Source organism: Romboutsia sp. 1001713B170207_170306_H8 (genome assembly GCF_015550495.1).
Lineage (GTDB): Bacteria > Bacillota > Clostridia > Peptostreptococcales > Peptostreptococcaceae > Romboutsia_E.
This window is the reverse complement of record NZ_JADNAX010000007.1, coordinates 1-57,671: the sequence shown is the minus strand read 5'-3', so window position 1 is coordinate 57,671 and position 57,671 is coordinate 1. Positions and strand designations below refer to the sequence as shown.

The window sequence follows — 57,671 nt, the reverse complement described above, 5'->3', positions numbered from 1 at the left end:
ATTTATCTTATCTTCTATAAATGTATCTGTAGTCCAGTCTCCACTTACACCACAAACATTATATAAGAAGTTAGTAAGAACTTTATCTCCTTCTAAACAATGTTCAACTTCTGGATGGAACTGTACTCCATACAATTTTTTCTCTGTATTTTCCATAGCAGCAACTGGACAATCTTTAGTATGAGCTACTATTTTAAATCCATCTGGAACTCTATCTATTAAATCTGTATGACTCATCCATACAATATTTGTTGACATACCTTCAAATATAGCAGATTCTTCATATTTTATTTCAGTTCTACCATATTCTTTTTCATTAGCATTACCTTTTCTTACATTTCCACCCAATACATGAGACATTATTTGTACTCCGTAGCAAATACCTAGTATTGGTACTCCTATATCAAATATCTCTTTTGATATCGTAGGAGAGTTATCTAAATATGCACTATTAGGTCCACCTGTAAATATTATCCCTTTCGGATTCTTCGATTTTATTGTTTCTATATCTGTAGTATAAGGTATTATTTCACAGTATACATTATTCTCTCTTACTCTTCTTGCTATTAATTGATTATATTGTCCCCCAAAATCAACTACAAGTACTAATTCATGCTTCTTCATATTGTCTACATATCTCCTTGTGAACTATAGTTTGGCGCTTCTTTGCTTATTGTTATGTCATGTGGATGACTTTCTTTTAATGATGCTGCTGTTATTTTTACAAATTGAGCTTTTTCTTGTAATGCAGTTATCGTTTGCGCTCCACAGTATCCTAGTCCAGATCTTATACCACCTAACATTTGGAATATTATATCTTCAGCTCTACCCTTATATGGAACCATTCCTTCAACACCTTCTGGAACTAATTTCTTAGCATCGCTTTGGAAATATCTATCTTTAGACCCCTTCTCCATAGCTGCTATAGATCCCATTCCTCTATATGTTTTATATGATCTACCTTTGTAAAGAACTGTTTCACCCGGACTTTCTTCTGTTCCAGCAAACATTGATCCCATCATACAAACTGATGCTCCACCTGCTAATGCTTTTACAATATCTCCTGAGTACTTTATACCACCATCAGCAATTATAGGTACGTTATACTTTGCTGCAACCTGAGCACAATCCATAACTGCTGTTAATTGAGGAACCCCAATTCCTGCAACAACTCTTGTTGTACATATAGAACCAGGACCAATACCTACCTTTACACAGTCCGCTCCTGCTTTTATTAAATCTTCTGTAGCTTGAGCTGTAGCAACATTTCCTGCTATTACTTGAAGTTCTGGATATACTTCTTTTATTCTTGTAACAGCATTTATAACTCCTTTAGAATGTCCATGAGCACTATCTAAAACAACTACATCAACATTAGCTTTCACTAAAGCTGACACTCTTTCTATAAGGTCTGATCCTATTCCTACTGCTGCTCCACATAAAAGTCTTCCATGTGAATCTTTTGCTGAGTTTGGATATTGAATTTTCTTTTCTATATCCTTTATAGTTATTAAACCTTTTAAGTAACCTTCATCATCTACTATAGGTAGTTTTTCAATTTTATGTTTCTTTAGTATAGCTTGAGCTTCTACTAAATCAATTCCTTCTCTTGCAGTAACTAAATTTTCTTTAGTCATAGCATCTTCGATGCGTCTAGTCATATCATCTTCAAATTTTATATCTCTATTAGTTATTATCCCAATTAACTTATTATATTCATCTACTATTGGAACTCCTGATATCTTATATCTACCCATTATATCATCTGCATCTTTTATTGTATGATCTTTTGATAAATAGAAAGGATCTACTATAACACCACTTTCACTTCTTTTAACTTTGTCAACTTCTAACGCTTGTTCTTCTATCGTCATATTTTTATGGATTATTCCTATACCACCTTGTCTAGCCATTGATATAGCCATTTTTGACTCTGTAACTGTATCCATACCTGCACTCATTAAAGGTATGTTAAGTTTTATTTTATTAGTTAGATATGTTTCTGTCTTAACATTTTGTGGCAATACCTCTGATTTTTGTGGTATCAGTAAAACATCATCAAACGTTAAACCTTCTTTTATTATAGTTGCCATAGTTTTTCTCCTTTCATTATTTACCTTATCGAATTTTTTATTATATATTTGTATTTTTGTTCGTATTAAAAAAGTATAAATAAAAAAAACCTGTATAATAACTTCAAATTTTTACTTAGAAGTGAAATTACTATACAGGCTTTCAAAGTATCCATTTATAGCTAACATATAGGGATTCATTTATCAGCCTACATATTTACTTTACTTTGATACTTTGCTAATAATAATTTCACTCATAGTCAAGATATTTACGGTATCTCGGTAGAAACTCCCAAACCTTATTTTCGGGTATATACGAGTGACGTTTAATTTCAATTTTATTTCTTTAGGTGTATATAAATTTATCAAAATTTATTCCTTATGTCAACAATTTAGAATTAATTTTCTGTTTTATTATACAGTTTATTTCAAAATATACTTCATTTATGCTTATATCATATCGTTTTGCTATAGATTTACATTCTTCATACTCAGGAGTAGCTTTAATTAGTTTATTATTATAGTATCCTAACTTTACAGTAACTTCACCATATTTTGTATGTATTTTTTGAAAAGATCTATTTAGTTCCTCTCTACTATACTTATTATACCTTACCCCAAAACTGCTAGTTTGTATAAGTATAATTTCTATAAATCTATTTAAGTCTTGCTCTTTGCACAATACACATAATTTAGTTGCTGGTCTATTTTTTTTCATATATATACTTTCTGTATATATATCTAATACACCCTCATCTAATAATTTCTCATATACATAAGAGTATACTTCCGGAGACATATCATCAATATTACAAATTATTTCATATATAAATTTTTGTTTTTTTTTATACCTAATACACTTCTCAACATATTAGGTATCTCAAATGTCTTATGACCTATCCCATATCCTATTTGTTTTGGTTCAAATTCTAATACATCAACAAATTCATCACATAATGTTTTTATTATTGCAGCTCCTGTCGGAGTTGTACACTCTCCTTTTACAGAATTTAACTTTATAGGAACTCCTTTTAATATTTCTAAAGTGGCAGGTGCTGGTATAGGCATAACACCATGATCGCATTTCACAAGTCCCGAACCTACTGGAACATGTGTTGAATATATTTTATCCACGCATAGTAAATCTATAAGTATACATGCTCCTACAATATCTACAATAGAATCTATTGCTCCGACTTCATGAAAATGAATTTTATCTATAGTAGTACCATGAACATTAGCTTCAGCCTCACCGATTGTCATAAATACTTTTTTAGCCATACTTTTTACATTTTCATTTAAATAACTTTGATCAATTATATTATATATATCTACTAAATGTCTATGAACGTTTTGCTCTTTTATTATTACATCTACATTTGTCCCTTTTATTCCATTTTCAATCTTAGATATTATTTTTATTTCAAATTCGTTATTTAAATTCAACTTACTCAGTTCTTCTAAAAATATTTCCTTCGAAACTCCTAAGTTTAAAAGAGTTGCTAAAGTCATATCCCCTGATATTCCATTTACAATATCAAAATAAATTATCCTTTGATCCATATCTTACCCCCATTAACCTACTTTAGCTTATTAATCATTGAAGCTAGATAACCTGCTCCAAATCCATTATCTATATTAACAACTGATATCCCAGATGCACAACTGTTTAACATTGTTAAAAGCGATGATAATCCTCCAAAATTAGCTCCATATCCTACAGATGTTGGTACAGCTATTATCGGTACATCTACAAGTCCTCCTACAACACTCGGCAATGCTCCCTCCATACCTGCAACAGCTATTATTACCCTCGCACTTTCAATTATATGCTTTTTACTTAATAACCTATGTATTCCTGCAACTCCTACATCATATATTCTCTCTACAGTATTACCTAAAAATTTAGCTGTATAATAAGCTTCATCTGCTACTGGTATATCTGATGTTCCTCCTGTAATCACAACAATCTTGCCCTTCCCGTTATTTTCTATATCATGATTTTGTATTTTTAAAATTTTCGAAATATCTTCATATTCTGCATTAGGGTAAATTTGTTTTACTTTGTTATAAGTTTCTTTTCTACACCTTGTACCAAGTATATTACTGTTTTTTTGTGTCATTCTTTCTATTATCCCAATAATTTGATCATCATTTTTTCCTTCACAATAAATAACTTCAGGATACCCTGTCCTTATTTCTCTATGATGGTCTATATTAGCGTACCCTATATCCTCATATGGTAAATCTTTAAGGGACTTTAAGGCTTCATCAATATTAACCGAACCATTTTTAACCCCACTTAATAATTCTCTTATATCCATATTATACTCCCCTTAATTTATATTTTAATTTACACTATGTATTAATTATAACTTATCAACTTATGTGTTTTCCATTATTATCCTTATAAAATGCAATAAAAAACGTCATGAAGACATTAAATTTAATATCTTCATGACGTTTTTATTTAAACTTTAATTACATCATCCCTGGCATTCCGCCACCCATTGGAGGTTGTTCTTCTCCTGGTATATCAGCAACAGCAGCCTCTGTTGTTAAAAATACTCCTGCTATAGATGCTGCATTTTGTAAAGCACTTCTAGTAACCTTAGTTGGGTCAACTATACCTGCTTCTATCATATTTACATATTGTTCATTTAGTGCATCAAAACCAACTTCAGGTTCAGAAGTCATTACATTCTGTATTATAACTGCACCTTCAAGTCCTGCATTAATTGCAATTTGTCTTAATGGCTCTTCTAGTGCCCTTCTTACTATTTGAGCACCTATTTTAGCTTCACCATCTAAGTTTTCTATTAGTTTTTCCACAACTGGTATTACGCTTACCAATGCAGTACCTCCACCAGCTACCATACCTTCTTCAACACCAGCTCTAGTTGCATTTAGTGCATCTTCTATTCTTAGCTTTTTCTCTTTCATTTCAACTTCTGTTGTAGCCCCAACTTTAACTACAGCTACTCCACCAGAAAGTTTAGCTAATCTTTCCATTAATTTCTCTTTATCAAATTCAGAAGTAGTTTCTGATATTTGATGTTTTATTTGACTAACTCTATTTTCTATATCTACTTTTTCTCCAACTCCACCTACTATTGTAGTAGTTTCCTTATTAACTTTAACAGAAGATGCTCTACCTAATAATGATAAATCCGCTTCTTTTAATTCATATCCTAATTCTTCAGATATTACTGTTCCTCCAGTAAGTATAGCTATATCTTCTAACATTTGTTTTCTTCTATCTCCAAACCCTGGAGCTTTAACTGCAACAACTTCAAATGTTCCTCTTAATTTGTTAACTACTAATGTAGATAATGCTTCACCTTCAACATCTTCAGCTATTATTAATAACTTTCTACCTTGTTGAACTATTTGCTCAAGAACTGGTAATATTTCTTGTATATTAGATATTTTCTTGTCTGTTATTAATATGTATGGGTCATTTAATACTGCTTCCATCTTATCTACATCTGTTACCATATACGCAGACACAAATCCTCTATCAAATTGCATACCTTCAACTGTATCTAATTCAGTATGCATAGTTTTAGATTCTTCAACAGTTATAACACCATCTCTTCCTACTATTTCCATAGCTTCAGCTATTAATTTCCCAACCTCTTCATCTCCTGCCGATATAGAAGCTATTTGAGATATAGACTCTTTTGTTTCTATAGTTCTTGATTGAGATTTTAATTCTTCAACTGCAACTTCAACAGCTTTTTGTATACCTTTTCTTATAAGTATTGGATTAGCTCCTGCAGTTACATTTTTTAAACCTTCTCTTATAATAGCTTGAGCTAAAACTGTAGCAGTAGTAGTACCATCTCCTGCTACATCATTAGTTTTTATAGCAACTTCTTTAACAAGTTGAGCTCCCATATTTTCAAATCTATCTTCTAACTCTATTTCCTTAGCTATAGTAACACCATCATTTGTTATTAATGGTGCACCAAATTTTTTATCTAGTATTACATTTCTTCCCTTTGGTCCTAATGTAACTTTAACAGTATCTGCTAACTTATTCACACCAGTTTCTAAAGCTTTTCTTGTATCTTGAGCAAATTTAATTTCTTTAGCCATCTTAACCCCTCCTAATTAATTATTCTACAACAGCAAGTATTTCGCTTTGTCTTAATATTGTATATTCTTGTCCATCTAATTTAACTTCAGTTCCAGAATATTTTTGGAATATAACCTTATCTCCAACTTTTAATTCCATAGTTATCTCTTTTCCATCAACAATTCCTCCTGGACCAACTTCAACAACTTCTGCTATTTGAGGCTGTTCTTTAGCAGCTCCAGGTAAAACTATTCCACTTGCAGTTTTTTCTTCTGCTTCAACTTTTTTAATTACAACTCTGTCAGCTAATGGTCTTATTTTCATTGTTTATACCTCCTAATGAATTTTTATATGTAGATTGAAATATTAATTAACTTATATTTTATCACTCTTTAATTAAGAGTGCTAACAATTATTATGATATACCAATCACATATATTTTTCAACTCTTTTTAAGTATTTTAAAACGCCCATTTTAGACATAATTCCCCCTTTAAAATGCATTAATGTTAGAATATTATAATATTGGAGAAAACAATCTAGCTATAGATTCTTTAGACTTTTTAACTATACTTCTATTTTTAAATTCATCTATATTTATTTCTTCACTGTTTTTCATATCCTCAAAGAAGTCATCCTTCATTAATTTAATAACAGTTTGATCATATATAAATGCATTTATCTCAAAATTTAACATGAAACTTCTTAGATCCATATTAGCAGAACCTGTAGATGCTATAATATCATCTATAATAATGACTTTCGAATGAATGAATCCTTTATTATATAAATATACTTTTCCTCCAGATTTCAGGATGTCATCAAAGTATGAATAAGAAGCTGTATTAACTATTTTATGATCTACTATTTTAGGGAATATAATTCTAACATCTACTCCACTTAATGCAGCGCTCTTTAAAGCTCTTAATATACTTTCATCTGGTATAAAATATGGTGTTTCAATGTATATGCTTTTTTTAGCTTCGCATATACCTAAAAAATATGCATAGTGTATAGCCTCCCAATCACTATCTGGACCACTTGCTACAACTTGTATCATAGAATTTCCACATTCACTTAACTTAGGAAAATATTCTTTATCTAATAAAACTTCTTTTGTATTGTAATACCAATCAATTAAAAATGTCATTTGCAACATATATACAGATGTTCCTTCTATTCTAATATGAGTATCTCTCCAATATCCAAACTTTTTGTTTTTACCCATATATTCATCGCCTATGTTTACTCCTCCTGTATATCCTATTTTCCCATCTATAACAGCTATCTTCCTATGGTTCCTATAATTTAATTTACCTCCTATAATAGGAAACTTAGTAGGTAAAAATGGTACAATCTCTATACCATAAGACTTCATCTCATTAAAAAATTTTCTATGAAACCAAAATCTCCAACACCCTACATCATCATATAAAATTCTAACTTTAACATTTTCTTTAGCTTTTTTTATTAATAGTTGTTTTATTTTTTGACCTATTTCACTATCTTTTATAATAAAGTATTCTAAATGTATATGATTATTAGCTTTACTTATATCATCCAAAAGATTTTTAAACTTTTCATTTCCATCTATAAATATATCTACTTTATTGTTTGTAGTGAAAGGAAACATACCTGTATTTAGTAATAAACTTATTATTTTTAGACGTGCGTTGTCCTCTTCATTATCTTTTAAGAATTTGCTTATGCTAATGGTATCTTGTTCTAACTCTATTAATTTATTTATTTCTTCTATATTTTTAAATAGTTTCTCTTCCTTCATATTACTAGCTAACTCTTGGGTTTTAAATATCTTTATTTTCCTTAAATTTCTTCCAAAAACAGCGTAAATAATTAAACCTATCCCTGGTAGTAAAATAAATATCAATAGCCAAGTTACAGTTTTAGAAGGGTCTCTATTTTCAAGTAATATTGTCATTGATATTATGGTCCCTGATATATAGGATAAAATTAAAAATCCTAATATTAAACCTTGTACAATATCCATATTCCCTCCCTATTAGACTATCTACCTATACCCAACTCTCTAGCATAGTAGAATAGATATTGTTGTGCGAACCCAGCTAAATCTCCAAACTTATCAATAGCATATGCTCTTATTTTTGGTAAACTCATATCTTCTGTAACATAAAATTCTTGCATTACTCTTTTTACCCAAACATCAACAGGGAATGTATCATATTTTCTCATCCCAAATAATGCTATACAATCACCGACTTTAGGTCCTACACCATTAAATTTCAATAACTCTTTTAAACATTCATCCGTACTTAATTTAGTATATTCACCCACATTATCATTGTCCTCAACAACTCTTTGAGTTGTGCTTTTTATATACTTATCTCTAAATCCAGTTTGACAGGCTCTTATTTCTTCTTGCGATGCCTTATTTAATTGTTCAGGAGTTGGAAACGAGTAATATTTTTTTCCATTATACTCCCCTATATACTCTCCAAATCTCTCTGATAAATTTTCTATTGCTCTTTGAATCATTGGTATTCTATTATTTGACGAAATTATAAATGATATAAGCATTTCCCATCCATCTTGCTGAAGTATCCTTATTCCCCATCCAAAATCACTTGCTTTATCTAAATATTCATCCATACTTCTCAATGTGTTTTTTATCTCTGTATAATTTCTTTCTAAATCAAAGTAATTAAACCAAATGTTATTAAAGTCCTCTAAATTAGTATTATTTAAATAAACAATATTTCCTTCTCTTTTTACATTTAATATTTTTCCTTTTGCTACACCTGTATAAGAATCATCATCTTGTCTATGCCATCTAAAACATTGACCACATTCAAATATATGCTTAGGATCAAAATCTGTGATTCCTTCTAATACAACTGAGTTTTCTTTTTCATATACATTCATTATTTTTTCTCCTTATTTGTTATTTTTACGTTTGTTTATAGACTTAATTTACCCATTATGCAATTAATTTAAATAATCTTTTTATCATATACAAACTTAGTTCTAAAAATCTAGAGTAGAATTAATTAAAATTTTTTGATAAAATACACTAGACATTAATCAATAGAAGGTGAACTTATATGAACGATAGAGGTATTTTTATTGCTATAGAGGGTCCTATTGGAGTAGGTAAAACTACTCTTGCAACAATCCTTAATGAACACTTCAATTATACTCTTTTAAGAGAAATAGTTGAAGAAAATCCTTTTTTATCAAAGTTTTATACAGATATAAAAGGTTATGCTTTACAAACAGAAGCATTCTTTTTATTTAATAGAGTAAAACAATTAGAAGACACAGAAAAAGAGCTTTTAAGCAACCATATTGGTGTTGTAAGTGATTATCATATAATAAAAAATCTTATATTTGCAGGTTTAACACTTGATAAAATGCAATTTCATAGATATAAACAAGTGTACAATACTTTTGTTAATGATTTACCTCAACCAGATATAATCGTATACTTGAATTCTGATACAGATGTGTTGATGAAAAGAATTGCTATGAGAGATAGAAGTTTTGAAAGACAAATGGATAGAAATTATATCGATGAGTTAAGATCTGAGTATAAATATTATTTTAACCCCCTATCTATAAAACATAATTTTATGGGAAAAGAACCTATAATCATAGAAATAGATAATTCTAATTTAGATTTCTTAAATAATGAGAAAGACAGAAATTTCATAATAGACAAAGTAACAAAAGCAATGACAACTTTAGGAGGACAGCAACATGTTTAAATTAATAAACCAAAGTAATACTCCCGCTAGTAGAGATAAGTTTATAACTGTAGCAGGAAATGTAGGTGCTGGAAAATCAACTTTAACAAAATTAGTGGGAGAAAAACTAGGTTTTGAAACTCACTTTGAAAAAGTTGATGGTAATCCATACTTAGAAGATTTTTACCAGAATCAAGAGGAGTGGGGGTTTCATCTTCAACTTTATTTCTTAGCTCAGAGGTTTAAACAACAAAAAGAGATTCATGCTAACGGACTAAATAATATACAAGATAGAAGTATATACGAAGATGTTGAAATATTTGCTAGAAACTTATATGATAATAAAAAAATGACTAAAAGAGACTATATAACTTACAGGGACTTATTCAATGATATGGTTCCATATCTAAAAAAGCCTGATTTAATGATCTACTTAGACGGTTCTTTAGATACTATAATAGATAGAATAAATCTTAGAGGACGTGATATGGAAAAAGCTGTTGACTTAGAATATTGGTCAAATCTTCATAATAGATATGAAAAATGGATAGCTGAATACGATCAATCTCCTGTTTTATATGTAAATATAAATGAAGTTGATTTAATAAATAATCCAGAACATCTTGACATGCTATGCAGTAAAATAAAAGAAACATTAGGAATATAATTTTTAAATTACTTTTTATAAATAATTATATAAATAAAAAAGATGCTTTTTAAGCATCTTTTTTATTTATATAATTATTTATCTGATTAATAAAGCGATTAATATTATTGCTGAAATAATTTGTAAAGTACCTACAGATACTGCATATATCGTAGCTGCTTTACCTTGTTGAATTAAATCTCTTATATTAACTCTTAGCCCAATAGCCGCTAATGCTATTATTTCAAGTTTATTACTTATATTCTTAGCTAATAGAGATACTTGAGGACTTATTATGTGTAAAGAGAATAAAGCACATGTTATAAAGAATCCTATTACATACCATGGTACTTTTATTTTTCCTCTCTCTATATCATCGACTTCTTCTTCTAAAATCTCCTTATTAGACTTATGTTTTAAATGTCCTAATGCAAATACAACTACTACTAAAAATATTATACGTACTATTTTGAATATCATAGACATATCTTTTACATGTTCACTTACCATTGCTCCACTTGCTACAACCTGACCTACAGATTGTAGTATTCCACCTATCATTCCAGATGTTTGCGTAATGTTATGTTTATATAAAAGTTGAGTTAAAAGAGGAAGTAAGAACATTAATACTATTCCAGTAACATTTACTATAGTTACAGCTATTCCTTTTTCTCTATCATCAGCATCAATTACAGGTGCTGTTGCAGCTATAGCAGATGAACCACAAACCGCATTACCACTTGCCATTAAATATGAAAAGTTTTTTGAAAAACCTAGTTTATTTCCTATATATATAACTCCTATTAAGGTTATTGACATTTGTAAAATTATAAATAAAATTCCTGAAAATCCTATGTCTGAAATTGTACTAATACTTAATGTTGCTCCTAATAATACTATTGAATACGATAATAAATCAGTTTCAGAAAATTTATATCCTTTTTGAAATATATCTTGATTTAAAAATACATTCCCAACAAACATCCCTAGAAATATTGCTATAGATGCAGCTCCTAAATTAGGAACAAATTTTGCAAGAAACATACTTATCAAAGCTACTAATAATGAAACTATAAATCCTGGTAATATATCACTTATTGCTTTTGTAAATCCTTTATGTTCTCTTGACATATTATTAATCCTTTCTATTTATATTTGAATTTTACCTTCTTCGATAGTATATAATTATATTAACCATAAGTAAAATAAATATACTTAATATATACCATTGATTTTTCCTATGATTAGTGTATACTTATATGTGGTTATAATAGTCAATACTTTTATATAAACATAAAAATATTTAATACAGTAGGAGTTGTTAAATTTGTTTGAAGAATTAAAAACATTTATCGCTGTGGTAGATTTTAAAAATTTCACTAAGGCTGGAAATCATCTAAATCTATCTCAACCAACAGTAAGTACTCATATAAAAAATTTAGAAACTTTTTTTGGAACAACTTTAATAAATAGATCTGTTAAGCAAAAAAACATTTTCATAACTGAGAAAGGGTATATTTTATATAAGAGAGCTAAGGAAGTACTAAATTTAATGGATGTTACATATAAAGAAATTAGTAATAGTTCCACTACAATTACAGGTACTTTAAAAATTGGGGCTAGTTCTACAATAGGAGATTATATTTTACCTAAATTTTTATCTATTTTTTCAGAGAAATATCCTGATATAAATGTAGAAATTTTCACAGAGAATACTTCTGCTGTATGTTCTGATATAAGAAACTTTATTTTAGATATCGGCTTAATAGAAGGTAATTTAAATGATTCTAACTTCAATAAAGGATATTTTTTAAAAGATAAATTAACCCTAGCATTACCTTTTGAATCCGATTTAACAGAAGATAACTTTTTATTCTCTAGCCTTCAAAATAAAAAATGGATTGTTAGAGAAAATGGGTCTGGTACTAGAGACTATCTAGATTTATTTTTAAGTAAATATAAAATACTACCTAAAAGTATCATGGTTGTAGGAAGTAACTATGCGGTTAAAGAATCCATAAAAAATAAATTAGGAATAAGCATAATTTCTAAGTTTATAGCTAACCCCGCAGTTGAAAATAGTGAAATATCGACTATAACATTAGATAACACATTCACACGTAATTTTTCATATATTTTACCTAAAGATGTAAATGTTTCTGAAGCAGCCCATATTTTTTTAAGAGAATTAAAGTTATATTCAACAACATTAGAATAAATTATTAATAAAATAAAAACCTAATGATAGTAATATCATTAGGTTTTTATTTTATTAATAATTACATTCCTATTTCTTTAAATTCTCTACTTCCTGGTTTAACTAATTCTATCTTTCCTTCTTTACATAAAGGACACTTATCAGAATCATGTACCTCTATTTCAAGCTTTATAGCACTATATATAGGCATTCCTATATCTTTAGAAGTTCTGTTTGCTATACAAGCAACTCCAATAACTTCTCCACCTAATTTTTCTAATGCTTCTTTAGTTTCTATAGTTGATTTACCTGTTGTAACTACATCTTCAGCTATTATTATTTTAGCTCCTGGCTTAACTTCAAATCCTCTTCTTAATTCCATTACACCATCTTTTCTTTCAGTAAACACTGTTTCTTTGTTTAATTGTCTTCCTAATTCATAAGAAACTATTACTCCACCCATAGCTGGTCCAACTACTAAATCTATATCTAAATCTTTTATTTGCTCAACAACTGTACTTAAAACTTCTTCTGCGTACTTTGGAAATCTTAATACCTTTGCACACTGCACATATCTATTACTATGCTTTCCAGAAGATAATAAGAAATGACCTTCTAATAATGCATCACTTTTCTTTAATATTTCTACTACATCCACTTTATTTTCAACTATATTCATAATTCTTTCCTCCAATTTTTTATTGTCTATTTATTTTAATTTTTATAATATTCCTCTTATTTCGTCTAAATTTTTTATTCCTTCTCTTTCCATATAACTTTCTATTCCAGCTATTATATCAAGTCCTATCTTAGGATTAATAAAGTTTGCAGTTCCAACTTGTATGCATGTTGCTCCTGCCATAATAAACTCTATAGCATCTTGCCATGTTGTTATTCCACCCATTCCCATTACTGGTATATTTACAGCATTACAAACTTCATGAACCATTCTAAGCGCTATTGGCTTTATAGCAGGTCCAGATAATCCTGCATATACATTTTCAAAAACAGGCTTCCTTTTATTTATATCAATTGCCATTGCTTTAAAAGTATTTACTAAAGATATTCCATCAGCACCTTCTTCTTCACATACTTTAGCCATACCAACTATATCTTCCGCATTTGGCGATAATTTCACTACTAATGGTAAATCTGTAACCTTCCTTACTTCTCTTACTACTTCTCTTGCTACTTCATTTTTTATACCAAAAGCCATTCCTCCTGCTTTTACATTTGGGCAAGATATATTAAGCTCTATCATATCTATTGGTTGATCATTTAATAATTTAACGCCTTCTATGTAATCTTCTAATGTTCCGCCACCCACATTGGCAATTCTTACAAAATCTAAATTCTTAAAAAATTGTAATTCATTATCTATAAAACCTTGTACTCCTGGGTTTTCAAGTCCAACACTATTCATCATTCCTGATTGCGTTTCACAAACTCTCATACCTTCATTTCCAGATCTTTTATTTAATGTAAGTCCCTTGCTACTTACTCCACCTAGCTTTTGTATATCATAAATTTCGTTATATTCTTTTCCAAATCCAAAAGTTCCTGATGCCATAACTACTGGATTTTTAAAGTCTATATTTCCAAACTTAACATTTAAATTAGCCATTAGAAAATCACGTCCTCTCCCCAAAATACTGGTCCATCTTTACAAGTCTTTTTATTTCCAAATTGAGTTTTACAAGTACAAACTAAACAAGCTCCTACTCCACATGCCATATGATTTTCTAAAGATACCATTATCTTTGTGTTTGTTCCTTGTGTCATATCAACTAGTTTTTCCATCATCGGTGTTGGTCCACAAGTTAATATATAGTCATATTTTTCTACATCTAATATATCTGTTACAAAAGTATTACCTGTAGCTATATGTACTTCTTTGCATAATTCTTTATACTTATCTATTAGTACTCCTTCTTTTCTAAATCCAAGGTAAGCATCACAGTTTTCTATATTTTTAGCAACTAAATATAATGGGGCTACTCCAATTCCGCCTCCTACTAGAGCTACCTTTCCTTCAACCTTTGTATAACCATTCCCATATGGACCCTCTAACTTTATAGTATCTCCTTCTCTTAACCTACTTAAAATTTCAGTACCCTCTCCAAATACCTTATATAAGAAACTTATACTATTATCATCTATATCATGTATACTTATTGGTCTTGATAAAAGTGGATATGTGTCCCAAGCTCTTAGCATATAGAATTGACCCATTTCTCCTTTAAAGTTGCCTTCCACTCTCATTAGATACATATCTTCCCCTACATATCTATTTTCTAGAACTTTATACATTACATATCCCCCTCTACTTTGTAAGCTATTTTACCATCTCTTATTGTCATAATTACTTTGCCTATAATCTTTTGATTATTGAAAGGATTGTTTTTACCTTTAGATACGAACTTAGATGTATCTATTACATCTTCTTCATTTTCATCTATTAAAACTAAATCTGCTTTTAATCCTTCTTCTATTAATCCTTGATTTAATCCAAGAAGTTTTGCAGGATTAGCACTCATCATCTCACTTAATTTATTTAAAGATATTTCATTTTCTTTAAATACCTTATTAACCATTGCAAATGCTACTTCTATATTAGATATCCCTGGAGAACCTGCTTTTTTGTCATCTTCAGTGTGAGGCGCATGGTCTGTTCCTATCATATCTATATATCCATCTTTAATTCCCTCTATTAAAGATTTCATATCTTCTTCCTTAGCAAATGCTGGATTTACTTTATAATCTAATCCATAACCATATATATGGTGTGGACCAACTTCACAAGTAAACTTATATCCTTCATTCTTATATTTTTTAATTTCATTTAAAGTATCTTCTAAACTTATATGGCATATATGTAAGTTTCCGCCAACTTCCTTTAGCATCTTTAAGTCTCTTTGTACTATTTCATACTCTGGTTGACAATGAGTTAATACTTTAAAGTCCAATTGAGATGATAATCTTAAAGTTTCTTTCATAATTTCTTCATTAAATAATGTATATCCATCATCTGAGAATAAATCTGTATACTTTCTCATTGATGCTATATCTATCATTTCTTGACCATCTAAATCTTTAGTTATTGCGCATACTTGCTTTATTTCGCATAAATCTAATTCTTTTGCTTTATTAAGTATATATTCCATGACCTCTTTATTATCACAAACCGGCTTTGTATTTGCCATTGGACAAAGTACTGTAAATCCACCTTTTAAAGCAGCCATTTGACCTGTTTCTAAGTCTTCTTTATGTGTCAGCCCCGGGTCTCTTAAGTGTGTATGTAAGTCTATAAAAGAAGGCATTAATACGTACCCATTTCCATCTACTATATTTACACTCTCATTTTTTATTTCTATTTTTTGATCTATTTTTGAAATTACTCCATTCGATACAAGTAAATCCGCCTTAAAGTCTTTTTTAACATCTACAATTCTAACATTTCTAAATAATATGTTACTCATTTGTGCTCACCTCTAAATTCAATTTTAAAAGTTTTGTTATCAAAGCCATTCTTACAAACATCCCAAACTTAGCTTGCTTAAAATAAACTGCTCTTTCATCAGTATCTACATCAGTATCTATCTCATTTACTCTTGGTAATGGATGCATAACTAACATATCTTCTTTAGCATTACTAAGTTTTGGTGCATTTAGTATGTAATAATCTTTTAATCTTTCATACTCAGCTTTATCTTCAAATCTTTCTTGTTGAACTCTGGTCATATACAGTACGTCTAATCTATCAATAACTTCATCTAAGCTATTAGTTTCATAGTATTCATGTCCTTTTATAGCATCTTTTATATAATCAGGCATCTTAAGTTCATTAGGTGCTATAAATACAAATTTTGTATTTTTGTATCTAGCCATTGCTTTAACTAAAGAATGTACTGTTCTTCCATTTTTTAAGTCTCCGCATATACCAATTGTGTGATTTTCTAAATTTCCTTTAAGTGACTTTATTGTAAGTAAATCGGTAAGTGTTTGAGTTGGATGTTGATTTCCTCCATCTCCCGCGTTTATAAAAGGTACTTCAGTATATTTTATAGCTTCATTTGCTGCTCCAAATTGAGGATGCCTCATAACTATTAAATCAACATAGTTTGATACAGTTTTCATTGTATCTCCTAGAGATTCTCCTTTTGATACTGATGATGAATTTGGTTCAGAAAAACCTATTACTTGACCACCTAATCTTTTCATCGCTGCTTCAAAGCTTAATCTTGTTCTTGTTGATGGCTCATAAAACAATGTAGCCATTAATTTACCTTCACATATACGGGAATAATTTGACGGATTATCAATTATTTTTTGAGATAATTCTAATATTTCATCTATTTCCTCAACAGAAAAGTCTTCTGGTTGGATTAAATTCCTTGATTTTAACATTTTATTAGTTCCTCCTTTTTTAGCCTCTCTGGACTAAAATTAAAAGTATTTTATTCTTTAAGTAAGGTTATCATTTTTATAAATCTATGTCAATATGTTAACAGAATTTATTAAAAAAAAGGATGCTAACATTAAATTTTAGCATCCCTTTAATTTATTATTCTATTATAAAACTCTCTTCGCAGTTATAAATCTATTCGTATAATAAGAAGAATTTATACTAGTTATCTTTACAGTTTCTCCTGGTTTAGGTGAATGTATCATATTTCCACCACCTATATATATACCAACGTGACTTACACTTCCACTTCCGAAAAATACTAAGTCTCCTGGTTGTAAATTAGCTTTACTTACAGTTGTCCCATATGTAGACTGAGCAGATGACGACCTAGGTATAGATATTCCTGCAGCATTCTTATATACATAAGAAGTTAATCCTGAACAGTCAAAGCTATTTGGACCTTCTGCACCCCATACGTATGGAGATCCTATCTTAGAGTACGCTAAGTTAACAACTGCTTGAGCTAATGATGTATTTGCAGCTGGAACATTTGTGTTACTTTGTTCTATTTTATTTGATGAACTACTATTTTGATTGCTTGATGTATTGTTTGTAGCATTATTCGTAGTGTTATTTGTAACATTGTTTGTAGTTTGAATATTTGAGTTAGAGTTTTGAGTTGTTGAAACTGTATTTATAGCTTGATCTTCAACAACAACTTCTTCTATTACAGGCGCTTCATCTGATACATAATTTGCATTTACATATCCTTCTTCTTCACCATTTTTTACTTTTATCCATTCATCTTGAACCTCAACTACTTGTAGTTCAGTTCCTTTAGTTAATTCTTCTATTATTTCAGAATCTGTATTTGATTCTTTTCTAAAATTAACTTTTTCTTCTGTAACAAAAGCTGAAGCAGATTCTACATCAACATATCTTGATGGAATCCATCCTTTTTCATCTCCTACAGAAACTTCAACCCAATCTCCTTGAGTAGCTAAAACTTTAAACTCATCTCCTGTATAAGCTACAAGCTTTACAGAACCTTCATTTCTTATTTTTACAGCAACTCCATCTTTAACAGTTGCTTTTTTATATGTAATTTCTTTATATTCATCTAAATCTATAGCACCTTGGCTAGTTTTATCTTCTATATTTTCAGCAGGCTTAACTTCATCTGCATTTACTACTGCAGTCATTGATGATATTGCCATTACTGATGCAAACATAGGTACTAATATTTTTCTCTTCATATATACTTCCTCCTAAAATTCACTATAAATGCAAGGATAAAATACTAATACACAAGATTGTAGTAAATTTGTAACTAATTTGTAATTTATTTTTTTAAATTTTATAGTATTCTTATGTTAGCGAAACAAAATAAAAATTTACATCTTGTATAAGATTTTTATCAAAAGTTAAATTAACTTATTTTATCCAAAATTTGTTTTAATTAAATTATATAGTAATTTCAAGGAGAAGTAAAGTTTTTTCTAGCTTTTCCTATTTTTATGTGCATAATTCGGATTAAAAATGGGCATAATTTTTAATTTAAATATAAATATTAAAAACGACTATAATTCTTATTATAGTCATTTTCTTGTCAATTAAATACTATATTCAAACTCTCCATTTTCTTTCATTGAAAAGAAATCTGAGTATCCTATATCAAATATTATATCTTCTAAATTATCGATTTCTATTTTATTTTTTATTAATTGAGTTATAACTCCTGTATATGAAATATCCCCTTGGGCTATAAATCCATATATTATATTATCTTTATATACAAACTTTCTATATCCATCATCGTCATTTCTAGTTGTAGTATTATAACTATCATCTTGTGGATTTACAATACCTAATGATATTGTCGGTATACCCATAAAGTTCATACTGTTTTTGAATGTAAAGTTATCATCTAGCAATTTTTCTTTACCTGCCATATTATTTGCAGCTACTATACCTTGTTTTACTGCTAAAGGCCAAATTGCATTTTTTCCAATCACATCCCCTGCTGCATAAATATCTTTTACTGAAGTTTCACATTTATTATTTATTACTATACCTCTATCATATTCTATATCTGTTCCACTTATAAAATCACTATTTGGAACAACTCCTGTAGCTACTATTAATAAATCACAATCAACAACACTTCCATCATTTAATCTAACACCTGAAACATTGTTGTTATTATCTAATGTAATCTCACTTATAGTGCTGTTTGAATGTAAATTTATACCCTTTTTTATGAATTCTTCTTCATATACTTTAGATGAATACTTATCTAACTGTCTATCTAATATAAACTCACTAGGATATATTAATGATATGTCTAAATCTTTATATTCTATTATACCTGTTAATGCATCTATTCCTATAAGACCTGCCCCTATTATAGCTACTTTTTTTGAATTAATTAACTTATCCTTTATATTGTATACATCATCTATATTTCTTAATGAATATATATTTCTACCTTCTTTTATATTTTTTATTAGAGGTATGAATGATGATGCTCCTGTTGCTATTAGTAGCTTATCATATGGTACACTATCATCATTAATAATAACCTTTTTATTATATATATCTATATTCTTAACTATTTTACCTTTTATCCATTTTATATTATTATCTCTCATAAAACTTTCTTCTATAAAACTGATATCTTCTATACTTCTATGACCTGAAATTACATGATGTAGCATACAACGCGAATAAACCTTATCATCTTTTGAAATTATAGTTATATTTGAATATGAGTCTAATTCCCTTAATGTTTTAGCTGCATTTATTCCTGCGGCACTAGCGCCTAATATAATATACTCTTTTTTACTCAGCATAAATTTCCTCCTTTTGTAACTCTATTGCTCCCGTAGGACAACTAGCTACACATCTAGGGAGTTCCTCATCTTTGCATAAATCACATTTTAATATATTTTTCTTGGTTCTATCATCAACTTTTAAAAGTCCATAAGGACATGACATAATACACATATAGCATGAACCACATTTTTTATCATCGTATGAAACTATACCAGTTTCTTTATCTTTTTTCATAGCACCACTCATGCAAGTAATTACACACTCTGGTTCTTCACAGTGTCTACAAAATATAGGAACAGGTTTACTATATTTATCAAGCTCTATATGCCCCATACTTTCATTATCTTTATCTTCTAAATCTAAAAAATATATATTTTCAACATTACTATGCTTTAGCATACATCCTAAAATACAACTTTTGCATCCTGCACATAAATCTTTATTTATTAAAATTCTATGCATAGACTTCCACTTCCTTTAATCCAAGTTTTTGTCTTCTATCTACTATTATTTCCACTAGTTGATCAGCTGTTGATTTAGGATCTGGATTTACTATTACATTACCACCTGTTATATCTTTTAGTGATTCTGTTAATACTTCTGTAACTAATTTACTTCCTGTTATAAATGGAGGTAATGCTAAGTGTAATGGTAAGCCTAGTGCTAATCCAAATGCTCCATCAGCTAATGCTTGCTCTTCTAACCATTGTGGAGCTGATAATACTAATGGTAATTGCGGTAAATCTACACCCATATATTCAGCTAATTCTGTTGCTACTATTTCTAATCTACCAATTGCTAGACATGGACCAAAGTTTAATACTGGTGGTATTCCTAATTTTTTGCATACTAATTTTAAATTTTCTCCCGCTAATTCTTCAGCTCCTAAAGACATAAAACCTACATTCTCAAGTCCACCTGTTGAACATCCTGCAGACAAAACTATAATGTCTCTCTTTATTAATTCTTTAGTTAGCTCTACTGTATTTATATCATGTCCACCTGCTGTCATATTCGAACATCCTACTATAGCTGCTATTCCCTTTATAGTTCCATCTGCAATTAAATCTACAAGTGGCTTCCAAGAGTTTCCTAAGAAATCTTTTAAATTCTTTTCACTTACACCTGTTAAAGACTCTTCATAACCGTGATCTTTAGGTATATCTATTTGAACACTTCCTCTTCTTGTTTTATAAGAATCTAATGCTTCGTTAATTAACTTCATATCTATTTCATCATATTTATTTCTATCCAAATAAATATATTCTGCATTCTTCTTTTTAGCGACATCATCTAAGCACATCATTTTTACTTGTAAGGAATCCGCAATTGGCTCTAATCCTGGTATTGTACAGTTAAATTCTGAAACAACCATATCTATTGCCCCAGTTGATAAAACCGCTTCACTTGTAAAATTATTTCCTGCATGACCTGCAAATATATCTTGATAGTGCTCACCTCTTAACTGCAAATCTTGACCTACACAAGTACATCCTACTAATCTAAATCCTTTTGCACCTGCATTTTTTGCTAATTTCACTATTTCTGGTTGTGTTAATTTATCTTGGAAACTTGTAAATATTGAATGTTGGTGTCCTGTTATCATTATATTTATATAATCTTCATCTATTACTCTAAACCCTACTGGAGCCATTCTTATTACTGGATCACCTAACATTATGTCATTTAGAAGATTTGTCAATGTTAATCCATATAGTCCTGTTGAAATTCCTAGACTTAAACAATTCATTAACATATCAACTGGATCGCTATTTAAGTTTGTTGAAGATTTCACTACTCCATCAAAAACTTCTGATTTTGCTCCACCAGGCATTATACCAAGTGCTTTCCACTTTTCTACTCTAGGTTTATATGCTATTTTTTCTACTAATTCCATTTTTTCAAATCTTGGTTTATATAAATCATTTAGAACTGCGTTTGATATTTTTATGCATTTTTCATATTTATTATTTTCCTCTATCCCTAGTTTTTGTGCTAGATAATTTAAGGCTTTTTCACTCTTTATTATGCCTTTTGTCTCCCCTATATGTTTTAAATTTAAAGCAGTGTTTTCTACTACATGAATATAACAAGCAGATCCTGATGATACAGCTCTTAGAAAATTTCTAGCTACTATTGTATCTGCATCAGCTCCACAAATTCCTTTTGGTGATTTAGGAGTTATCCTACAAGGTCCATTTGCGCATAACCTACAACAGACACCTTGAAGACCAAACCCACACTTTTGTTTTTGCTGCTCAGTTCTATGAAATGCCGTGTCAAATTCTTTAGTAGATACAAAAGTTTGCAGCCTTTCATCTGCACTCTTACACATTTTACAACTATTACAATTCATTTTTAAATCCCCCTTAAAAACTTTATAATTGTTTGCTATATGACTATATTATTTAGAAGTGATTTTTGAGTTGTGATAAATATATTTTTAACATAATCTATTTTTATTTATACCTATACAAATTTTATTTAATCAATTTTTCATATAAAAAATTAACAAAATTAATACAATTATTTACTAATTATCATCTCATTTTTATATATTTATTAAATTAAAATTTCAAAATCAATTTGGTTTACTGAAAACATTTCCATGTCGTAATTCACAGCATTATGTAGAATGCTTTTATTTGTTAATCAGTACCAATTTTGATATAATATTACTGATAATACTAACTTTTAAAGGGGAGGAATTTTAATATGGCTTACATAATAAATGATGCTTGCATAAGCTGTGGTGCTTGTGCTGATGAATGTCCAGTTGAATGTATATCTGAAGGGGATGAAAGATACGTTATAAACGCTGATGAATGCGTTGAATGTGGCTCTTGTGCTGAAGTTTGTCCAGTAGACGCTCCACAACAAGCTGAATAATTAAAAACGAAACTATAATACGGGCTATCTTTTCAGTGTTTATACACTTTAAGATACGCCCGTTTTATTTTTTAATAAAAAAGTCACAAGACTTATGTCTTCTGACCTTTCCCCTATTTAAAAGAATTTAGCCCTTATAATCTCTATATAATGTTTGAACATTACCTTTTTAATCTTCTGCGTTCATTAAATATGATAATGTAAATAAACTTTCTGTTAGATTAACATTCTCTACTATAACAGATGGAGGAACATCTAAATCTACTGGCGCAAAGTTCCATATTCCTTTTATTCCTGCACTAACTAATCTATCTGCTAATTCTTGACCACCTTTTTTAGGAATACACATTATTGCTATATCTACATCATTTTCTTTAATAAACTCTTCTAATTGTTCCGAATCTAATACTTCAAAGTCTCTTATTTTTAGACCTATTAATCTTGGATTTGCATCAAATAAAGCCTTTATTTCAAATCCTGCTTTTCTAAATCCTGAATAATTTGCTATTGCTTGACCTAAATTACCAGCACCTATTAAAACTGCATTATATTTAGTATCTAGTCCTAGTATTTTACCAATTTCTTTATGAAGAGCATCTACATTGTATCCGTACCCTTGTTGACCAAATCCTCCAAAATTATTTAAATCTTGTCTTATTTGCGATGCAGTGAATCCGATTATATCACTTAATTCTTTTGAAGATATTCTTTGTATGTCTTTATCTAATAAGTCGCCTAAATATCTGTAATATTTAGGTAACCTTCTTATTACCGCCATAGATATATTTTTATTACCCACAGCTTCACCTCCTATATTGTTTAAAATTTATTTAACTTTCCTGATGAAATGTTTCTTTTTTTAAAACATCTTATATATCCTTGATTATATTATATCAAAACATTATAATTTTAGGTAGTTTAAGGAGGTATAAAATTTATGATCGTTCTTTCGTGCAATAACTTAAATAAAAGTTTTGGAATAGATTCTGTATTAGAAGATATATCATTCACAGTAAATGAGGGAGATAAAATTGGTATAATCGGTATTAACGGTACTGGTAAAACAACTTTATTTAAAATAATTTCAGGTGCTTATGGGTATGACAATGGAGATATATATACATCTAAAGATTGTGAAATAGGCTATCTAGAACAAAATATGAACTTCCATTCAGAAAATACTATATTAGATGAAGTTCTTGAAGTTTTTAGAGATCTAATAGATATGGAAAACTATTTAAGAAATTTAGAATTAAAAATAGCCGAAGAGAGTACTAAAGCAAACTCTTCAGATTTAGAAAAACTTATGAATGAGTACTCTCATAAATTAGAGCTATTTTCTGATAAAAATGGATACGGGTATAAGTCAGAAGCTAAAGGTGTACTAAAAGGATTAGGATTTAGTGATGAAGATTTAAACAAAACTATCAGTATTCTTTCTGGTGGAGAGAAAACTAGAGTACTTTTAGGTAAATTATTACTTAAAAAACCTACGTTATTAATGCTAGATGAACCTACTAACCACCTAGATTCTGAGGCAATAGAGTGGCTAGAATTCTTTTTAAAGCAATATAAAGGAACTGTTATGCTTATATCTCATGACAGATATTTTTTAGACCAAGTAGTTAATAGAACTTTTGAAATTCATAATAAAAAATTAAAAACTTATAATGGAAACTATTCTAAATTCTTAGAGTTATCCAGAGTTGAAAAAGAATTAGAATTAAAAAAATATGAAGATCAACAAAAGGATTTAAAAAAGCAAGAAGAATCTATTGAAAGATTAAAGGCATATGGACGTGAAAAGCATTTAAAGAGAGCTCGTAGCAAAGAAAAAGCTTTAGATAAAATCGATGTACTTGATAAACCTGAGGCTTATAGAAAAAAAGCTAGAATAGAATTTAATCCTTCTGTAGTCAGTGGAAATGATGTGCTTCAAGTCAGAGATGTGTCGATGGGGTATGAAAATAGAATTCTATTTAAAGATTTAAATTTAGATATATATAGGGGAGAAAAAGTTGCTCTTATTGGTGCTAATGGAATAGGAAAATCCACTTTATTTAAAATTATAATGAATGAAATAATACCTTTAACTGGTATGGTTACTTTAGGTACTAATGTTAATGTTGCATATTTCCATCAAGAACAAAAAACATTGAATTTAAACAATAGCATCATAGACGAAATTTGGGATAGTAACAAACACTTAACTCAAACTCAAATTAGAAGTATGTTAGGTGCATTTTTATTTGAAGATGAAGAAGTATTTAAGAAAATATCTACTTTAAGTGGTGGAGAAAGAGCTAGAATTGCTATATTAAAATTAATATTATCAAATGCAAACTTTTTATTACTTGATGAGCCTACTAACCATTTAGATATAGATTCCAAGGAAGTTCTTGAAGAAGCTTTATCTAATTATACAGGAACTATATTTACTATATCTCATGATAGATATTTCTTAAATACAGTTGTAGATAAAATATTAGTATTAGATGAAAATGGTATAACAGAATACCTTGGAAACTATGACTACTATATGTTTAAAAAAAGACAAGTTCAAGAAATAGGTCTTATCCAAGAAGAAGATAAAGAAGAAAAAACTAAAACTCAATTAAAAGAAGAAAAAAGAAAAGAAAGAGAACAAAGAGAAGCTGAAAAGAAAAATAGAATTAAAAGACAGAATATAGAAAAAGAAATTGAAACTACAGAAAGCAAAATAGAAGAATTAGATATACTTCTTTGCCAAGAAGAGGTTTATTCTAATCCAAACAAAGCAAAAGAAGTAAACCTAGAAAAATCACAACTTGAAAGTAATCTAGAAAAACTCTATGAAGAGTGGGAACAGTTGGTTTAATATGTTATTATATAGAGATGTAAAAATTAATTTTTAATAAAGAGGTGATTATTTGCAAGGGTTATTTAAATTAGATAAAGAAAATAAAACTTTTTATAAACTATTAATTTCACTTTGTATTCCTATGATAATACAAAATCTAATATCGTCTTCTGTTAATGTAATAGATACAGTTATGATTAGTAGCTTAGGAGAATCATCTGTTGCTTCTATTGGAGTTGCAAATCAATTTTTCTTCCTATTTAACATGACATTATATGGAATAACAGGTGGTGCAGGTATATTTATATCTCAATTTTTCGGAAAAAAAGATATAAATAATATTAGAAGTGTAACTGGTTTGAGCACAATCTTAGCATTTATAGTTAGCTGTTTATTTTTCTTACCAGCTTTAGTGTCACCAAAATTAATAATTAATATATTCTCAAATGATACAGAGGTTATAAAATTATGTATTCAGTACTTTAGCATTATTGCATTTTCTTATCCAATAATTGCAGTAAGTACAGTGTTTAGTATGGGTGCCAGAGGTGTTAGAAACCCTAAATTAGGTATGATATGCAGTACTATAGCCTTAGGAACAAATATAATCTTAAACTATGGGCTTATATTAGGTAACTTTGGGCTTCCTGCACTAGGAGTTAAAGGTGCAGCAATAGCTACTGTTATTGCTAGAATCATTGAATTAGTACTTATAGTTTCTTATGTTTATTTTATTAAAAAAGACTATGTTTTAAGATTTAATTTAAGTGATGTAAAGAGAATAAAGTCTGAGTTCTTAAAAACTTTTATATCTAAAAGTTTACCAATATTCTTAAATGATAGCTTATGGGCATTTGGTACTGTACTATATTCAGTTGCATATTCAAAGGCCGGTACTTCCGCTATTGCAGCTAGTCAAATAGCTACTAGTACAGGAAATTTCTTTATCATGACTTCCGTATGCATCGCAAATGGAGCTGCTATTATGCTTGGTAATGAATTAGGTGCCGATCATATAGATAAAGCTATTCGTTATTCTAAAAAGTTTTCTATATTAGTAACTTTAACAGGATTATTATTTGGAATTTTATTAATTGTTAATATACCATTATTATTAAAAGTATTTAATGTATCTAAGTCCCTATCTCCTGATATAATAAAAATATTTGTTATAATGGGTATATTGATGGCTTTAAAATCCTTTAATACTTTTATAGTTATAGGTGTCCTTAGAAGTGGAGGAGATACAAAATACTCATTATTCCTAGAACTTGGTTGTATGTGGTTAGTTTCATTACCTCTAACATTCTTAGCTGCATTTAATGGTGCACCTATATTTATGTTAGTTTTACTAACTTATACTGAAGAAATTGCTAAATTTTTATTTGGTGTTCCTAGGGCTCTCTCTAAAAAATGGGCTACTAACTTAGTAAAAGAGATCGTTTAGATCTAGTTTTTATTCAATCAATAACTTAGGTATAAAATAAAATGTGGCTACCATAAAGATAAAAAATCTTATACATGGTAACCACTTTTTTTATTTTCTAGCATTTACTATAATTCAAATTTGAATAACTATAATACTATCTTTGTCCTATTTTTAACCCTGGCACAGCATTTAGTCTCATATCATCTCGTCTTCCATTTAAGTAACTATAATATCCTGCACATCCTATCATTGCTGCATTATCTGTGCATAAAACTAACGATGGATATTTTATATTTATTCCATGTTCTTTTGCCATTTCAGTTATTTTTTCTCTAAGGGCTGAATTTGATGCCACTCCCCCTGCTAATGCTATTGTTTTATAATTTTTATCTATAGCTGCCTTTATTGCTTTAGTAGATAATACTTCTACAACAGCTTCTTGGAATGATGCAGCTACATCCTCAACAACAATATCTTCATTTTTCATTTTCTTAGCATTTAAGTAATTTAATACAGCTGATTTAAGACCACTAAAACTAAAATCATATTCTTCGTCCATATTAGCTCTAGGGAATTCTATAGCATGCTTATTACCTAATTTAGCTAATCTATCTATTATTGGTCCGCCTGGATATCCAAGTCCCATAGCTCTTGCTATTTTATCAAAAGCTTCTCCAGATGCATCATCTCTTGTTCTACCTAAAATTTCATATACTCCATAATCTTTTACTTCAACTAAGTGAGTATGTCCACCTGATACTATTAAAGTTATAAAAGGTGGCTTTAAGTCTTTATGTTCTATATAGTTTGCACTTACATGTCCTTCTATATGATTTACACCAACTAATGGTATATCTAGTGTATAAGCTAATGCTTTTGCATGAGATAATCCTACTAGTAGTGCTCCTGCCATACCTGGGCCATATGTTACTGCTATATGATCTATATCGCCAAACTCTACTTTAGCTTCATCCAAAGCTTCTTGTACAACTTCATCAATATTTTCTATGTGCTTTCTTGATGCCACTTCAGGTACTACTCCACCAAATTTTTTATGTGTTTCAATCTGAGTTGATATTATATTAGATAAAACATCTCTACCATTTTTTAATATGGCCGCTGATGTTTCATCACAACTACTTTCTATAGCTAATGTTATTACATCTTTCATTATTACACCTCTTTTATATCATTCCACATTATTATGGCATCTTCTTTATTATTACTATAATATTCTTTTCTAATTCCAGCCATCTTAAATCCATATTTTCTATACAAGTTTTGAGCCACTATATTTGATGATCTCACTTCTAACGTCATAGATACTATATTGTTATCTTTACATACTTGTACTAGTTCTTTTATTAGTTGATCTCCAATTTCTTTCCCTCTATAATCTTCATGTACTGCTACATTAGTTATATGACCTTCATCTACTACAAACCATATACCAACATAACCAACTACTTCTTTATCTACTTTTGCAACAAGGTACTTAGCTAGGTTATTAGATAATTCTTTTTTAAATGAATCTCTTGACCAGTAATCTTCAAAACAATTTTTTTCTACTTCAAAAACTCCGTCAATGTCATCAACTTTCATTTCTTCTATTATAAGATTATTTATCATTTTTTAACCTCTTCATTTTTTCTTCATATTGAACTTCTGCTTGGGATTTTCTTATATACATTGGATTTATATCATAGCAATTATAAATATCTATATTTTTATTATATTTTTCTTTAGCAATAGAACATAAGCTACTTGCTTTAGTAACATTATGTGATGATGCTGGTGTTTTAATATTCTTTATTTCTTTTATTTTATCTTCATATTTATAAACAGCTTCTCCAACTAAAATCCATTCTTCGCTATCATTAGATATTTCTTCTAATAAGCTTTCGATTTCAACTACATCTACTGGTTGTATTTCAACTATACTTCCATTTTCAAATTTATATCTTCCAGTATAAACTTGATTTCTTTGTGCATCTAATATAGAGCATATTTTCTTATCGCACAGATTCATATTTCCACTTAAAATTTCTAAAGAGTTTACTCCTATTATAGGTAAATTATTTACATGTGCTATTGCCTTTGCAGTTGCCATACCTATTCTTAATCCTGTAAATGACCCCGGTCCTATACTTATTGCTATTGCATCTATATCTTTTATATCCACTTCACTCATTGATAGCATGTTTTCTATCATTGGCATAAGTTTTTGAGAATGTGTCGTTTTTGTATTTACAGTATACTCACATACTAATTTGTTATCTTCAATTACAGCTACGCTCGATGCATTTGAAGATGTATCTATACCTAATATTTTCATTACTTAGTCAACTCCTCAACGATTTTTTTATATTTTTCCCCAACAGGATTTAATATCATTTCTCTTCCCATATCTTTATAACTTAATTGTATATCTAAGTACTCACTTGGAAGTATATCTTCTATAAGATTTGCCCATTCTATTATACATACTCCATCAGAATTTATATACTCATCATATCCAATGTCATACATTTCTTCACTACTTCCGATTCTATAAACATCAAAATGATATAATGGTAATCTACCTTCATATTCATTTACTATTGTAAATGTTGGGCTTGTTATATAATCATCTACACCAAGTGCTTTTGCTAAACTTTGAGTCATAGTAGTCTTTCCTGCTCCTAAGTCTCCTATTAAGCAAATAACACTTCCTGGTGTAAGTAACTTTCCTAACTTATATCCAATCTCTTTTGTTTGTTCTTCTCCGTCCAAATATATTTTAACCATGACTTCATCTCCATTATAGTTTAAGTATTTATTCATTCGATAAATATTATTATATTATAATAATTAACTTTAATCAAAATTTTACACAGCAAATAAGTAATATCTTTACATTTACTATGAATTAATGTGTTTTACACGGCATTATACAGAATAATAGTTTATATTTAGATAAATAATAAAATAAATAATTAAATATAAGGAGGAGTTCTTAATATGCCTAATGATGATACTATCAAACTCTTAAATGAATGTAATGCTGGTATAAAAATGGGTGTTGAATCTATAAATGAAGTAATAGATCACGTAAAAAATGATAATCTTCGTAATATTTTAAATAAATATTTAGAAGATAATAAAAGTCTTGGTGATAAAACTCATGAATATTTAAACCAATTTCATGATAGTGGTAAGGAACCTAGTACTATAGCAAAAACTATGAGTTGGTTTAAAACAAATATTAAGTTATTACAAGGCAGCGATGTAGATGAACAAATAGCTGATTTAATGACTGATGGATGTAATATGGGAATAAAATCTATTTATAGATATTTAAATAAATATCCTAGCGCTAATAATGATGTTAAAGGTCTAGCAAAAGATATTATCACATCACAAGAAAAATTCCTTAATGATCTTAGAATATTTTTATAAATAAAAAAGCTTATGAAGTTAATTTCATAAGCTTTTTACCCTATTTTTTTAATAATTTATTCATCTTCTTATATAACGGTAATATACATAGTGTCATTATGCTTGCTTTTATTATATTAAATGGTGCATATACCCATATTACAAAAGTAAACAAATCATGTATCTTTGGATTTATTGCACTTCCCATAGCTATTATAGCATCTAAACTTCCAAATACTTGACCATATATCGGAGTTACCACAAAGTAGTTTGCTAAACATCCCATAATAGTCATTCCTAATATAGCTAGTAAAGCCCCCATAATTACACCTTTTAAATCATTTCTTCTTTTATAAACATAGGATATTATAACTACATAAGTTCCACCTATAATCGCATTTGCTATTTCTCCTACCCCACCAGTAAAAGTTGCTCCTATTTGAAGTAAATTTTTTATAAGAGCAATTATAAAACCAGCTAAAGGTCCCATTGCCATACCACCAAATATTGCAGGTATGTCTGATACATCTAGTTTTAAAAAACTTGGAAATATGGGCAATGGCACTGATATAAACATAAGTACATAAGCTACTGCTGATAATATTCCTACCTTAGCTAAAGTTTTTGCAGATACATATTTATTTTTTTTAATTGTTCCTTGCATAAAATTACCTCCCAATATATTTAAATAAAAATTTAAATAAATTAGAAATAAAAAAATCCGGAAATTAAAAAGCTCGAAGAATTATATCTCCGAGCTTATTTTTATGGATATAGTTTGTAAACTAATATATTATTAGTATACGCTTTTAACCATCTTCTCTCATCCAGACTTTACTGTCGGCTTTGGAATCTCACCAAATCATGCTACTAAAGTAGCTCGCGGGCTATAACCGCCGGTAGGGAATCTCACCCTGCCCCGAAGATTTTATATTTCTATTTAATTTATACTTATATACTAGTTAAAGTTAATCTTGTTGTCAACTTAACATAATATAAAATTTTATTTTTATATTAATTTATAAAATCTAAGCTCTTTTATAAACTATTTTTCCATCTATTATAGTAAATAATACATTGCTTTGAATTTCTAAAGGACATCCATCCCAAATAACTATATCTGCATCTTTTCCAACTTCTAGTGAACCAACTCTATCTTCTATTCCTAAAGTTTTTGCAGGATTTATAGTTATAGCTTCTAGAGCTTTATCTTTTTTCATACCATATTTAACGGCAATACCTGCACACATAGGAAGATATTGTACTGGTATAACAGGATGATCTGTCATTAAAGAGACTTGAGCACCTGCATTTGATAATATTCCAGCTGTATCAAATGTTAAATTTCTAAGTTCTATCTTAGATCTCTCTGATAAAGATGGTCCTACTATTACTGGATATCCTTCTTCAACTAAATCTTCTGCTATAAGATGTCCTTCCGTGCAGTGATCTAATGTAAGCTTTAAGTCAAATTCCTTTGCTATTCTTATTGCTGTAAACATATCATCTGCTCTATGTGCATGAACTTTAAATGGAATTTCTTTTCTTAATACCGGTATTAAGCTCTCCATTTTTATATCATATTCTGGCCTATCATGATCTTCATGCTCTTCAAATAATTCTATTTCTTCTAAATATTCTTCTGCTTTCTTTAAGTTTTCTCTTAATAATGATGCTATTGCCATCCTAGTTTGAGGTGTTTTCTCATCTCTTCCATAACAACTTTTAGGGTTTTCTCCAAAAGCTATTTTTGATGCAACAGGGTTTTTTATAACCATATTATCTATTCTTCTACCATGAGTTTTTATAGCTATACATTCTCCACCCATTACATTTGCACTTCCTGGAGTTGTACAAACAGATGTTATCCCTCCTTGAACAGCCTCTTCAAAAGTTCTATCCATTGGATTTATACCATCTATAGGATTTAATTGTGGAGTTATAGGGTCTGTTTCTTCATTTCCATCTGCTCCTTCAAATCCCATACCATCTTCCCATAATCCTAAGTGAGTATGAGCATCTATAAATCCTGGAAATACAAACTTCCCATCTGCATCTACAACTTCTATATCTTGTGAGGTTTCAATTTGTTTTCCTATTTTTACTATCTTTTTTCCTTCTATAAGTATATCTCCTACAAATATACCATTTGTTATTGTATTTATGATTCCATTTTTTATTAATATCATTTCAATCTCCTCCTAGAGGTTCTTACATCTTCATCGATAAAGAAACTCTTTTCTTATCTAAGTCAATGCCTATAACTTTTACATCAACAATATCTCCTACTGAAACTACATCCATAGGATCTTTTACAAACTTATTACTCATTTGAGATTTATGAACTAAACCATCATTTTTAATTCCAATATCAATAAAAGCTCCAAAGTCTACTACATTCCTTACAGTTCCTTTTAATATCATACCTTCTGTTATATCTTCTATTTTTAATACATCCGTTCTAAGTATAGGTTTAACTCCTTCTTCTCTAGGATCTCTTCCTGGCTTCTTAATTTCAGAAATTATATCTTTTAAAGTAATTTCTCCTACTTCTAAGTTTTTACTTAATTCCATTATACCTATTTTTTGTACTCTTTCATCAATATCTTGTATATTTCTATTTTTTACATCTTCTAAAGAGTATCCTATAAGTTCTAGCATCTTCTTACATATATCATAACTCTCAGGATGGACACCTGTATTGTCTAAAGGATTTTTAGCATTTGATATTCTCATAAATCCTGCACATTGAGTAAACGCTTGTGGACCTAGCCTTTTTACTTTTTTAAGTTGTGCTCTTGATGTAAAATCTCCATTTTCTTCTCTATATGCTATTATATTTTTAGCTATAGTTTTACTTATACCCGCAATATGCTCAAGTAAAGAATAAGATGCTGTATTTAAATCTAAACCTACACTATTTACAGAGTCTTCTACTACTCCATCTAAAACTCCTTCTAATCTCTTTTGATTTAAATCATGTTGATATTGACCAACTCCTATACTCTTAGGGTCTATTTTTACAAGCTCTGCTAATGGATCTTGAAGTCTTCTTCCTATAGATATAGCCCCTCTTATAGAGACATCTAAGTCTGGATGTTCTTCATTAGCAAGTTCTGATGCAGAGTAAACAGATGCTCCGGCTTCACTAACTATCACATACTGAACATCTTTATCAATTTCTTTTATCATATCAGATATAATACTTTCAGATTCTCTTGATGCTGTTCCATTTCCTATTGCTATTATATCTACATGATATTTATCTATAAATTCTTTTAATTTTCTTTTAGTTCCATCTACATCATTTTTAGGTTCAGTTGGATAAACTGTTGCATAATCTAAAAACTTACCATTTTTATCAACTACAGCTACTTTACATCCAGTTCTAAATCCAGGGTCAAATCCTATTACTACCTTTCCTTTAACCGGTGGTTGTAATAATAGACTTTTCACATTTTGTCCAAATACATTTATAGCTCTTTCTTCAGCTGCTTCTGTTAAAGTATTCCTAACTTCTCTTTCTATAGAAGGGAATATCAATCTTTTATAAGAATCTTCTATAGCTTGTACAATTTGTTCTTTACTTGATACATTTTCATTATTTACATATTTACCTATAATATGATTTAATACTTTATCATTATTTATTTCTAATTTTACTTTTAAGAAATTTTCCTTTTCTCCTCTATTTATTGCTAATGTTCTATGTGGAGCAATATTTTTAACACCTTCACTATAATCATAGTACATATCATATACTGATTTTTCATCTATTGTATTTTTAGTACATATAATACCATCTCTTAATGCAAGCTCTCTTATATATTTTCTAATATCTGCATCATCTGAAACAATTTCAGCTATTATATCTTTTGCTCCTTTTAATGCATCTTCTAATGAATTAACTTCTTTTTCTTCATTTATGTATTTTTCTGCTTCTAATTCTATGTTATCTATTTTTTTATTTAAGATACTCATTGCTAATCCTTCTAATCCTTTTTCTTTAGCAATAGTAGCTCTTGTTCTTTTCTTTTGTTTGAATGGAGCATATATATCTTCTACTTCTTGAAGAGTTTTAGCTTTTAGTATTTTTTGAGTTATTTCATCTGTTAATCTCCCTTGTTCTTCAATTATTCTGGTAACATCTTCTTTCCTACCTTCTAAATTTCTTAAATATGTTAATCTATCGTATAGCTCTCTTAAAGTAACATCACTCATAGCCCCTGTCATTTCTTTTCTATACCTAGCTATGAATGGTATTGTATTACCTTCATCAATTAATTTTATTGTATTATTTATATGTTCATCTTTTAAATTAAACTCTGCTTTTAATACTTGATTTATATCCACAATACTTCCTTCTTTCTATAAAATTTATAATATTTAAAATTTTAAATAAGGCTTAAGAATCAAATTCTCAAGCCTTACCTTAAATTATTTTTTATTTTTATTCATTTTAAGATATTCATTTATAAATAAATCTATACTACCGTCCATTACACTATCTACATTTCCTATTTCTGCATTAGTTCGATGGTCTTTTACCATTTTATATGGTTGGAATACGTATGATCTTATTTGGCTTCCCCAAGTTATTTGAGAGTATTTACCTTGTATATCTTCTATTTTTTCTTTTTGCTCCAATTCTTTTAGCTCTATAAGTTTTGCCATGAGCATTCTCATAGCTCTATCTTTGTTCATATGCTGAGATCTTTCATTCTGACATTGAACCACAACTCCAGTTGGAATATGTGTTATTCTTACTGCTGAATCAGTAGTATTTACATGCTGACCTCCAGCACCTGAAGCTCTATAAGTATCTATTTTCAAATCATTATGATTTATTTCAATTTCTATATTTTCATCAAGTTCAGGAGTTACATCCACTGATGCAAATGATGTATGCCTTTTTCCTGATGGATCAAATGGAGATATTCTTACAATGCGGTGAACACCTTTCTCACTCTTTAAGTATCCATAAGCATTTAATCCTTCAATTAATAAAGTCGCACTCTTTATACCTGCCTCTGGATCTGAAAGTATATCTAAAAGCTTTACCTTATATCCTTTTCTTTCTCCCCATCTTACATACATTCTAAGAAGCATCTGAGCCCAATCTTGGGCATCTAATCCACCTGTACCTGCATTTATAGATAGTATTGCATTATTTTTATCATACTCACCACTTAAAAGCGTTTTTATTCTCATATTATCAATATCTTTTTCAAGATTATCAATACTACTTTCTATTTCCTTACAAACTGAGTCATCACTTTCCTCTAGCCCTATTTCTATTAATAACTCGATTTCTTCTAAACTTTCTTTTAAGCTATTATATTCTTCAACTATATCTTTAAGAGCTTTATTTTCCTGAATAACCTTTTGAGCCTTTTCATTGTCATTCCAGAATTCTTGCTTATTCATCTCTTCTTCATTTTTTTCTATTTGTTTTAACAATGAAGAAATGTCAAAGAGAGTCCCTCATTTCTTCTAGATTTGAAGACATTTTTTCTATACTTTGTCTATATTCTTGTATGTTTAGCATTTAAACCTCCAAAATTATCTTCCACAGCACTTTTTATACTTTTTACCACTACCACATGGACATAAATCATTTCTGCCTGCTTGATCTTCTTTTTTCACAGTCTTATTGCCTGGTTCATCAGTTGCACTTGAAGATAAATGATCTACGTCTATAACTTGTTTTCTCTCAACAGGTTGTTCTATTGTTATATTGAATAAATATCTAACAGTATCTTCTTGTATATGTTTAGTCATCTCATCAAACATATCAAAACCTTCCATCTTGTATGCAACAACTGGGTCTTGCTGTCCTATAGCACGAAGTCCTATACCTTGACGTAATTGATCCATAGCATCTATATGATCTATCCAATGACTATCAACTGATTGAAGAAGTATAACTCTCTCTATTTCTCTCATTCTTTCAGAACTAATTTGTTCTTCCTTAGCAAAGTAAATTTTATAAGCTATTTCATAAGTTTTCTCCACAAGTTCCTCTCTAGAAAGTTTTTCTATATCCTCTATTTCTATGCTTCCTTTAGGCATAAAGATAGAGTAAATATGAGCTTTAAATACATCTACATCTATTGATTTCTCTGTTGATGCTATATTTGCTGCATCCTCAATTATCTCTTTTATCATTGATTGTATTTGTTCATCTAGGTTTTCACCCTCTAACACACGGCTTCTTTCTGCATAAATTATTTCTCTTTGTTTATTCATAACATCATCATATTGAAGAACGTGTTTTCTTATTCCAAAGTTCTTTCCTTCAACTTTCTTTTGAGCAGTTTCTATAGATTTTGTTAGCATTTTATGCTCTATTGGCATATCATCCTCTAAACCTATTTTTTCTACTACACCTTGAATTCTTTCACTTCCAAATAATCTCATTAAATCGTCATCTAATGCTATATAGAATCTTGAACTACCAGGGTCACCTTGACGTCCAGCACGACCTCTTAACTGATTGTCTATTCTACGAGATTCATGTCTTTCTGTACCTATTATAGCTAAACCACCAGCATTTAATACTTCTTGTTGTTCTACCTCTGATTCTTTTTTAAACTTATGGTATAGTCTTTCGTATTCGTCTCTAGCTTTAAATAATTCTTCATTTTCTTCTGTTTGTTGAACTTCTAATGGTGAATCAACTTTATTAATAACCTCATCAACATAACCTAATCTCTTCATTTCTTTTTTAGTTAAAAATACAGGGTTTCCACCTAAAACTATATCTGTTCCACGACCTGCCATATTAGTAGCAATTGTAACTGCTCCTAATCTACCTGCTTGGGCTATTATCTCGGCTTCTTTATCGTGATGCTTAGCATTTAATACTTCATGTCTTATACCCTTTCTCTTTAAAAGCTGTGATAATAGTTCTGATTTTTCTATAGATACAGTACCAACTAACACTGGTTGCTTATTTTTATGTCTTTCTATTATATCTTCAGCTACAGCATTAAATTTACCCATCTCATTTTTATAAACACAGTCAGCTAGATCTTTTCTTAGTATTTCTTTATTTGTAGGTATTTGCACAACATCCATCTTATATATTGCTTTAAATTCTTCTTCTTCTGTTTTTGCAGTACCAGTCATTCCCGAAAGCTTATTATACATTCTAAAGTAATTTTGGAATGTTATAGTTGCTAGAGTTTTAGATTCTCTTTGTATTCTTAAACCTTCCTTAGCTTCTATTGCTTGATGTAATCCTTCAGAGTATCTTCTACCAAACATAAGTCTTCCTGTAAACTCATCTACAATTACTATTTCTCCGTCTTTACATACATAATCAACGTCACGTTTCATTATTGTATGAGCTTTTAATGCTTGATTTATATGATGATATAATTCTGTATGAGATATATCTGTTATATTTTCAACATTAAAGTAAATTTCAGCTTTTTGTATACCTGACTCTGTTAAAGACACAGCTTTTTGCTTTTCTTCTAATTCATAATCATCCGATCTTAATGTTAGTACAAATGTATTAGCATCTGAGTATAGATGAGTTGACTTATCCCCAGGTCCCGAAATTATAAGTGGTGTTCTAGCCTCATCTATAAGTATTGAGTCAACCTCATCCACTATTGCATAGTTTAATGGTCTTTGAACTCTCTGTTCTTTATGTATTACCATGTTGTCTTTTAAGTAATCAAATCCGTACTCATTATTTGTACCATAAGTTATATCACATTCATATTGAGACTTTCTAAGTGCTGGACTTTGTCCATGAACTATAACCCCTACAGTAAGTCCTAAAAATTCATATACTTTTCCCATTTGCTCTTTGTCACGTTTTGCTAAATAATCATTCACTGTAACTACATGTACTCCTTTACCAGTAAGAGCGTTTAAGTATACTGGTGCTGTTGCAACTAGTGTTTTACCTTCACCAGTTTTCATCTCAGCAATTCTTCCTTGATGAAGAACTATACCTCCTATAAGTTGTACTCTATAATGCCTCATTCCTAATACTCGACTTGCAGCTTCTCTTACTACAGCGAATGCTTCTGGTAATATATCATCTAAATTTTCGCCTTTTTCTAATCTATCTCTAAATACATTAGTCATTTCTTTAAGCTCTGTATCTGACATAGATTTAAATTTGCTTTCAAATCCATCTATCTTATCTACTATTTTATTAAAATTCTTTAGCTCTTTTTTATCCGCTATATTAAATAAATTATCTAAAAAACCCATCGTTGGCATCTCTCCTCGTCCATATATTATTACTATTATACATTTTACCATAAAAATACTATATTTAATATTAATATTGACCGTATCTATAAATTATATAAATAACTATAAAAATAACAAAAAAATATTTAAAGCTACCAATATTTAATATTGGTAGCTTTTGTTTAAAGTTTCATTATTCGTGTTCTATCATTCCATATCCACCATTTTTACGTTTATAAACTGTAGCTATTTCTTCAGTATCTATATTTCTAAACATATAGAAATCATGTTCTAGTAACTCCATTTGTAAAACTGCTTCTTCAGGACTCATTGGCTTCATATCAAACTTTTTAATTCTTTTTATAACTATATTTAAAGTATCTATATCTTCATCTTCATACACATCTTGAGAATCTAGATCTACACCTTCAAATCTTATACTTTTATTTAATTGATGTCTATCTTGTACTCTATTTTTATATTTTTTCAATTGTTTATTTAACTTATCATATACAATATCTATAGCTGCATATAAATTTTCTTCACTATCTTCTGCTCTAATAATTGGTCCATTTATAGGTATCATTGTTACTTCTATCTTATGGCGAGCTTTCTTAGCGCTCACTGTAACTTTTACATCAGTTTCTGGATGAAGGTAATAATCTAATTTTCCTATTTTTTCTTCTATTGCACTTTTAATTCCATCAGTTAAATCCATTTGTTTACCAGATATTATTATATTCATAAGAACATCTCCCTTCAGTTATCATAGTATAAAAGCTAATATTTATACTTAATAATATATTCTTTATCAATTCGTCTAATCCTTTATTTTTATTTTTAACTTTTATATGTTTTATATACTGTCGAATAAAGTATTATATAATTTTCTTTTATTTCTATAATATCTTTATGTGGATTATTTTAAACTACAATTTCTGTGGATAATGTGAATAAATATGTTAATAACTTTTATAAATGTGTATTTTAAGCTATTTATCAAAAAATATATATCCACATTTTTTTGCATATATTGTTATTAATTTGTGCATTGATGTCATTTTTCTACATTTTACTTCATTTTATAATGTTTTATTTAGTTCAAAAAATTTTTTTTAACTTTATTTATATTTTTTATTTTTGAGCAAAAAAAAAGCACCCATAAAGGTACTTTTGGATAATTTAGCTGACCTGGTCTTTGACCCCACACTCGCCTACTGGAGGTTTCGCTTGGGTTTGCCGCACTACTAACTCTCTCGATTTTATACCGGTAGGACTTACTTCTAAGCTGCACCATGATCATTAATCCCATTTTTAGAATTAACTTACGTGGATCCTTTTGCCTGCAACTGGCTTGGACTTTCAACCACAGACCTAAAATATCACCTACTTATTTTATTATGTTTACATCTTTATGTCAAGTTAAATTTATTCAATTACATAATTATCATTATTTCTTGTAAGTAATGTAATTACAAATACTTTACTAACACTATTTAACTTTAATAATTTAGATATTTCATTTACAGTTGATCCAGTAGTTAGTATATCATCTACAAGTAATACATTTTTATATTTAATATCACATACTCCTTTATTAACCGAGAATGCATTTCTTAATTCTATTTTTCTTTCATTTCTACTTAAACTATATAATCTTCTTGTATTTCCATTTCTTTCTATACAGTCTAATGTAGGAATTCCGATTTGCTTACTTAATAATTTAGCAATCTTTTCAGACTGATTAAATCCTCTTTGTTTTAATCTATTTTTATGAAGTGGTACAAATAGAATATAATCAAACTTAATATCCTCTATATCTAACTTTTCTTTCATTATGTTAGATACATACTTAACCATATAAGTTTTGTTTTTATATTTAAAATCAAGTATCATATGTTTACTAACATCATTATATTCAATACACGATATTGATTTATCAAAATAAAAATTTTTATTAAAACAATAATTACAACTTTCTATATCTTGCCTTTCTAATGAATGATAAATTATAGGCTTTCCACATTTAATACAACCACTTTGAATAAAGTGTAATTCTTTAAAACACTCTTTACATAATGAATATGTGTTAGTCTTTTTTATAGGTTTATTACATAATATACAACTTATATTTTCCGGATATATAAATTCTAAGATTAAATCTACCACTTCATTAAAGTTCATACTACTTTAACAACAACCCTTCTTTTCTAAATTTAATTAACTTATTCGCTAAATTTGAATATCTATCATTAGTTCTATTATTTCTTATCATATATTCTAAATACTTAACATCTCCAACTAATACTACTAATTTTTTAGCTCTAGTAACAGCTGTATATAATAGATTTCTACTTAATAACATAGGAGGTGCCCATGATATCGGTATAACAACTACTGGAAATTCACTTCCTTGGCTTTTATGAATAGTAGTACAAAAACTATGATCTAATTCATCCAGCTCATCATATGTATATTCAACTATCTTTATTTGGTCAAATATAACATAAATTTTCTTGTTTTCTTTATCTATATGATAGATATATCCAATATCTCCATTATATATACCTTCCCCACTATCTTGCTTATCTTCACTTTCCCACTTTTTAGTGTAATTGTTTTTTACTTGCATTACCTTATCGCCGACTCTAAATATCCTTTTAGCAAAATTCTCTTCAACTTTAAACTTTTCAGGCTTATTAAGACTTTTTTGAAGAGCTATATTTAGATTAGTAACACCTACGTCCCCCTTCCTCATAGATGCTAAAACTTGTATATCTTTCAATTTATCAAATTTATAAAATCTAGGTAACCTCTCACTTACAATTTCTACTATCTCATCTAGGATTTCTTCATTTGTATTTCTTTTTATAAAGAAGAAATCTTTACCCTTTGCATTTAAATATAATGGTTCACCTTTGTTTATTTTATGTGCATTAACTACTATCATACTCTCTTGAGCTTGTCTAAATATTTCATTTAACTTAACTACATTTATTACCTTAGAATCAATTATATCTTTTAAAACATTTCCGGCTCCAACTGAAGGTAACTGATCGCTATCTCCAACTAATATAACCCGTGTTCCAGGCTTTATCGCCCGTAGTACACTATACATCAATAGTATATCTACCATTGATACTTCATCTAAAATTACAACATCTGCATTAATTGGATCTTCTTCATTTTTTAAGAACATTAAATCATCACTATCAGTAGCAAATCCCATTTCTAATAATCTATGTATAGTTCTTGCTTCTCTTTGAGACGTCTCACTCATTCTCTTTGCTGCACGACCTGTAGGTGCTGCTAATACTACCCTTTTTTTATTATTTTCAAAGATTTTTATTATAGTATTTATAGTCGTAGTTTTACCAGTCCCTGGTCCTCCAGTTATAACTAAAACACCTGTATTTATAGCTTCTTTAACCGCTAATACTTGATTATTAGCTAATTTTATATTTTCCTCTTCTTCTAAAAGTCTAATTTCTTCATCTATATCAATGTTTAAATCATCAACTTCACTTTGAGATAATTTAATTATTTGCTTGCATACACCATTTTCTGACATATAATATGGCATTAGATAAACTAACTGATTATTATTTAATAATTCTATATGTACTTTTTGATCATAAGCTAGCCCCATAATACAATTATCTATCATAGACTCGTCTACATCTAATATTTTTTTAGATTCTTGAATTAAAATATCCTTCGGTAAATATGTATGACCACTACTCAATGACTGATTTAAAGCATATAATATGCCTTGACATATTCTATCTTCTGAATATTTATCTATACCAATTTTGCTAGCAATTTCATCTGCTATTTTAAATCCAATTCCTCTTATATCTTCTGCCAGTCTATATGGATTTTTATTAATAATGTCTATCGATTTATTTTTATATCTTTTGTATATTTTTAAGCAGTAATTAGGAGTTATACCATATGGAGATAGTTCTATTATTATATTTCGAAGTTCTCTGTTTTCTTCATAACTTTTTACTATTTGTTTTAATTTTTTTCCACCTATGCCTTCTACTTCTTCTAAACGTTCTGGATTATTTTGTATTATATCTAGTGTATTCACACCAAATTTATCAATAATCCTCTTTGCCATTTTCTCACCTATACCATGTATCATTCCAGATGCTAAATATGCATATATACCTTCTAGAGATGTTGGTGTAACCGGCATAAATTTACTTACTTCAAATTGAGTTCCATAAGTTTTATGATTTACCCACTTTCCTTCTACTTCTATGCTCTCTCCTACTGATAAAGTTGGCATACATCCAACGATTACAATTTCATCCATACTATTTGCCAAATGAGCTATAGTATATCCATTGTCTTCATTTTTAAATACTATGTCACTTATCATTCCTTCTATTCTTTCCATATCACTTCTCCTACAAACAAATAGTGTCTTTATCATACACCTAATTTGTAACTATTATACATTTTATAAACAATAAAATAAAGGGCACATTAAAAGATATATCATATCTTAAATATGCCCTTTGTGCTATTTATCTATTTCATCATTTCACATTCTAATGCTTGTTTTCTTAATGTTTCTGCTTTATCAGTTCTTTCCCATGGTAAGTTTAAGTCATTTCTTCCAAAGTGTCCATAAGCTGCTACTTGTTTATAGATAGGTTTTCTTAGATCTAAATCTCTTATAATTGCTCCTGGTCTTAAGTCAAAGTTTTTATTTACCAATTCAACTAATGCTTCTTCTGAAACTTTTCCAGTACCAAATGTATCTATAAATATTGATAAAGGCTTAGCAACACCTATAGCATATGCTAACTCTATCTCACACTTTTCAGCAAGTCCTGCTGCTACTATATTTTTAGCAACATATCTTGCAGCATAAGCTGCTGATCTATCAACTTTAGTTGGATCTTTTCCTGAGAATGCTCCACCACCATGTCTAGAATATCCTCCATAAGTATCTATTATTATTTTTCTACCAGTAAGACCTGTATCCCCTTGAGGACCTCCTATAACGAATCTTCCTGTTGGGTTTATATATATCATAGTTTCTTCATCAAGTAATTCAGCTGGTATAACATGTTTAATTACATGCTCTATTAAATCTCTTCTTATTGTATCATTATCTATATCTTCTGAATGTTGAGTAGATATAAGAACTGTATGAACTCTAATAGCTTTAGTTCCATCATATTCAACTGTAACTTGAGTTTTACCATCAGGTCTTAAGTAATCTAGTAATCCAGATTTTCTAACTTCAGTTAATCTTCTAGCTAATTTATGTGCTAATGATATTGGTAGTGGCATTAATTCTTCAGTTTCATTACATGCAAAACCGAACATTATTCCCTGATCTCCTGCACCAACATTTTCAATTTCCTCTTCTGTAACTTCTCCAACCTTATTTTCTAAAGCTTCATCAACACCCATAGCTATATCTCCTGATTGCTCATCTATAGATGTAATTACAGCACAAGTATTGCAGTCAAATCCAAATTTAGCTCTTGTATATCCTATTTCTTCTACTGTACTTCTTACTAATTTTGGAATATCAACATATGCTGATGTAGTTATTTCACCCGCAACTAAAACTAAACCTGTTGTAACAGTTGTTTCACAAGCTACTCTTGATAATGGGTCCTTTTCTAATAATGCATCTAGTATTGCATCTGATATTTGATCACAGATCTTATCTGGATGCCCTTCTGTAACTGATTCTGATGTAAATAAATGTCTTGCCATTTTATATCCTCCCTTTAATTTAATAAATTATATTTTTTTATTTTGTATAAATTGTAGGGGTTTATATTAATTGAACTATTAATCTTTTCAATTAAAAAAACCTCTCCTTATACAAGAAGAGGTTAATCATTACACATTTAATGTACTAATTAACTAACCTCATCTTTCAAGACTTATAAAAAATCTTGTAGGAATTAGCACCTTTTCCCTTTTGGGGCGGTTGCCGGGCTTCATAGGGCCTATCCCTCAGCCTCTCTTGATAAGGTAATAAATATTTTCATATTTATTATGAGTCGTTTTTATCCTTATTAATAATATTTTCTTTTTTTATTTTAATTATTAACTTTAGATATATATTACTATTTTTTTAATTTAATGTCAAGGATATATAGTTTTATATGTCAGTAATTGTTATTTAAAAATAACAAGTTTTTGTGATTTTATCTATATAATATATAGTAGGGGTAATTATTTAAAATTTACTTTTATATTATAATATGATGCGTTATTAAAACTTAAGGTTAGGCATTTTTTAGATTATATATTCATATATTTTTGAAGGAGGTGTTCCTATGTATTTAGCTAAAGTAAATTATAAAAAAGAAAATGTAGCTCAAGTGTTAAGCTTAATACTAAAAGATATTATAAACGAAAATACTATTGTTATTTGTATAGGAACAGATAGGGCTATAGGTGATGCTCTTGGCCCTTTAGTTGGAACTATGCTAAAAAATAGCGATTTTAAATACCCTGTTTACGGTACTTTAGATAATCCTATTCATGCTTTAAATATATACGAGTCAATTGAAGAAATAAAAAATCTTCATCCTAAAGGAGAGTTTCTAGCTATAGATGCTTGCCTAGGAGCTAAAAATAGTATAGGTAATATACAAATTAGAAAAGGTCCTATTTTACCTGGAAAAGGTGTTGGTAAAAAACTACCTCAAGTTGGAAGTTACTCAATAGTAGGTATAGTAGATAAGATTGATGAAAGCAATAGATTTTCATTTAATAATGTTCGTCTTAGCTTTGTCTTAGAACTATCAGAAACTATAGCTCTTTCTTTACTTCTTGCTACTTAAAAAGTAACCGGTATCAATATACTTAAAATTATATAATAAAAAATGAACTCTAGTTTATTTCTAGAGTTCATTTTTTATATCTTAATAATCTTAAAATAATATTTAATTATCTCTTTTTAAACGTCCCACCCGTTTCTAATAAATCTAATGAACTTAATGAGCTTCCAGTTCCTTTTGCAACACAAGATAATGCATCTTCAGCTACAATTACCTTTATTCCTGTGCTTTCTTCAATTCTCTTATCTAAACCGTCTAATAAAGAGCCTCCACCTGTCATTATAATCCCTCTATCACTTATATCTGCAGCCAACTCTGGTGGCGTTTGTTCTAGTACAAAACGTGTAGCTACTAATATTTGTTCTATACATTCACTAATTGCATCTAGTATTTCAGCAGAAGATATTTTCATAGATTCTGGAAGACCTGTAATTAAGTTTCTTCCACTAACTTTCATATATCTTTCTTCTTCTAATTTCATTGCAGTACCTATTTCAATCTTTAGCTTTTCTGCACTTCTTTCTCCTATAAGAAGGTTCTTTTGTTTTTTTATATACCTTACTATAGCTTCATCAAATTTATCTCCACCAACTTTTATAGATGTACTTACAACAGCTCCTCCTAGAGATATAATTGCTATATCAGCAGTACCTCCTCCAATATCTATTACCATATTTCCATTTGGTTGAGATATATCTACTCCAGCTCCGATTGCTGCTGCTATTGGCTCTTCAATTATATAAACCTCTCTTGCTCCAGCTAAACGTGTAGCTTCTTCTACGGCTCTTTTCTCAACTTCTGTAACGCCCGTTGGAACACATACCATTATTCTTGGCATAAAAAATCTTCCGAATCCTTTTTTATCTACCACTTTTTCAACAAAGTACTTTAACATTTTTTCAGTAACATCATAGTCTGATATTACACCATCTCTTAATGGTCTTATAGCAACTATATTACCTGGTGTTCTACCTATCATTCTTCTAGCTTCTTCACCTACTGCTAATACTGAATTAGTTCTTTTATCTATAGCTACAACAGATGGTTCTTCTAAAACTATACCTTTTCCACTTACATAAACTATTACATTTGCCGTCCCTAAATCTATACCTATATCAACTCTAGCCATATTTTCAACTCCTCTTTGTCTTTCTACTTTTGTATATCTTATACTCCTAGATACAAGATATACAAATTTCATAATTTAGTCAAGAAAAAGATGTAGGTTTTATCCTACATCTTTTTTGTGTTCTTTCTCATATTTTAGCTTTGTTGCTAAACCTCCCCTTATATGTCTTTCAGATTTATTTTTTTCTAAAACCTTTTTAACCTCTTTTGCTAGAGATGGGTTTATTTCTTCTAATCGTTCAGTTACATCTTTGTGTATGGTACTTTTACTTACTCCAAAAGTTTTGGCAGTTTGTCTTACAGTAGTATTTTTCTCTAGTATATATTTTGCTACGATTATGGCTCTTTCCTCTATATGCGATTTCAAAATTTCCCCTCCCTCATATACCAGCCTTAATGATATATATGTAAAAATAAAAAAAAATATAACAGACTTTATCAAAATGATTAAGCCTGTTATATTTTTTAATTTACTAAAGACATTGGATCTATAGAGTTTTCGCCTTCATAAGCTTCTACATGTATATGCTCTTCTTCTTTACACTCTACTCTAGTTGTATTTCCAGCTAGCCCTATACATTCGCCTTCCTTTATGTCTTGATTTTTTTCTACTTTTATATCTTCACCTAAGTTTGAATATACCACCGTTACATTATCAGACTTCACTTTTACTGACATTCCATATTCATCATCTTCATACACATCTACCACTGTACCGTCCATTAGTGACTTTATTTCTTGATTGCTTACTACACTTACATCGATACCTTTGTGTATTTCCCATACATTTAAAGTTTTTGAATAACTAGGTTCAGTTTCTGAATACTCTCTTATTACCTCTTTGCCAAGAAAACTTAGTTTGTTATCTATCTTTTCTTGATTCTCTTTTGCATTACTTAAGTTTTGGTCAGAATCAGTTGTTGTTGCTATTGCATCTTCTTCTTTATCATTATCTATTAAGTGTATTTCTTCATTATCTTCTACAATTTTATCATTGCTGGCTAATTTGTTTACATTATTATTTGTTAGCCAAACTCCTCCTATCGCTACTAAACAAACGCATACAAATAGTGATAAATAGAAAATATCATTTTCTAATAACTTTTTCTTCATACAGCACCTCCAAATATATTAATACATTTGGAGTGTTTCCTGTATTTTCTAATTTTATACAATTTATCTACACATTTTTAATATAAATCTTTTATTTCCACTCCAGTGTAGTAATGTTTCAGTATTTCATAATATAAAAAGCCTTCTTCTGCCATTCCTTGAGCTCCCCATTGACTCATACCAACACCGTGTCCGTATCCCTTTACATTAAATCGTACATTGTCCTCACTAAGTTTTATTTCAAAATTAGCTGAATTAAGATTGAATACACTTCTAATATTAACTCCTGTTAATTCTTTATCTCCTATTTTAATCTTGTCTACAGCTCCTCCTGTACTTCTATTTAATATTTTAATTTCATTCTCTAAATCATTTGAATTTATGCTTATACTCGGATAACTACTTTTTATATATCTTATAAAATCAGATTTGCTTATAACTACTTCTGATGTGTATTTTGGTGATTCTCCATCATATGGACTACTTACTGATCTTAAATATGGATACATGGTTGAAAAAACTTCTTCACTATCTTCTGTTTTTCCTGATGATGTAGAAAAATATAATGGTAGTATAGGTTCACCATTATATACTAAAATTTGCCCTCTAGTTTCATCAACAGCCTGTTTTATTTTAGTATATGATTCATTCATCCACTCACTACCATTTGTTGCTTCTAACTCTTCATAACTTTTATATTCTTGGCAATGCTTATAGTTGGTACATACTACTGCATTATTATGTCCACTTGCACTTGGATTTTCTTTTTTATACATTACAAATGTCCTTGCTGCTATAGCCTGAGCTTTTAATGCTTCTATATCAAACTTTGCTGACATTTCTCCTGATAATACACCATATAAGTAAACTTCTATATTCATAGACTCTATTTTACCTTTATTTGTGTTATATACATTTATTGCAGGCACATCTCCATTAACAGTTTCATAGTTAGTTTGCTCATTTTGCTCTTCAACATTACCAATCTTAACTTTAAATCCTTCTTCCATACTACTTGTACTTGGTTCCTTAAAAAAAATAGTACTAATAGCAACTGGTACAAGTATACATACAAAAACTAATCCCGCTAAAATTACTAAAGGGTTCTTCATATACTTTCCTCCTTAGCTTGGCTAATTATCTTTAAAGTATATGAAAAACCCCTTACATTTATTACTTAACTATTATTTAACTAATCTTCTACGATTTCTATATTTCCACCTAGTGCTGTTATCTTCTTGTCGATATCTACATATCCTCTTTGTATATGGTATATTTCACCTATTTCAGTGTCTCCTTCAGCTATAAGACCACATAATATAAGCGCTGCTCCTGCTCTTAAATCTGTAGCATTAACTTTCGCTCCGTACAGTTTATCTACACCTTTTACTACAGCCGTTCTTCCTTCTATTTTTATGTTTGCACCCATTCTATTGAACTCTGCAACATGCATGTATCTATTTTCAAAAACAGTTTCTATAACTACACCTGTCCCTTTAGATACAGTAAGCATAGCCATAAATTGAGCTTGAACATCTGTTGGGAATCCTGGATGTGGTAAAGTTTTTATATCTATTGATTTTAAAGTCTCTGGACCTATAACTCTAACTGCATTTTCTAACTCTATTATTTTACATCCAGCTTCTTTTAATTTAGCTGTAACTGGCTTTAAATGCTCCATTAAAACATTCTCTATAGTTATATCACCTTTTGTCATAGCTGCTGCAACCATATAAGTAGCCGCTTCTATTCTATCTGGTATAACAGTATGCTCTGCACCTCTTAATTCCTTAACACCTTTTATTCTTATAGTGTTAGTTCCTGCGCCTTTTATATCTGCGCCCATTTCATTTAAAAAGTTAGCTAAATCTACTATCTCTGGTTCTTCTGCAGCATTTTCTATTATAGTAGTTCCTTCTGCTAGTGATGCTGCCATCATTATATTTTCAGTTGCTCCTACTGATGGAAAATCTAAATATAACTTACATCCTTTTAATTTTTCAGTTCTAGCTTCAACGAATCCATGATCTATTTCAACATCAGCACCTAAGCATCTAAATCCTTTTAAATGTAAATCTATTGGTCTTGTACCTATAGCACATCCTCCTGGCATAGATATTTTTGTATGATTGAATCTTGATAATAAAGGTCCCATAACTAAGAATGATGCTCTCATTTTTCTTACTAACTCATATGGAGCTTCACATGTAGTTATATTTGTCGCATCAACAGTTAATGTTTTATCTTCATATTCAACTTCCGCTCCTAAATGTCTTAATAAATCAGATATAACATGAACATCTCTTAAATTTGGAACTTCTCTTATTACAGATTTTCCCTTTGCTAGTAATGTTGCTGCTATAATTGGTAAAACAGCATTTTTTGCTCCATCTATTTTAACTGTACCATTAAGTGGGTTACTTTTCTTTACAATTATCTTAGCCATCTTATTTGATCTCCTCTTAGTAATCTAGTTTTATAATCGGTGTAGCTATATATATGAGTGTTTTCTCATCATCCTCGCTATACCTAATTCCTATATTTAAATTTATCTTTTTGCCAAAACATTCTAAGTAATCTTCTTTTAATACCTTACTATATGCCGTCACAGATAAAAAATTCTCTTCTTGTACTTTTTCAATAACTTCAGCATTCATATTATATAATATTTCATCTAAAATATCATTATATTTATCGTTTTGTAACTTTTTTCCATATTCTCCAGCTATACAAGTATATATTTCATACTTGCAATTGTAATTATTCAGAGAATCCTCTAAAATATCGTAAATATCCACTATATTTTTATATACTTTATTATCTAATATGTCAACCATTAAGTAAGATTCTGTTTTATTTTTTTTTATTGCTACTATAGATATACTAGAGTTATTATCCTTTCCTTGGGTATATATTTGATTTTCATCGTCATTCCACTTTTCTTCTATCTTCACATCACTTTCTTCCATACCTAAATCTGTAATTATATCTATACATATAGATTTTAATTCATCTTTGCTTATATTATAATCAATACTTGCATTTGCTTTTATGCTATAAAACTTAAACTCTGCACCTGTATCTTCAAAAGTATTTAAAAATCTATCATATGAATTGTTTAATTTTATATCTGCATAAGATGATATTGATCCTAACATTACTAAAATAATAAACAAAGAAATATATTTTAATTTTTCCATGAATAATCCCCCTTAAAACTCTAAATTTATATTTAAATTATTAACAAATTTAAAGAGGATATACTTCATAGTTATTTTATATTATAAATATAAAAAATAAATTCCTGTTAATTTAATATAAATAAATTAAAAGGCTGAGACATAATATCTCAGCCCTATTAATTATTCTACAAATTACTTTAATAATATTTATTTATTTTTTATTCTACTGTTACTGATTTCGCTAAGTTTCTTGGCTTATCTACATCACAGCCTCTTTGCACTGCAACATAGTAAGATAATAATTGAAGTGGTAAAACAGTTAGTATACTTGATAATACATCATCAACATTTGGTATATATATTACCTTATCCGCTGCTTTTTCTACTTCTTTATTATGCTCTTGAGCAATAGCTATAACATAAGCTCCTCTAGCTTTAACTTCTTGCATATTAGATACCATCTTTTCGAAAAGCTCTTCTTGAGTAGCTATTGCTATAACAGGAGTTCCTTCTTCTATTAGTGCTATTGTACCGTGTTTTAATTCTCCTGCTGCAAATGCTTCTGCATGAATATAAGATATTTCTTTTATCTTTAGAGCACCTTCCATAGCTAAATTATAATCTAATCCTCTACCTAAATAGAACGCGCTAGTTGCATTTCTTAATTCTTTAGCTACATCTTCTTTTATATGAGTTTCTTGTTCTAATGCTCTAGAAACTAACTCTGGCATTTCTTTTAATTTATCGATCATTTCATTATAGTACTCTCTGCTTATAGTACCTTTCTTTATAGCAAAATCTAAAGCTATCATGTAGAATGATACTAATTGAGTAGTATAAGCTTTAGTAGATGCAACTGATATTTCAGGACCTGCCCAAGTATAGAATACATCATCAGATTCTCTAGCTATAGAAGAACCAACAACATTAGTTACTGATAGTATTCTCGCTCCCTTTTCTTTAGCATATCTTAAAGATGCTAAAGTATCTGCAGTTTCACCAGATTGACTTACTAGTATTAATAAAGTCTTATCGTCTATATACGGATCTCTATATCTAAACTCAGATGCTATATCAGTTATAACTGGTATATGAGCAAACTTTTCTATTGCAAATTTACCAACAAGACCTGCATGATATGCAGTACCACATGCAACGATATATACTCTATTTATTTTATCTAAATCTTCTTTAGTCATTTTTATATCATCTAATTGGATTTCTCCATTAGCGTTTAATCTTCTTAATAAAGTTTCTTTAACTCCATTTGGTTGTTCATATATTTCCTTTAACATAAAGTGGTCATATCCACCTTTTGAAGCAGCTTCTACATCCCAAGTTATTTCATTTAATTCTTTTTCAACAACATTTCTATTTTCATCTAAAACAGTAACATTGTTGTCTTTTATATGGACATATTCTCCATTTTCTAAGAAGTAAACATTTCTAGTATACTTTAATATTGCAGGTATATCTGAAGCTATAAAATTTTCATCTTCTCCAAGACCTACAATTAATGGGCTGTCTTTTCTTACAGCTACTAATTCATTGTTATTATCTTTACATATAACTCCTAATGCATATGCTCCTCTTAATTTTTCAGTTGCTTTATATACAGCATCTAATAAGTTTCCTTCATAAAACTTATCTACTAAGTGTGCCACGACTTCTGTATCTGTTTGAGATAAAAATACAACACCTTCAGCTTGTAATTCTTCTCTTAATTCCATATAGTTCTCGATTATACCGTTATGAACTACAGCTATTGTTTTATCCATATTAAAATGAGGATGTGAGTTTACATCAGATGGCTCACCATGAGTAGCCCATCTAGTATGCCCTATACCTAATCCGCCTTTAATAGGATTTTGTTCCAGGTCTTCTGCAAGTATTGCAAGTCTTCCCTTGAACTTTCTTATTTCTAATTCATTTCCTACACTTACTGCAACTCCAGCTGAGTCATATCCTCTATACTCAAGCTTAGAAAGTCCTTCTATAAGAACTTCAGTTGCCTGTCTATTTCCTAAATATCCAACTATACCACACATATTTTGTAGCCTCCTAAAAAAATTAATATATTTTTTAAGAGTAGGTCATATAAGTTTACTTGAGCTTCTCTTTGTCCACAGGATCACTCCTATGTTTTAAAGAAGTTCTTCGATGGTAAACACACCGCAGAGCATCCGCCGATAATTCGATTAACTCTGTCCTCGTCAACTTAGAAACAATTACGTTTAATTAAAAAGAGACGATATCTAAGTTCTGGCGCTTATAAAATAAGATTACATATATTTAAATTAAAAATATATATTAAGAAGCATATATTATAAAAACTTAATCTAATGCTTCTTAATATATATCTACTTTCATATATTTAATCTATATTTATTAAGATAACTTTTCTTGTATTAAGTTAGCTAAGTTTGTAGCTAATTCTTTTATTTGACCTTCCTCTTTACCCTCTAGCATAACTCTCACTAATGGTTCTGTTCCCGATGGTCTTATTAAGACTCTTCCACATCCATCTAATAAGTTTTCTATTCTTGCTATTTCATCACTTATTTCTTTTACTTCCATATATCTATTTTTATTTTCATTGCTTATTCTTGCATTAACTAAAACTTGTGGATATTGATTCATAACTGATGCAAGCTCCGACAAAGTTTTATTTTCTTCTAATACTATTTTAGACAGAATTAAAGAACTTAAAACACCATCTCCAGTAGTATTATAATCTAAGAAAATCATATGTCCTGATTGTTCTCCTCCTAAATTATAACCACTATTCTTCATTTCTTCAAGTACATATCTATCTCCAACAGCAGTTGTAGCTAATTTAACACCATTTTCTTTAGCAGCTATAGTTAATCCTATGTTACTCATTACTGTAACAACTAAAGTATCTTGAGCTAATTTATTTTTCTTTTTTAAATAAATAGCACTTAATATCATTATATGATCGCCATCGACTATTTGTCCCTTTTCATTAACAGCAATTAATCTATCTGCATCTCCATCATATGCTAATCCTAAGTCTGCTTTGTTTTCTAAAACAGCTTCTTGAAGTCTTTCTGGATGTGTTGATCCACATTTATCATTTATATTGTTCCCATCTGGCGTACTATTTATTGATACTACATCTGCTCCTAATTCTTTAAATACTGCTGGTGCAACTTCATATGCCGCTCCATTTGCGCAATCTAATACAACTTTTAAACCTTTAAAATCTACATTTATAATAGATTTAAGATAATTAACATAATCCTTTTTAGCATCATGCTTGTGTATTCTTCTACCAACATGTTCTCCAACTGGTGAACTTTGTACTTTTTCAATGTCATCTATATATGTTTCTATTTCTAATTCTATTGAATCATCTAGTTTATACCCATCTTTATTAAAGAATTTTATACCATTATATTCAACTGGATTATGTGATGCTGATATTACAACTCCACAATCAGCATTATATTCTTTTGTTAAATAAGCAACTGCTGGTGTTGGTACAACTCCTACTGTTATAACATCACACCCTACTGACATTAGACCTGATATTAATGCTGCTTCTAACATATCACCTGATATTCTAGTATCTTTTCCTACAACAACTTTAACTCTATGATCTCCCTTTGCTAAAACATATCCACCTGCTCTACCTAGTTTATATGCTAAGTCACAAGTAAGTTCTGTATTAGCGATTCCTCTTACTCCATCAGTACCGAAATATTTTCTCATTAATAATCTCCTTTCAACTTGAAAAGCTTTTTTAAAATACTATATCTATTTATATTCTATTATTTTCATATTTGATATTATAAGTCATATGAGTATTTTAATACTAATGTAAAAAAAAGACAACAGAAACCCAATTCTATTGTCTTATTTTTATTATTTTTTACTATTTTTTACTTAATTTTTATTATTCTTTATATTTTAATTGAATTTATTTATATGTAATAATATTAGGATTTATTGTTATTGCATTAAATTCAAATTTTGACTCATATCTTATAGGGTAGCTATCACTTTGTTCAGATGCATCTATGTATAATGTAATATCTGATTTATTTAACCCATGTAAATCATTATTATATTCTATATCTACCTCTACACTTTCAGGTATATCTAAAGTTGATATATCTATATTTCTATTATTTCTTATTTCTATATCATCTTTCCCATAACTAAACTTACTAGTTAATCCCTTTAACGATTCTAGTTGTACTGTTAGATTTATATTTTCACCTATAACTATCCCATTTGGAACTTCTAACTTAATATTAATAGGCTCTCCTACTTTTAATGCTGTTACATCAATTGGCTGTGTATTTATAGATGTTATTGTATCAACTATATCTTTCTTTCCTTTTATAGTTATAGTATTTTGACTTATCTTATATTGTTCCTTATCAATATTTTCATCAGTAAATACAGCGCTTATTGGAACATTCTTTTCAACCAGTAATGTTACATCTGCATTTACAGATGAGTTTTCAAGCTCTACACCTTTAACTTCTGTTCCATTCTCGTCAATAGGAATAAGCTTTAGTGACGTTAAAAAGCTACTTTTACTCTCATCTAATGTTAATGTTGCTTGAAGCTTTTGAACTTGCTGTACTAGGCTTCTAGGGCCTGATATCTTTATGCTTTCTTTTTCTAAATCAATAGCATCTAAATTATCTTTATATTTTCCTTTAACAGATACATCTATTAATCTTTTTTCTTCTACAACTTTTTCTAAAGATATTATTAATGTATCTGGTTTAAATGCATATGAAACACCTTTTGATATATCAGCTTTTAAATATAATGCATTATTTCCTTCTTTAGGATTAATTATAGTTCCATATGCCCTTATATTATCTTTAGATACATTTTTTAATGCTGACAACTTTCCTGTAATATATATGCTTGTTGTTAAGTCCGCTTCAGGATAAATTACAAAATCACTATTTGTTAGTTCATCCATATTAGTTATTGTAACAGGTATGTTTTCAAATGTTTTAGTCTCTTGTGGATCCACAACAAGTACTACATACATCCATAATACTAATGCACTTAAGAGAGAAATTAGCTTTATTTTTGTGTTTTCTTTTAGTTTTTCAATCATCTAAATATACCACCTTTTAAAAAACTTTTTTCTTCTGCATTGCTCTTTAAATTATTTTGTAATATATTAGTCATTCTCTCTTTTGAAATATTTCTATATAATTTACCTGATTTAGCTATAGATACTTCTCCAGTTTCTTCAGATACTATTAAAGTTATGCAATCTGATACTTCACTTACTCCCACACCAGCTCTATGTCTTGTTCCTAAATCTTTACTTAAATCTTTGCTTTGAGTTAATGGTAAAAAGCATGCAGCTGCTTTTACTTTAGAATCTCTTATAACCACTGCTCCATCGTGTAGTGGCGTATTTGGAATAAATATATTTATTAGTAATTGTCTTGAGACATCCCCATCTATTTCTGTACCAGTACTTATTATATCCGAAATTTTTGTCTTTCTTTCCATTATAATAAGTGCACCTATTTTTTGTCTTGATAGAGAATAAAGAGCCTCTACAATTTCCTCTATTGTCTTATGTAAATCTTCATTTGTATTATTTCCTTTTACAAACAAACTAAACTGAGCTCTACCGATATGTTCTAACCCTGCTCTAAGCTCAGGCTGAAAAATTATAATTGCTGCTAGAATACCAATTTGAAGAGTGTTAGCTAGCAAAAAATAAAGTGTATGTAACCTAAAAGTTGAACTAAGATAAGTTGCTAATAATAAAAATACAACTCCTTTAAGAACCTGTTCTGCCCTTGTATCTTTTATAAACATAAAAATTTTATAAAAGATATATGCTACTATGGATATATCAATCAAGTCAAATAAATTCATTGCCAAGATATTATTTAAAAATCCATCAAAAAAAGACTTTATATCGAACACAGTCTTACCCTCCTGTTTAATGATTACTTATCATTTATATTATGTATTATACTATATTAATATAAGTATATACAAATTATTTGATATCTACTTAACTTTATTATTTTAAATAAAAAAAAAGTTTCACAAATGTGAAACTTTTTATTGGTGAGCGCACAGGGATTCGAACCCCGGACACACGCCTTAGAAGGGCGTTGCTCTATCCAGCTGAGCTATGCACCCACATATAGTTAATATTAAATGGAGCGGGAAACGAGATTCGAACTCGCGACTTCAACCTTGGCAAGGTTGCGCTCTACCACTGAACTATTCCCGCTTAAATGGCGACCTGGAAGGGACTCGAACCCTCGACCTCCAGCGTGACAGGCTGGCATTCTAACCAGCTGAACTACCAGGCCGCAAATGGTGGGACTAACAGGGCTCGAACCTGTGACCCCCTGCTTGTAAGGCAGGTGCTCTCCCAGCTGAGCTATAGTCCCGGGAAATGGTGACCCATAGGGGAATCGAACCCCTGTTACCGCCGTGAAAGGGCGGTGTCTTGACCGCTTGACCAATGGGCCATTTTAATGGTTGCGGAGGTAGGACTTGAACCTACGACCTTCGGGTTATGAGCCCGACGAGCTGCCAACTGCTCCACCCCGCGATATTGAATTGGTGCCGAAGACCGGAATCGAACCGGTACGAGAGGTAAGTCCCGCAGGATTTTAAGTCCTGTGCGTCTGCCAG

49 protein-coding genes, 6 tRNA genes, 1 pseudogene and 3 riboswitches (1 of these 59 running past the window's edge) are annotated in these 57,671 nt (G+C 29.4%); of the genes and pseudogenes, 8 read left to right on the top strand and 48 right to left on the bottom strand.

All coding sequences use genetic code 11. The annotated features are described in order from the left end of the window. The 8 genes and pseudogenes from guaA to I2A66_RS12710 all read right to left on the bottom strand — a co-directional run. A protein-coding gene (gene guaA, locus I2A66_RS12750) for a glutamine-hydrolyzing GMP synthase (RefSeq protein ID WP_195251789.1) crosses the window boundary here: on the bottom strand, nt 1-624 show its beginning. 912 nt of this gene lie to the left of the window's left edge; the window shows 624 of its 1,536 coding nt (coding positions 1-624); its start codon is at nt 622-624; the stop codon falls past the left edge of the window. Nucleotides 625-629: 5 nt separating this feature from the next. Continuing rightward, nucleotides 630-2,093 (bottom strand): IMP dehydrogenase, encoded by a 1,464-nt coding sequence (gene guaB / locus I2A66_RS12745; RefSeq protein WP_122640448.1) that lies wholly within the window; start codon nt 2,091-2,093, stop codon nt 630-632. A gap of 216 nt (nt 2,094-2,309) precedes the next feature. Next, nucleotides 2,310-2,411, bottom strand: a riboswitch (purine riboswitch). Between the two features lie 40 nt (nt 2,412-2,451). Further along, nucleotides 2,452-3,584, bottom strand: a pseudogene (gene larC, locus I2A66_RS17265) (nickel pincer cofactor biosynthesis protein LarC). A gap of 68 nt (nt 3,585-3,652) precedes the next feature. Further along, nucleotides 3,653-4,396 carry a nickel pincer cofactor biosynthesis protein LarB gene (larB, locus tag I2A66_RS12730; RefSeq protein ID WP_147516770.1) on the bottom strand — a complete coding sequence of 248 codons (744 nt, stop codon included), beginning with the start codon at nt 4,394-4,396 and terminating at the stop codon, nt 3,653-3,655. 157 nt (nt 4,397-4,553) lie between these two features. Then, nucleotides 4,554-6,173 (bottom strand): chaperonin GroEL, encoded by a 1,620-nt coding sequence (groL, locus tag I2A66_RS12725; protein WP_122640444.1) that lies wholly within the window; start codon nt 6,171-6,173, stop codon nt 4,554-4,556. Nucleotides 6,174-6,192: 19 nt separating this feature from the next. Beyond that, the gene (locus I2A66_RS12720) at nt 6,193-6,477 is read right to left on the bottom strand and encodes a co-chaperone GroES (protein WP_122640443.1); all 285 of its coding nucleotides are present in this window, start codon (nt 6,475-6,477) and stop codon (nt 6,193-6,195) included. A gap of 193 nt (nt 6,478-6,670) precedes the next feature. Then, nucleotides 6,671-8,161, bottom strand: a complete 1,491-nt coding sequence (cls, locus tag I2A66_RS12715) for a cardiolipin synthase (protein ID WP_195251787.1) — start codon at nt 8,159-8,161, stop codon at nt 6,671-6,673. A 17-nt stretch (nt 8,162-8,178) separates the two neighbouring features. Further along, entirely contained in the window at nt 8,179-9,054 is an 876-nt protein-coding gene (locus I2A66_RS12710) for a DNA-3-methyladenine glycosylase family protein (protein WP_122640441.1), read from the bottom strand. Nucleotides 9,055-9,233: 179 nt separating this feature from the next. Between I2A66_RS12710 and I2A66_RS12705 the strand changes: the two genes are divergently transcribed. Together I2A66_RS12705 and I2A66_RS12700 are read left to right on the top strand one after the other, a co-directional pair. Beyond that, nucleotides 9,234-9,896 carry a deoxynucleoside kinase gene (locus I2A66_RS12705; RefSeq protein WP_122640440.1) on the top strand — a complete coding sequence of 221 codons (663 nt, stop codon included), beginning with the start codon at nt 9,234-9,236 and terminating at the stop codon, nt 9,894-9,896. After that, nucleotides 9,889-10,542: a deoxynucleoside kinase gene (locus I2A66_RS12700; RefSeq protein WP_147516772.1), complete on the top strand. Its 654-nt coding sequence runs from the start codon at nt 9,889-9,891 to the stop codon at nt 10,540-10,542. The genes I2A66_RS12705 and I2A66_RS12700 overlap by 8 nt, the downstream gene beginning before the upstream one ends. 78 nt (nt 10,543-10,620) lie before the next feature. On the opposite strand, the gene I2A66_RS12695 is transcribed toward I2A66_RS12700, so the two are convergent. After that, on the bottom strand, nt 10,621-11,652 hold the full coding sequence (locus tag I2A66_RS12695) for a YeiH family protein (RefSeq protein WP_147516773.1): 1,032 nt from the start codon (nt 11,650-11,652) through the stop codon (nt 10,621-10,623). Nucleotides 11,653-11,848: 196 nt separating this feature from the next. On the opposite strand from I2A66_RS12695, the gene I2A66_RS12690 reads away from it, so the two are divergent. After that, nucleotides 11,849-12,739, top strand: coding sequence for a LysR substrate-binding domain-containing protein (locus tag I2A66_RS12690; RefSeq protein ID WP_147516774.1), 891 nt, complete (start codon nt 11,849-11,851; stop codon nt 12,737-12,739). A 61-nt stretch (nt 12,740-12,800) separates the two neighbouring features. Here I2A66_RS12690 and pyrE read toward each other — a convergent pair whose 3' ends face one another. The 9 genes from pyrE to cooS form a co-directional block, all read right to left on the bottom strand. Beyond that, nucleotides 12,801-13,397 carry an orotate phosphoribosyltransferase gene (pyrE, locus tag I2A66_RS12685; protein WP_122640436.1) on the bottom strand — a complete coding sequence of 199 codons (597 nt, stop codon included), beginning with the start codon at nt 13,395-13,397 and terminating at the stop codon, nt 12,801-12,803. A gap of 42 nt (nt 13,398-13,439) precedes the next feature. Continuing rightward, entirely contained in the window at nt 13,440-14,342 is a 903-nt protein-coding gene (locus I2A66_RS12680) for a dihydroorotate dehydrogenase (protein ID WP_122640435.1), read from the bottom strand. After that, nucleotides 14,342-15,028 carry a dihydroorotate dehydrogenase electron transfer subunit gene (locus tag I2A66_RS12675; protein WP_147516775.1) on the bottom strand — a complete coding sequence of 229 codons (687 nt, stop codon included), beginning with the start codon at nt 15,026-15,028 and terminating at the stop codon, nt 14,342-14,344. The genes I2A66_RS12680 and I2A66_RS12675 overlap by 1 nt, the downstream gene beginning before the upstream one ends. Then, a complete protein-coding gene (locus I2A66_RS12670) occupies nt 15,028-16,197 on the bottom strand; it encodes a dihydroorotase (protein WP_122640433.1) in 1,170 nt (389 codons plus the stop codon). Before I2A66_RS12670 ends, I2A66_RS12675 begins: the two co-directional genes overlap by 1 nt. Beyond that, entirely contained in the window at nt 16,190-17,125 is a 936-nt protein-coding gene (pyrB, locus tag I2A66_RS12665; protein WP_147516777.1) for an aspartate carbamoyltransferase, read from the bottom strand. Before pyrB ends, I2A66_RS12670 begins: the two co-directional genes overlap by 8 nt. 165 nt (nt 17,126-17,290) lie before the next feature. Then, nucleotides 17,291-18,382, bottom strand: coding sequence for a C40 family peptidase (locus I2A66_RS12660; RefSeq protein ID WP_122640431.1), 1,092 nt, complete (start codon nt 18,380-18,382; stop codon nt 17,291-17,293). Between the two features lie 357 nt (nt 18,383-18,739). Continuing rightward, entirely contained in the window at nt 18,740-19,978 is a 1,239-nt protein-coding gene (locus I2A66_RS12655) for an NAD(P)/FAD-dependent oxidoreductase (RefSeq protein ID WP_147516778.1), read from the bottom strand. Next, nucleotides 19,968-20,423, bottom strand: a complete 456-nt coding sequence (locus tag I2A66_RS12650) for a 4Fe-4S dicluster domain-containing protein (RefSeq protein WP_122640429.1) — start codon at nt 20,421-20,423, stop codon at nt 19,968-19,970. Before I2A66_RS12650 ends, I2A66_RS12655 begins: the two co-directional genes overlap by 11 nt. Then, entirely contained in the window at nt 20,416-22,317 is a 1,902-nt protein-coding gene (gene cooS / locus I2A66_RS12645; protein WP_122640428.1) for an anaerobic carbon-monoxide dehydrogenase catalytic subunit, read from the bottom strand. Before cooS ends, I2A66_RS12650 begins: the two co-directional genes overlap by 8 nt. Nucleotides 22,318-22,676: 359 nt before the next feature. On the opposite strand from cooS, the gene I2A66_RS12640 reads away from it, so the two are divergent. After that, a complete protein-coding gene (locus I2A66_RS12640; protein ID WP_122640427.1) occupies nt 22,677-22,850 on the top strand; it encodes a DUF362 domain-containing protein in 174 nt (57 codons plus the stop codon). A 169-nt stretch (nt 22,851-23,019) separates the two neighbouring features. Here I2A66_RS12640 and I2A66_RS12635 read toward each other — a convergent pair whose 3' ends face one another. Continuing rightward, entirely contained in the window at nt 23,020-23,649 is a 630-nt protein-coding gene (locus I2A66_RS12635) for a redox-sensing transcriptional repressor Rex (RefSeq protein ID WP_164489062.1), read from the bottom strand. 138 nt (nt 23,650-23,787) lie between these two features. Between I2A66_RS12635 and I2A66_RS12630 the strand changes: the two genes are divergently transcribed. Together I2A66_RS12630 and I2A66_RS12625 are read left to right on the top strand one after the other, a co-directional pair. Beyond that, entirely contained in the window at nt 23,788-25,707 is a 1,920-nt protein-coding gene (locus I2A66_RS12630) for an ABC-F family ATP-binding cassette domain-containing protein (protein ID WP_122640426.1), read from the top strand. A gap of 52 nt (nt 25,708-25,759) precedes the next feature. Next, nucleotides 25,760-27,136, top strand: coding sequence for an MATE family efflux transporter (locus tag I2A66_RS12625; RefSeq protein ID WP_122640425.1), 1,377 nt, complete (start codon nt 25,760-25,762; stop codon nt 27,134-27,136). A 136-nt stretch (nt 27,137-27,272) separates the two neighbouring features. On the opposite strand, the gene tsaD is transcribed toward I2A66_RS12625, so the two are convergent. From tsaD to tsaE, 4 genes are read right to left on the bottom strand one after another with little or no spacing between them, the layout of a single operon-like run. After that, complete coding sequence (gene tsaD, locus I2A66_RS12620) at nt 27,273-28,289, bottom strand: tRNA (adenosine(37)-N6)-threonylcarbamoyltransferase complex transferase subunit TsaD (RefSeq protein ID WP_122640424.1); 1,017 nt, start codon at nt 28,287-28,289, stop codon at nt 27,273-27,275. A gap of 2 nt (nt 28,290-28,291) precedes the next feature. Then, complete coding sequence (gene rimI / locus I2A66_RS12615) at nt 28,292-28,747, bottom strand: ribosomal protein S18-alanine N-acetyltransferase (protein ID WP_243113401.1); 456 nt, start codon at nt 28,745-28,747, stop codon at nt 28,292-28,294. After that, nucleotides 28,737-29,453 (bottom strand): tRNA (adenosine(37)-N6)-threonylcarbamoyltransferase complex dimerization subunit type 1 TsaB, encoded by a 717-nt coding sequence (gene tsaB / locus I2A66_RS12610; protein WP_147516779.1) that lies wholly within the window; start codon nt 29,451-29,453, stop codon nt 28,737-28,739. The genes rimI and tsaB overlap by 11 nt, the downstream gene beginning before the upstream one ends. Further along, nucleotides 29,453-29,905: a tRNA (adenosine(37)-N6)-threonylcarbamoyltransferase complex ATPase subunit type 1 TsaE gene (tsaE, locus tag I2A66_RS12605; RefSeq protein WP_122640422.1), complete on the bottom strand. Its 453-nt coding sequence runs from the start codon at nt 29,903-29,905 to the stop codon at nt 29,453-29,455. Before tsaE ends, tsaB begins: the two co-directional genes overlap by 1 nt. A 213-nt stretch (nt 29,906-30,118) precedes the next feature. Between tsaE and I2A66_RS12600 the strand changes: the two genes are divergently transcribed. Next, the gene (locus I2A66_RS12600; protein WP_195251785.1) at nt 30,119-30,556 is read left to right on the top strand and encodes a hypothetical protein; all 438 of its coding nucleotides are present in this window, start codon (nt 30,119-30,121) and stop codon (nt 30,554-30,556) included. 40 nt (nt 30,557-30,596) lie between these two features. Here I2A66_RS12600 and I2A66_RS12595 read toward each other — a convergent pair whose 3' ends face one another. The 9 genes from I2A66_RS12595 to metK all read right to left on the bottom strand — a co-directional run bounded on the left by I2A66_RS12595 (nt 30,597) and on the right by metK (nt 44,500). Beyond that, nucleotides 30,597-31,199: an ECF transporter S component gene (locus tag I2A66_RS12595; RefSeq protein WP_122640420.1), complete on the bottom strand. Its 603-nt coding sequence runs from the start codon at nt 31,197-31,199 to the stop codon at nt 30,597-30,599. A 147-nt stretch (nt 31,200-31,346) separates the two neighbouring features. Continuing rightward, nucleotides 31,347-31,466, bottom strand: a riboswitch (FMN riboswitch). 97 nt (nt 31,467-31,563) lie between these two features. Then, nucleotides 31,564-32,724, bottom strand: coding sequence for an amidohydrolase (locus I2A66_RS12590; RefSeq protein WP_122640419.1), 1,161 nt, complete (start codon nt 32,722-32,724; stop codon nt 31,564-31,566). Nucleotides 32,725-32,746: 22 nt separating this feature from the next. After that, the gene (locus tag I2A66_RS12585; RefSeq protein ID WP_122640418.1) at nt 32,747-34,888 is read right to left on the bottom strand and encodes a Tex family protein; all 2,142 of its coding nucleotides are present in this window, start codon (nt 34,886-34,888) and stop codon (nt 32,747-32,749) included. 84 nt (nt 34,889-34,972) lie between these two features. Next, nucleotides 34,973-36,083 (bottom strand): peptide chain release factor 2 gene (prfB, locus tag I2A66_RS12580; protein WP_122640417.1). Its coding sequence is split into 2 segments (ribosomal slippage): nt 34,973-36,007 and nt 36,009-36,083, totalling 1,110 coding nucleotides; the frame shifts between segments, so codons are not numbered across the junction. Nucleotides 36,084-36,097: 14 nt separating this feature from the next. Continuing rightward, nucleotides 36,098-38,770 (bottom strand): preprotein translocase subunit SecA, encoded by a 2,673-nt coding sequence (secA, locus tag I2A66_RS12575; RefSeq protein WP_195251784.1) that lies wholly within the window; start codon nt 38,768-38,770, stop codon nt 36,098-36,100. A gap of 175 nt (nt 38,771-38,945) precedes the next feature. Then, on the bottom strand, nt 38,946-39,497 hold the full coding sequence (hpf, locus tag I2A66_RS12570; protein WP_122640415.1) for a ribosome hibernation-promoting factor, HPF/YfiA family: 552 nt from the start codon (nt 39,495-39,497) through the stop codon (nt 38,946-38,948). A 683-nt stretch (nt 39,498-40,180) separates the two neighbouring features. Next, complete coding sequence (locus I2A66_RS12565; RefSeq protein WP_122640413.1) at nt 40,181-40,936, bottom strand: ComF family protein; 756 nt, start codon at nt 40,934-40,936, stop codon at nt 40,181-40,183. Between the two features lies 1 nt (nt 40,937). Beyond that, complete coding sequence (gene recD2, locus I2A66_RS12560; RefSeq protein WP_122640412.1) at nt 40,938-43,160, bottom strand: SF1B family DNA helicase RecD2; 2,223 nt, start codon at nt 43,158-43,160, stop codon at nt 40,938-40,940. Nucleotides 43,161-43,294: 134 nt separating this feature from the next. Beyond that, nucleotides 43,295-44,500 (bottom strand): methionine adenosyltransferase, encoded by a 1,206-nt coding sequence (gene metK / locus I2A66_RS12555; RefSeq protein ID WP_122640411.1) that lies wholly within the window; start codon nt 44,498-44,500, stop codon nt 43,295-43,297. 156 nt (nt 44,501-44,656) lie between these two features. Next, nucleotides 44,657-44,766, bottom strand: a riboswitch (SAM riboswitch). Between the two features lie 306 nt (nt 44,767-45,072). On the opposite strand from metK, the gene yyaC reads away from it, so the two are divergent. Beyond that, on the top strand, nt 45,073-45,582 hold the full coding sequence (gene yyaC / locus I2A66_RS12550; protein WP_122640410.1) for a spore protease YyaC: 510 nt from the start codon (nt 45,073-45,075) through the stop codon (nt 45,580-45,582). A gap of 106 nt (nt 45,583-45,688) precedes the next feature. Here the strand turns inward: yyaC and I2A66_RS12545 are convergent, their stop codons facing one another. The 16 genes from I2A66_RS12545 to I2A66_RS12470 form a co-directional block, all read right to left on the bottom strand. Then, nucleotides 45,689-46,708 (bottom strand): rod shape-determining protein, encoded by a 1,020-nt coding sequence (locus tag I2A66_RS12545; RefSeq protein WP_122640480.1) that lies wholly within the window; start codon nt 46,706-46,708, stop codon nt 45,689-45,691. 99 nt (nt 46,709-46,807) lie between these two features. Continuing rightward, on the bottom strand, nt 46,808-47,074 hold the full coding sequence (gene spoIIID, locus I2A66_RS12540) for a sporulation transcriptional regulator SpoIIID (RefSeq protein ID WP_122640409.1): 267 nt from the start codon (nt 47,072-47,074) through the stop codon (nt 46,808-46,810). 98 nt (nt 47,075-47,172) lie between these two features. Further along, entirely contained in the window at nt 47,173-47,820 is a 648-nt protein-coding gene (locus tag I2A66_RS12535; protein WP_122640408.1) for a M23 family metallopeptidase, read from the bottom strand. A gap of 77 nt (nt 47,821-47,897) precedes the next feature. Next, nucleotides 47,898-48,932: a stage II sporulation protein D gene (gene spoIID, locus I2A66_RS12530; RefSeq protein WP_122640407.1), complete on the bottom strand. Its 1,035-nt coding sequence runs from the start codon at nt 48,930-48,932 to the stop codon at nt 47,898-47,900. An 80-nt stretch (nt 48,933-49,012) separates the two neighbouring features. Then, nucleotides 49,013-50,266, bottom strand: a complete 1,254-nt coding sequence (gene murA, locus I2A66_RS12525; RefSeq protein ID WP_122640406.1) for a UDP-N-acetylglucosamine 1-carboxyvinyltransferase — start codon at nt 50,264-50,266, stop codon at nt 49,013-49,015. A 16-nt stretch (nt 50,267-50,282) separates the two neighbouring features. Beyond that, on the bottom strand, nt 50,283-51,020 hold the full coding sequence (locus tag I2A66_RS12520; protein ID WP_122640405.1) for a YwmB family TATA-box binding protein: 738 nt from the start codon (nt 51,018-51,020) through the stop codon (nt 50,283-50,285). Between the two features lie 200 nt (nt 51,021-51,220). Next, nucleotides 51,221-53,050: a glutamine--fructose-6-phosphate transaminase (isomerizing) gene (gene glmS / locus I2A66_RS12515; RefSeq protein WP_147516783.1), complete on the bottom strand. Its 1,830-nt coding sequence runs from the start codon at nt 53,048-53,050 to the stop codon at nt 51,221-51,223. 340 nt (nt 53,051-53,390) lie between these two features. Further along, nucleotides 53,391-54,737 carry a phosphoglucosamine mutase gene (gene glmM / locus I2A66_RS12510; RefSeq protein WP_147516784.1) on the bottom strand — a complete coding sequence of 449 codons (1,347 nt, stop codon included), beginning with the start codon at nt 54,735-54,737 and terminating at the stop codon, nt 53,391-53,393. Nucleotides 54,738-54,945: 208 nt separating this feature from the next. Further along, nucleotides 54,946-56,112 (bottom strand): CdaR family protein, encoded by a 1,167-nt coding sequence (locus I2A66_RS12505; protein WP_195251780.1) that lies wholly within the window; start codon nt 56,110-56,112, stop codon nt 54,946-54,948. Then, complete coding sequence (gene cdaA / locus I2A66_RS12500) at nt 56,109-56,945, bottom strand: diadenylate cyclase CdaA (RefSeq protein WP_122640401.1); 837 nt, start codon at nt 56,943-56,945, stop codon at nt 56,109-56,111. The genes I2A66_RS12505 and cdaA overlap by 4 nt, the downstream gene beginning before the upstream one ends. A 145-nt stretch (nt 56,946-57,090) precedes the next feature. Beyond that, nucleotides 57,091-57,167 (bottom strand) — tRNA-Arg (locus I2A66_RS12495). A gap of 19 nt (nt 57,168-57,186) precedes the next feature. Next, nucleotides 57,187-57,261: transfer RNA gene (locus I2A66_RS12490), tRNA-Gly, on the bottom strand. A gap of 5 nt (nt 57,262-57,266) precedes the next feature. Then, nucleotides 57,267-57,343, bottom strand: a tRNA-Asp gene (locus I2A66_RS12485). 5 nt (nt 57,344-57,348) lie between these two features. Beyond that, nucleotides 57,349-57,424, bottom strand: a tRNA-Val gene (locus tag I2A66_RS12480). Nucleotides 57,425-57,430: 6 nt separating this feature from the next. Next, nucleotides 57,431-57,505 (bottom strand) — tRNA-Glu (locus I2A66_RS12475). Between the two features lie 7 nt (nt 57,506-57,512). Then, a tRNA-Met gene (locus tag I2A66_RS12470) sits at nt 57,513-57,588 on the bottom strand. Nucleotides 57,589-57,671 lie beyond the last annotated feature (83 nt).

Excerpts from the sequence above, each read along its gene's own strand:
- I2A66_RS12535 (WP_122640408.1), bottom strand. The coding sequence starts at position 47,820 with ATGAAGAAAAAGTTATTAGAAAATGATATTTTCTATTTATCACTATTT.
- cls (WP_195251787.1), bottom strand. The coding sequence starts at position 8,161 with ATGGATATTGTACAAGGTTTAATATTAGGATTTTTAATTTTATCCTAT.
- recD2 (WP_122640412.1), bottom strand. The coding sequence starts at position 43,160 with ATGGAAAGAATAGAAGGAATGATAAGTGACATAGTATTTAAAAATGAA.
- I2A66_RS12655 (WP_147516778.1), bottom strand. The coding sequence starts at position 19,978 with ATGCTGAGTAAAAAAGAGTATATTATATTAGGCGCTAGTGCCGCAGGA.
- secA (WP_195251784.1), bottom strand. The coding sequence starts at position 38,770 with ATGGGTTTTTTAGATAATTTATTTAATATAGCGGATAAAAAAGAGCTA.
- larB (WP_147516770.1), bottom strand. The coding sequence starts at position 4,396 with ATGGATATAAGAGAATTATTAAGTGGGGTTAAAAATGGTTCGGTTAAT.
- tsaD (WP_122640424.1), bottom strand. The coding sequence starts at position 28,289 with ATGAAAGATGTAATAACATTAGCTATAGAAAGTAGTTGTGATGAAACA.
- I2A66_RS12640 (WP_122640427.1), top strand. The coding sequence starts at position 22,677 with ATGGCTTACATAATAAATGATGCTTGCATAAGCTGTGGTGCTTGTGCT.
- rimI (WP_243113401.1), bottom strand. The coding sequence starts at position 28,747 with ATGATAAATAATCTTATAATAGAAGAAATGAAAGTTGATGACATTGAC.
- I2A66_RS12650 (WP_122640429.1), bottom strand. The coding sequence starts at position 20,423 with ATGCATAGAATTTTAATAAATAAAGATTTATGTGCAGGATGCAAAAGT.
- I2A66_RS12700 (WP_147516772.1), top strand. The coding sequence starts at position 9,889 with ATGTTTAAATTAATAAACCAAAGTAATACTCCCGCTAGTAGAGATAAG.
- glmS (WP_147516783.1), bottom strand. The coding sequence starts at position 53,050 with ATGTGTGGTATAGTTGGATATTTAGGAAATAGACAGGCAACTGAAGTT.
- pyrB (WP_147516777.1), bottom strand. The coding sequence starts at position 17,125 with ATGTTAAAATCAAGGAATTTAATCCAACCAGAAGACTTTTCTGTTGAG.
- I2A66_RS12565 (WP_122640413.1), bottom strand. The coding sequence starts at position 40,936 with ATGAACTTTAATGAAGTGGTAGATTTAATCTTAGAATTTATATATCCG.
- cooS (WP_122640428.1), bottom strand. The coding sequence starts at position 22,317 with ATGAATTGTAATAGTTGTAAAATGTGTAAGAGTGCAGATGAAAGGCTG.
- I2A66_RS12675 (WP_147516775.1), bottom strand. The coding sequence starts at position 15,028 with ATGTATAAAGTTCTAGAAAATAGATATGTAGGGGAAGATATGTATCTA.
- I2A66_RS12520 (WP_122640405.1), bottom strand. The coding sequence starts at position 51,020 with ATGGAAAAATTAAAATATATTTCTTTGTTTATTATTTTAGTAATGTTA.
- I2A66_RS12600 (WP_195251785.1), top strand. The coding sequence starts at position 30,119 with ATGCCTAATGATGATACTATCAAACTCTTAAATGAATGTAATGCTGGT.
- I2A66_RS12595 (WP_122640420.1), bottom strand. The coding sequence starts at position 31,199 with ATGCAAGGAACAATTAAAAAAAATAAATATGTATCTGCAAAAACTTTA.
- I2A66_RS12705 (WP_122640440.1), top strand. The coding sequence starts at position 9,234 with ATGAACGATAGAGGTATTTTTATTGCTATAGAGGGTCCTATTGGAGTA.
- glmM (WP_147516784.1), bottom strand. The coding sequence starts at position 54,737 with ATGAGAAAATATTTCGGTACTGATGGAGTAAGAGGAATCGCTAATACA.
- groL (WP_122640444.1), bottom strand. The coding sequence starts at position 6,173 with ATGGCTAAAGAAATTAAATTTGCTCAAGATACAAGAAAAGCTTTAGAA.
- hpf (WP_122640415.1), bottom strand. The coding sequence starts at position 39,497 with ATGAATATAATAATATCTGGTAAACAAATGGATTTAACTGATGGAATT.
- yyaC (WP_122640410.1), top strand. The coding sequence starts at position 45,073 with ATGTATTTAGCTAAAGTAAATTATAAAAAAGAAAATGTAGCTCAAGTG.
- pyrE (WP_122640436.1), bottom strand. The coding sequence starts at position 13,397 with ATGAATATAGTTGAAAATAAAGTGGATGTAGTAGAAATATTAAAGAAA.
- murA (WP_122640406.1), bottom strand. The coding sequence starts at position 50,266 with ATGGCTAAGATAATTGTAAAGAAAAGTAACCCACTTAATGGTACAGTT.
- I2A66_RS12505 (WP_195251780.1), bottom strand. The coding sequence starts at position 56,112 with ATGATTGAAAAACTAAAAGAAAACACAAAAATAAAGCTAATTTCTCTC.
- tsaB (WP_147516779.1), bottom strand. The coding sequence starts at position 29,453 with ATGAAAATATTAGGTATAGATACATCTTCAAATGCATCGAGCGTAGCT.
- spoIID (WP_122640407.1), bottom strand. The coding sequence starts at position 48,932 with ATGAAGAACCCTTTAGTAATTTTAGCGGGATTAGTTTTTGTATGTATA.
- I2A66_RS12695 (WP_147516773.1), bottom strand. The coding sequence starts at position 11,652 with ATGTCAAGAGAACATAAAGGATTTACAAAAGCAATAAGTGATATATTA.
- I2A66_RS12660 (WP_122640431.1), bottom strand. The coding sequence starts at position 18,382 with ATGAAGAGAAAAATATTAGTACCTATGTTTGCATCAGTAATGGCAATA.
- I2A66_RS12590 (WP_122640419.1), bottom strand. The coding sequence starts at position 32,724 with ATGATATTAATAAAAAATGGAATCATAAATACAATAACAAATGGTATA.
- guaB (WP_122640448.1), bottom strand. The coding sequence starts at position 2,093 with ATGGCAACTATAATAAAAGAAGGTTTAACGTTTGATGATGTTTTACTG.
- I2A66_RS12720 (WP_122640443.1), bottom strand. The coding sequence starts at position 6,477 with ATGAAAATAAGACCATTAGCTGACAGAGTTGTAATTAAAAAAGTTGAA.
- I2A66_RS12670 (WP_122640433.1), bottom strand. The coding sequence starts at position 16,197 with ATGAGTAACATATTATTTAGAAATGTTAGAATTGTAGATGTTAAAAAA.
- I2A66_RS12710 (WP_122640441.1), bottom strand. The coding sequence starts at position 9,054 with ATGAATGTATATGAAAAAGAAAACTCAGTTGTATTAGAAGGAATCACA.
- I2A66_RS12680 (WP_122640435.1), bottom strand. The coding sequence starts at position 14,342 with ATGGCTAATTTAAATGTTAAGTTTGGAAATATAGACTTTAAAAATCCA.
- metK (WP_122640411.1), bottom strand. The coding sequence starts at position 44,500 with ATGGCAAGACATTTATTTACATCAGAATCAGTTACAGAAGGGCATCCA.
- tsaE (WP_122640422.1), bottom strand. The coding sequence starts at position 29,905 with ATGGTTAAAATATATTTGGACGGAGAAGAACAAACAAAAGAGATTGGA.
- I2A66_RS12630 (WP_122640426.1), top strand. The coding sequence starts at position 23,788 with ATGATCGTTCTTTCGTGCAATAACTTAAATAAAAGTTTTGGAATAGAT.
- I2A66_RS12545 (WP_122640480.1), bottom strand. The coding sequence starts at position 46,708 with ATGGCTAGAGTTGATATAGGTATAGATTTAGGGACGGCAAATGTAATA.